Origin of the sequence: Streptomyces sp. NPDC006624 (assembly GCF_040611555.1) — a bacterium.
Taxonomy (GTDB): Bacteria; Actinomycetota; Actinomycetes; order Streptomycetales; family Streptomycetaceae; genus Streptomyces.
In genome coordinates, this window is the sequence record NZ_JBEXOM010000001.1 from 583,017 (window position 1) to 624,142 (window position 41,126).

35 protein-coding genes (1 of these 35 only partly in view) are annotated in these 41,126 nt (G+C 72.0%); 22 read left to right on the forward strand and 13 right to left on the reverse strand.

The window, feature by feature from the left end; genetic code table 11:
- Positions 1-21 carry the final stretch of an ionic transporter y4hA gene (locus ABZY20_RS02615; RefSeq protein WP_356435467.1) on the forward strand. It extends 1,080 nt beyond the left edge of the window, so 21 of the gene's 1,101 nt are visible here — the last part of the coding sequence; the start codon falls outside the window, past its left edge; it ends in the stop codon at positions 19-21.
- A gap of 37 nt (positions 22-58) precedes the next feature.
- Here ABZY20_RS02615 and ABZY20_RS02620 read toward each other — a convergent pair whose 3' ends face one another.
- On the reverse strand, positions 59-1,339 hold the full coding sequence (locus ABZY20_RS02620; protein WP_356435470.1) for an MFS transporter: 1,281 nt from the start codon (positions 1,337-1,339) through the stop codon (positions 59-61).
- A gap of 342 nt (positions 1,340-1,681) precedes the next feature.
- Here ABZY20_RS02620 and aroQ point away from each other — a divergent pair, with 342 nt between their 5' ends.
- Positions 1,682-2,155, forward strand: a complete 474-nt coding sequence (gene aroQ, locus ABZY20_RS02625) for a type II 3-dehydroquinate dehydratase (protein ID WP_356435472.1) — start codon at positions 1,682-1,684, stop codon at positions 2,153-2,155.
- Between the two features lie 248 nt (positions 2,156-2,403).
- Here aroQ and ABZY20_RS02630 read toward each other — a convergent pair whose 3' ends face one another.
- On the reverse strand, positions 2,404-3,060 hold the full coding sequence (locus ABZY20_RS02630) for an MBL fold metallo-hydrolase (protein ID WP_356435475.1): 657 nt from the start codon (positions 3,058-3,060) through the stop codon (positions 2,404-2,406).
- Between the two features lie 119 nt (positions 3,061-3,179).
- Complete coding sequence (locus tag ABZY20_RS02635; protein ID WP_356435478.1) at positions 3,180-3,869, reverse strand: maleylpyruvate isomerase family mycothiol-dependent enzyme; 690 nt, start codon at positions 3,867-3,869, stop codon at positions 3,180-3,182.
- 222 nt (positions 3,870-4,091) lie between these two features.
- Between ABZY20_RS02635 and uvrA the strand changes: the two genes are divergently transcribed.
- The gene (gene uvrA / locus ABZY20_RS02640) at positions 4,092-7,163 is read left to right on the forward strand and encodes an excinuclease ABC subunit UvrA (protein ID WP_356435481.1); all 3,072 of its coding nucleotides are present in this window, start codon (positions 4,092-4,094) and stop codon (positions 7,161-7,163) included.
- 135 nt (positions 7,164-7,298) lie between these two features.
- Here the strand turns inward: uvrA and ABZY20_RS02645 are convergent, their stop codons facing one another.
- On the reverse strand, positions 7,299-7,862 hold the full coding sequence (locus ABZY20_RS02645; protein WP_356435484.1) for a YceI family protein: 564 nt from the start codon (positions 7,860-7,862) through the stop codon (positions 7,299-7,301).
- A 101-nt stretch (positions 7,863-7,963) separates the two neighbouring features.
- Between ABZY20_RS02645 and ABZY20_RS02650 the strand changes: the two genes are divergently transcribed.
- Positions 7,964-8,827 (forward strand): helix-turn-helix domain-containing protein, encoded by an 864-nt coding sequence (locus ABZY20_RS02650; protein WP_356435487.1) that lies wholly within the window; start codon positions 7,964-7,966, stop codon positions 8,825-8,827.
- A 32-nt stretch (positions 8,828-8,859) separates the two neighbouring features.
- Here the strand turns inward: ABZY20_RS02650 and ABZY20_RS02655 are convergent, their stop codons facing one another.
- From ABZY20_RS02655 to ABZY20_RS02670, 4 genes are all read right to left on the reverse strand, one after another.
- Complete coding sequence (locus ABZY20_RS02655; protein WP_356435490.1) at positions 8,860-9,768, reverse strand: carbohydrate kinase; 909 nt, start codon at positions 9,766-9,768, stop codon at positions 8,860-8,862.
- Positions 9,769-9,845: 77 nt separating this feature from the next.
- Positions 9,846-10,892: a LacI family DNA-binding transcriptional regulator gene (locus ABZY20_RS02660; protein ID WP_356435493.1), complete on the reverse strand. Its 1,047-nt coding sequence runs from the start codon at positions 10,890-10,892 to the stop codon at positions 9,846-9,848.
- Positions 10,893-11,066: 174 nt separating this feature from the next.
- Complete coding sequence (locus tag ABZY20_RS02665) at positions 11,067-12,014, reverse strand: hypothetical protein (RefSeq protein ID WP_356435496.1); 948 nt, start codon at positions 12,012-12,014, stop codon at positions 11,067-11,069.
- 272 nt (positions 12,015-12,286) lie between these two features.
- Positions 12,287-12,439 (reverse strand): hypothetical protein, encoded by a 153-nt coding sequence (locus ABZY20_RS02670; protein ID WP_356435499.1) that lies wholly within the window; start codon positions 12,437-12,439, stop codon positions 12,287-12,289.
- 263 nt (positions 12,440-12,702) lie between these two features.
- On the opposite strand from ABZY20_RS02670, the gene uvrC reads away from it, so the two are divergent.
- The 12 genes from uvrC (at position 12,703) to pgi (ending at position 28,353) form a co-directional block, all read left to right on the forward strand.
- Positions 12,703-14,859: an excinuclease ABC subunit UvrC gene (uvrC, locus tag ABZY20_RS02675; RefSeq protein WP_356435502.1), complete on the forward strand. Its 2,157-nt coding sequence runs from the start codon at positions 12,703-12,705 to the stop codon at positions 14,857-14,859.
- Positions 14,856-15,815 (forward strand): RNase adapter RapZ, encoded by a 960-nt coding sequence (gene rapZ / locus ABZY20_RS02680; RefSeq protein WP_356435504.1) that lies wholly within the window; start codon positions 14,856-14,858, stop codon positions 15,813-15,815. The genes uvrC and rapZ overlap by 4 nt, the downstream gene beginning before the upstream one ends.
- Complete coding sequence (gene yvcK, locus ABZY20_RS02685; protein ID WP_356435507.1) at positions 15,812-16,891, forward strand: uridine diphosphate-N-acetylglucosamine-binding protein YvcK; 1,080 nt, start codon at positions 15,812-15,814, stop codon at positions 16,889-16,891. Before rapZ ends, yvcK begins: the two co-directional genes overlap by 4 nt.
- Entirely contained in the window at positions 16,882-17,871 is a 990-nt protein-coding gene (gene whiA / locus ABZY20_RS02690) for a DNA-binding protein WhiA (RefSeq protein ID WP_356435510.1), read from the forward strand. Before yvcK ends, whiA begins: the two co-directional genes overlap by 10 nt.
- 151 nt (positions 17,872-18,022) lie before the next feature.
- A complete protein-coding gene (locus ABZY20_RS02695) occupies positions 18,023-20,977 on the forward strand; it encodes a M14 family zinc carboxypeptidase (protein ID WP_356435513.1) in 2,955 nt (984 codons plus the stop codon).
- A 244-nt stretch (positions 20,978-21,221) separates the two neighbouring features.
- The gene (gap, locus tag ABZY20_RS02700; protein ID WP_356435516.1) at positions 21,222-22,229 is read left to right on the forward strand and encodes a type I glyceraldehyde-3-phosphate dehydrogenase; all 1,008 of its coding nucleotides are present in this window, start codon (positions 21,222-21,224) and stop codon (positions 22,227-22,229) included.
- A 140-nt stretch (positions 22,230-22,369) separates the two neighbouring features.
- Entirely contained in the window at positions 22,370-23,581 is a 1,212-nt protein-coding gene (locus tag ABZY20_RS02705) for a phosphoglycerate kinase (protein ID WP_356435519.1), read from the forward strand.
- A gap of 6 nt (positions 23,582-23,587) precedes the next feature.
- Entirely contained in the window at positions 23,588-24,364 is a 777-nt protein-coding gene (gene tpiA / locus ABZY20_RS02710; RefSeq protein ID WP_356435521.1) for a triose-phosphate isomerase, read from the forward strand.
- 95 nt (positions 24,365-24,459) lie between these two features.
- Positions 24,460-24,696 carry a preprotein translocase subunit SecG gene (gene secG / locus ABZY20_RS02715; RefSeq protein ID WP_094052663.1) on the forward strand — a complete coding sequence of 79 codons (237 nt, stop codon included), beginning with the start codon at positions 24,460-24,462 and terminating at the stop codon, positions 24,694-24,696.
- Positions 24,697-24,951: 255 nt separating this feature from the next.
- The gene (locus ABZY20_RS02720; protein WP_028422638.1) at positions 24,952-25,239 is read left to right on the forward strand and encodes an RNA polymerase-binding protein RbpA; all 288 of its coding nucleotides are present in this window, start codon (positions 24,952-24,954) and stop codon (positions 25,237-25,239) included.
- A gap of 123 nt (positions 25,240-25,362) precedes the next feature.
- On the forward strand, positions 25,363-26,631 hold the full coding sequence (locus ABZY20_RS02725) for an MFS transporter (RefSeq protein ID WP_356435524.1): 1,269 nt from the start codon (positions 25,363-25,365) through the stop codon (positions 26,629-26,631).
- A gap of 69 nt (positions 26,632-26,700) precedes the next feature.
- Positions 26,701-28,353 carry a glucose-6-phosphate isomerase gene (gene pgi, locus ABZY20_RS02730; protein WP_356435527.1) on the forward strand — a complete coding sequence of 551 codons (1,653 nt, stop codon included), beginning with the start codon at positions 26,701-26,703 and terminating at the stop codon, positions 28,351-28,353.
- 103 nt (positions 28,354-28,456) lie between these two features.
- On the opposite strand, the gene ABZY20_RS02735 is transcribed toward pgi, so the two are convergent.
- The 3 genes from ABZY20_RS02735 to ABZY20_RS02745 form a co-directional block, all read right to left on the reverse strand.
- Positions 28,457-30,739, reverse strand: coding sequence for an FtsX-like permease family protein (locus tag ABZY20_RS02735; protein WP_356435529.1), 2,283 nt, complete (start codon positions 30,737-30,739; stop codon positions 28,457-28,459).
- A 162-nt stretch (positions 30,740-30,901) separates the two neighbouring features.
- Positions 30,902-31,660 carry an ABC transporter ATP-binding protein gene (locus tag ABZY20_RS02740; protein ID WP_356435531.1) on the reverse strand — a complete coding sequence of 253 codons (759 nt, stop codon included), beginning with the start codon at positions 31,658-31,660 and terminating at the stop codon, positions 30,902-30,904.
- Positions 31,657-32,172: a PadR family transcriptional regulator gene (locus tag ABZY20_RS02745; RefSeq protein ID WP_356435532.1), complete on the reverse strand. Its 516-nt coding sequence runs from the start codon at positions 32,170-32,172 to the stop codon at positions 31,657-31,659. Before ABZY20_RS02745 ends, ABZY20_RS02740 begins: the two co-directional genes overlap by 4 nt.
- A gap of 122 nt (positions 32,173-32,294) precedes the next feature.
- Here ABZY20_RS02745 and ABZY20_RS02750 point away from each other — a divergent pair, with 122 nt between their 5' ends.
- From ABZY20_RS02750 to ABZY20_RS02770, 5 genes are all read left to right on the forward strand, one after another.
- Entirely contained in the window at positions 32,295-33,566 is a 1,272-nt protein-coding gene (locus tag ABZY20_RS02750) for an ABC transporter substrate-binding protein (RefSeq protein ID WP_356435535.1), read from the forward strand.
- A 165-nt stretch (positions 33,567-33,731) separates the two neighbouring features.
- Positions 33,732-35,390 carry a glycoside hydrolase family 13 protein gene (locus ABZY20_RS02755; protein ID WP_356435537.1) on the forward strand — a complete coding sequence of 553 codons (1,659 nt, stop codon included), beginning with the start codon at positions 33,732-33,734 and terminating at the stop codon, positions 35,388-35,390.
- A 37-nt stretch (positions 35,391-35,427) separates the two neighbouring features.
- On the forward strand, positions 35,428-36,753 hold the full coding sequence (locus tag ABZY20_RS02760; protein WP_356435540.1) for an ABC transporter substrate-binding protein: 1,326 nt from the start codon (positions 35,428-35,430) through the stop codon (positions 36,751-36,753).
- A 6-nt stretch (positions 36,754-36,759) separates the two neighbouring features.
- The gene (locus tag ABZY20_RS02765; protein ID WP_356435542.1) at positions 36,760-38,124 is read left to right on the forward strand and encodes an ABC transporter permease subunit; all 1,365 of its coding nucleotides are present in this window, start codon (positions 36,760-36,762) and stop codon (positions 38,122-38,124) included.
- A complete protein-coding gene (locus tag ABZY20_RS02770) occupies positions 38,121-38,960 on the forward strand; it encodes a carbohydrate ABC transporter permease (RefSeq protein WP_356435545.1) in 840 nt (279 codons plus the stop codon). Before ABZY20_RS02765 ends, ABZY20_RS02770 begins: the two co-directional genes overlap by 4 nt.
- 17 nt (positions 38,961-38,977) lie before the next feature.
- Here the strand turns inward: ABZY20_RS02770 and ABZY20_RS02775 are convergent, their stop codons facing one another.
- Positions 38,978-39,823: an NmrA family NAD(P)-binding protein gene (locus ABZY20_RS02775; protein ID WP_356435547.1), complete on the reverse strand. Its 846-nt coding sequence runs from the start codon at positions 39,821-39,823 to the stop codon at positions 38,978-38,980.
- On the reverse strand, positions 39,820-40,248 hold the full coding sequence (locus ABZY20_RS02780; RefSeq protein WP_356435550.1) for a nuclear transport factor 2 family protein: 429 nt from the start codon (positions 40,246-40,248) through the stop codon (positions 39,820-39,822). The genes ABZY20_RS02775 and ABZY20_RS02780 overlap by 4 nt, the downstream gene beginning before the upstream one ends.
- A 150-nt stretch (positions 40,249-40,398) precedes the next feature.
- Between ABZY20_RS02780 and ABZY20_RS02785 the strand changes: the two genes are divergently transcribed.
- On the forward strand, positions 40,399-40,980 hold the full coding sequence (locus tag ABZY20_RS02785; protein ID WP_356435553.1) for a TetR/AcrR family transcriptional regulator: 582 nt from the start codon (positions 40,399-40,401) through the stop codon (positions 40,978-40,980).
- Positions 40,981-41,126 lie beyond the last annotated feature (146 nt).

Here is a 41,126-nt window from a genome sequence, read left to right on the forward strand (position 1 = left end):
GAGCTCGCGATCAATCCGTAGACCGCCTCGGGCCGCGGTCGCCGCGACCCCACCCCGTTCACCCGGAGGTCGCTTCCGCCGCCGCGGCATCCCCCGCCGTCACCGGCCGTGTCTCCGGCAGCAGCGCGAAGCACATCAGGCTGAACAGGGCGATCGCCGTCAGATACGCGGCCACACCCCACGGCACCCGCCCGCCCTGTTCGGCCAGGGCCGTCGCCACGATCGGGGTGAGCGCGCCCCCGACGACCCCGCCGAGGTTGTAACCGACGGCGGCGCCGGTGCAGCGCACGCGCGGCTCGTACAGCTCCGGCAGATACGCGGCGATCACGGCGAACATCGTGATGAACGCCAGCATCGCGCCGAGGAAGCCGAGGAACATCGGCAGCGGGGCCCCGGTGGCGAACAGGGCGACCATCGGGAACATCCACAGGGCGGCGGCCGTGCATCCGGCCAGGCAGAGGGGCCGCCGCCCGTAGCGGTCCCCGAGCAGGGCCACCACGGGGGTGAGCGCCCCCTTCACGACCACCGCGCCCATGATGCAGGTCAGCATGACACCGCGGCCGACCCCGAGCCGTTCCGTGCCGTAGGCGAGGGACCAGGTCGTCACCGCGTAGAAGATCGCGTAGCCGATCGCGAGCGCCCCGCCGGTGAGCAGCAGCAGGCGCCAGTGGTGCCGCAGGACCTCGGCGAGCGGCACGCGCGCGTGGTCGTCGATCTCCAGGAAGCGGGGACTCTCGGCGAGCGAGGACCGCAGCCACAGGCCCGCCACGGCCAGCACCCCCGCCGCCCAGAACGGCACCCGCCAGCCCCACGCGGCGAACTCCGCCTCGGACAGGGTCGCCGACAGCCCGAGCACCACACCGTTGGCGAGCAGGAAGCCCAGCGCCGGGCCGATCTGCGGGAAGCTGGACCACAGCCCGCGCCGCCCGGCGGGCGCGTGTTCCACCGTCAGCAGCACCGCCCCGCCCCACTCCCCGCCGAGCCCCAGCCCCTGAAGGAACCGCAGCACGAGGAGCAGCAGGGGAGCGGCCACGCCGATCGCTTCGTAGGCCGGCACACAGCCGACCGCGACCGTGGAGGCACCGGTCAGCAGCAGGGAGGCGAGGAGCACCGGCCGCCTCCCGCGCCGGTCCCCGATGTGGCCGAAGAGCACCGAACCCAGCGGCCGGGCCACGAACCCGACGCCGAAGGTGGCGAAGGCGGCCAGCGTCCCCGCGACCGGTGAGAAGGTCGGGAAGAACAGCGGCCCGAGGATCAGGGCCGCCGCGGTGCCGTAGACGAAGAAGTCGTAGAACTCGATGGCCGTGCCGGCGAGCGAGGCGGCCGCGAGACGCGGCATGGAGGGCGCCTTTGCGGTGCGTACGTCGTGCATGCCGCGTCAACTACCCACGGTGATCACCGGTTACGGGGGCGCGTGGAGGGCCGGGGGCCCTCGGCGGGTGCGGCGCGGGCCCTCGCTGAGTGACCGTGATGCGCCGGGTGCCGGGTGCCGGGACGACCGTGCGCCGGGAGCGGGGGTCCGCGTCATGGTCGTGCAGGTCCCTACGGCCGGTCAGCACGGCCGGTCGGCCTCATGCTGCCCGGAGGCCACGGCCCGGCAGGCTGCCGGTGCAGCGTGATAGACCGGCTCTGAGCGGCGGCCCGCCACGGACCGCCCGACCCCCGACGGACCGGAGGAACCGTGCCCCGCACCCTGGCCAACGCCCCGATCATGATCCTCAACGGCCCCAACCTGAACCTGCTGGGCCAGCGCCAGCCAGAGATCTACGGCTCCGACACGCTCGCCGACGTCGAGGCCCTGTGCGCCAAGGCGGCGGCCGCGCACGGCGGTACGGTCGACTTCCGCCAGTCCAACCACGAGGGCGAACTGGTCGACTGGATCCACGAGGCGCGGCTGCACCACTGCGGGATCGTGATCAACCCCGGCGCCTACTCGCACACCTCCGTCGCCATCCTGGACGCGCTCAACACCTGTGACGGCATGCCGGTGCTGGAGGTCCACATCTCCAACATCCACCAGCGCGAGGCGTTCCGGCACCACTCGTACGTCTCACTGCGTGCCGACGGGGTCATCGCGGGGTGCGGAGTCCAGGGGTACGTGTTCGGCGTGGAGCGGGTCGCGGCACTGGCGGGGCCGGGGAAGGCCGACACGTGAGCCGTCGCCGGTAAGCCCCTGCCGGCCACGGCGAGCGCCCCTTACCTTCCTGCCGGAAGAGGCCGTTCCTGCGGGAAAGGGCCGGGGTCGCCGGCCCAGGGGCGGGGATCGACAGGCCGGCGGCCCATCCGCTCAGGAGCCGTCTTCCTGTGCGGGGCTGCTCCCAGTTCACTGCGTGATCAGAGGGGAGGGGAGCGCGCGTACGGCACCGGCGTGTGCGAACGGTTCACACGGGGCGTGTGCGCGGCTCACCACCCGCGCGCGTGCCACTCCGGCAGCTGCGGGCGCTCCGCGCCCAGGGACGTGTCGTCGCCGTGGCCGGGGTAGACCCACGTCTCGTCCGGGAGGACGCCGAAGATCTTGGTTTCGACGTCATGGAGGAGACGGGCGAACGCCTCGGGGTCCTGATGGGTGTTGCCCACACCGCCCGGGAAGAGGCAGTCCCCGGTGAACACATGGGGATGCCCGTGCGGGTCGTCGTAGACGAGGGCGATCGAGCCGGGCGTGTGGCCGACCAGGTGGCGCGCGGTGAGTTCCACTTGCCCCACCCGGATGGTGTCGCCGTCGTCGACCAGTACGTCGGTCGGTACGGGGATGCCCTCGGCGTCCTCCCGGCCCGCGTACGTGCGGGCGCCGGTGGCCGCCACGACCTCGGCGAGCGCCTGCCAGTGGTCGCCGTGCCGGTGGGTCGTGACCACGGACGCGATGCCGTCGTCACCGATCATGCCGAGCAGCGTCTGCGCCTCGTTCGCCGCGTCGATCAGAAGCTGCTCGTCGGTCGCCCGGCAGCGCAGCAGATAGGCGTTGTTGTTCATGGGACCCACCGCGATCTTGGTGATCATCAGGTCCTTGAGCTCGTGCACGTCGGCAGGCCCGCCGACCGTCACCTGTCCGCTGTACGTCATGTCCGCAAGCCTATAGCGGGGCAGTGGCCGCAGCCCCGCGGCGGTGGGACCGGCGGCCGCGGTCCGTGGCGGTGGGACGTACGGTCGCAGGACGTGGCGGTGGGACGGCGGCCGCGGCCTTAGAGCGGGGGCAGCGCCGGAAGCGGCCCGCCGTCCACGGTCAGCGCGGACCCGTCGCGACGGCCGGCGAGCCAGCCCAGCAGGTCCGCCGGAGACCCGGTGACGGTCACCTCGGGTCCGTCGCCCGCCTCCCGTCCCGTGCTCCACGCGCGCGTGCCGTCGGTGACCCGCGTGGGCGGGACGCCGGGGTGCCCGGAGAACCGGTCGGCCAGGAAGACGATCTCCCGCTCGGTGAACTCCGCCGGCAGATCCTCCAGCTCGTAGCCGATCCCGAGGTCCACGTGGTGCAGCTCCACCTCCACCCACCTCCGGAACGGCACCCGCGACGCGGAGTCGGTGACCCCGTTGCGCAGCTCCACCGTGCGCGACCAGTCCGCGGGAACGTCCCCGGCCTCCTGGAAGCGGGCCGCGCTCTCGCGCAGGTCGGCGAGCTGGGCGTCGAGCGGGCGGGGGGCGCCCCGCTCGATGTCGGCGTCCCGGGCCTCGCCGGAGACGTACATGGGGCGCCCCTGAAGGACGTTCACGAGGGCGTCCGCGTTGCGGGCCAGGTGGGCCAGCACGTGGCCCCGGCTCCAGCCGGGCAGCCGTGACGGCTCCGTCACAGCGGCGTTGTCCAGTGCGCCGACTGCGAGCAGCAGCCGCTCCGTCGCGGCACGTACAGACGCCAGGTCATGAGCGTGATCAATCATGGTGCTGACCCTAGCCTCGCCACTCCTTCGGGTGAAGGTGGTGAAGCAGTGCCGTAAATCGAAAGCACGTGCTATATGGTCGGACGTGGCGTCGGGCATGCTGGAGAGCCGGGGTTTGTTGGCAACCCGTGAATCCGACCGGCGTTGTCAGTGGCTCCCCCTAGTCTGAGAAAGACGGGGGCCTCGCCCCTGTCACTTCTCTCAAGAAAGGTGCGGACCGGCGTGGCCGACCGTCTCATCGTTCGTGGAGCGCGCGAGCACAACCTCAAGAACGTCTCGCTCGACCTCCCGCGCGACTCGCTCATCGTCTTCACGGGCCTGTCGGGGTCGGGCAAGTCCTCGCTGGCCTTCGACACGATCTTCGCCGAGGGGCAGCGGCGCTACGTCGAGTCCCTCTCCTCGTACGCCCGGCAGTTCCTCGGCCAGATGGACAAGCCGGACGTCGACTTCATCGAGGGCCTCTCCCCGGCGGTCTCCATCGACCAGAAGTCGACTTCGCGCAACCCGCGCTCGACGGTCGGCACGATCACCGAGGTCTACGACTACCTGCGCCTGCTCTTCGCACGCATCGGCAAGCCGCACTGCCCCGAGTGCGGCCGCCCCATCACGCGCCAGTCGCCGCAGGCCATCGTCGACCGGGTCCTGGAGCTGCCCGAGGGCAGCCGCTTCCAGGTGCTGTCGCCGCTGGTGCGCGAGCGCAAGGGCGAGTTCGTCGACCTCTTCTCCGAGCTCCAGACCAAGGGCTACTCCCGCGCGCGGGTGGACGGCGAGACGATCCAGCTGTCGAACCCGCCCACGCTGAAGAAGCAGGAGAAGCACACCATCGAGGTGGTCGTCGACCGCCTCACCGTCAAGGACGGCGCCAAGCGCCGCCTCACCGACTCCGTCGAGACCGCCCTCGGCCTGTCCGGCGGGATGGTCGTGCTCGACTTCGTCGACCTCCCCGAGGACGACCCCGAGCGCGAGCGGATGTTCTCGGAGCACCTGTACTGCCCGTACGACGACCTGTCCTTCGAGGAGCTGGAGCCCCGCTCCTTCTCCTTCAACTCGCCCTTCGGCGCCTGCCCGGACTGCACCGGCATCGGCACGCGCATGGAGGTCGACCCGGAGCTGATCGTCCCCGACCCGGACAAGAGCCTCGACGAGGGTGCGATCCACCCCTGGTCGCACGGCCACACCAAGGACTACTTCGGCCGCCTCATCGGCGCCCTCGCCGACGCGCTGGGCTTCCGCACGGACATCCCCTTCGCGGGTCTGCCGCAGCGCGCCAAGAAGGCCCTGCTGCACGGCCACAAGACCCAGGTCGAGGTCCGCTACCGCAACCGCTACGGGCGCGAGCGCCGCTACACCACAGCGTTCGAGGGCGCCGTCCCCTTCGTCAAGCGCCGGCACAGCGAGGCCGAGAGCGACTCCAGCCGCGAGCGCTTCGAGGGCTACATGCGCGAGGTGCCCTGCCCCACCTGTGAGGGCACGCGCCTGAAGCCGATCGTCCTCGCGGTCACGATCATGGGCAAGTCCATCGCCGAGGTCTCCGCGATGTCCATCAGCGACTGCGCGGACTTCCTGGGCGAGCTGAAGCTCACCGCCCGCGACAAGAAGATCGCCGAGCGCGTGCTGAAGGAGGTCAACGAGCGGCTGCGGTTCCTGGTCGACGTCGGCCTGGACTACCTCTCGCTGAACCGCGCGGCCGGCACCCTCTCCGGCGGCGAGGCCCAGCGCATCCGCCTGGCCACCCAGATCGGCTCCGGCCTCGTCGGCGTGCTCTACGTCCTCGACGAGCCGTCCATCGGCCTGCACCAGCGCGACAACCATCGGCTCATCGAGACCCTGGTCCGGCTGCGCGACATGGGCAACACGCTCATCGTCGTCGAGCACGACGAGGACACCATCAAGACCGCCGACTGGATCGTCGACATCGGCCCCGGCGCCGGTGAGCACGGCGGCAAGGTCGTGCACAGCGGCTCCCTGAAGGAGCTGCTCGCCAACGCCGAGTCCCAGACCGGTCAGTACCTGTCCGGCAGGAAGGCCATCCCGCTGCCCGACATCCGGCGCCCGCTGGACCCGTCCCGGCAGCTCACGGTGCACGGCGCCCGGGAGAACAACCTCCAGGACATCGACGTGTCCTTCCCGCTGGGCGTGTTCACGGCCGTCACCGGAGTCTCCGGCTCCGGCAAGTCGACGCTGGTCAACGACATCCTGTACACGCACCTGGCCCGCGAGCTGAACGGCGCCCGGAGCGTCCCCGGGCGGCACACGCGCGTGGACGGCGACGACCTCGTCGACAAGGTCGTCCACGTCGACCAGTCGCCCATCGGCCGCACCCCGCGCTCCAACCCGGCGACGTACACCGGCGTCTTCGACCACGTCCGCAAGCTGTTCGCCGAGACCACCGAGGCGAAGGTCCGCGGCTACATGCCCGGCCGGTTCTCCTTCAACGTCAAGGGCGGCCGCTGCGAGAACTGCGCCGGCGACGGCACGATCAAGATCGAGATGAACTTCCTCCCGGACGTCTACGTCCCGTGCGAGGTCTGCCACGGCGCCCGGTACAACCGGGAGACCCTGGAGGTCCACTACAAGGGCAAGTCCATCGCCGAGGTGCTGAACATGCCGATCGAGGAGGCGACCGAGTTCTTCGAGGCCGTCCCCGCCATCGCCCGTCACCTCAACACGCTGAAGGACGTCGGCCTCGGTTACGTCCGCCTCGGCCAGGCCGCGACCACCCTGTCCGGCGGTGAGGCGCAGCGCGTGAAGCTCGCCAGCGAACTGCAGAAGCGCTCCACCGGCCGCACCGTCTACGTCCTGGACGAGCCGACCACCGGTCTGCACTTCGAGGACATCAGCAAGCTGCTGAAGGTCCTGTCCGGCCTGGTGGACAAGGGCAACACGGTCATCGTCATCGAGCACAACCTCGACGTGATCAAGACGGCCGACTGGATCGTCGACATGGGCCCCGAGGGCGGCGCCGGCGGTGGCCTGGTCGTCGCCGAGGGCACGCCCGAGGAGGTCGCCGCCGTCCCCGCCAGCCACACCGGCAAGTTCCTGCGGGAGATCCTCGGCGCCGACCGCATCAGCGACGCGTCCTCGGTGAAGGCACCGCGCAGGACGGCGGCGAAGAAGGCCGTCGCGGCGCAGATCACGGCGAAGAAGACCGCCACCAAGAGGGTCACCGGCACGGCGACCAAGAAGACGGCGGCCACCAAGAAGACGGCGGCCACCAAGTCGGCCAAGGCCACGAAGACCGCCAAGACCGCGCAGGCCGCCGCGAAGAAGACGACGCGGACGGCCAAGAGCTGACGGCCCCCGCGGCCCCTGCGGCCCCGCGGCTCCCGCCCGACGCGTGAGCCGCGGACGCCGTGCTCCGCACGCCGGCACCACGCGCCGTGCCCCACGGGGAACTCCCCGTGGGGCACGGTGCGTTCCGCGGACGGGTCAGCCGCTCTTCGGCTCGACGAACTGCATGTCGAGTTGGATCTTCACCACCTCGCCGAGCAGCCCCGGCGCGAAGTCGAGGCCGAACTCACTGCGCCGGATCTCGCCCGTCGCCTCGAACCCGGCGTGCCGGCTGCCGTCCATGGGCACGTCGACCAGCCCGCCGAACGCCACGGCGAGCGTCACCGGACGGGTCACGTCGCCGATCGTCAGCTCGCCCTCCATCGTCCAGTCCTCGCCCGCCCCCGACACCCGCGTCGAGCGGTACGTCATGGTCGGGCGCTTCTCGACGTCGAGCAGGTCGGAGGCGCGGACATGCGCGTCCCGGTCGGCGTTGCCGGTGTCGATCGAGGCCAGGTCGACCGTCGCGGAGACGCGTACGTCCTCGGCCCGCTCCCCGACGGACAGTTCGGCCTCCAGCCGTTCGAAACGCCCCCGCACCTTGGCGATGCCCAGATGGCGGATGGTGAAGTTCACGGAGGAGTGGAACGGGTCGAGGGCCCAGAGGCCCGGGGCGAGCGGCAGGGCGGTGGCGGCAGCGGCCGGTGCGGTGTCCTTCGTCATGCCTCCACCCTGCAGGGCGCGCGGCCCGGGAGGGAGACCGGCCGGAGCCTGGTAGTGGCAGGGCCACCCTCCGCGGCGGCCGGCGCTGTACGTTCAACCGGGTGAGCGACAACGAGTTGGGCACCTTCCTGCGCACCTGGCGCGAAGCCGTCACCCCCGCCGAAGTGGGCCTGCCCACCGGGCCGCGGCGCCGCACCCCGGGCCTGCGGCGCGCCGAAATGGCCACGCTCGCCGGCATCAGCGTCGAGTACCTCACCCGCCTGGAACAGGGCCGCGACCGCAACCCGTCCGCCCAGGTACTCGGCGCCCTGGCCGACGCCCTGCACCTGTCCCTCGCGGACCGGCTGCTGCTGCGCCGCCTGACCAAGGAGGCGGACGGCGGCGACCCGCTGGTCTGCGCGGCGGCCCCGCCGCTCAGCCGCCGGGCGCGCCCGACCCTGCGGGCCGTGCTCGACCACCTCGAACCGGCTCCGGCGCTGGTGGTCAACTGGATCGGCGACGTCCTCGCCCACACGGCCGGCTACGAACGGCTGGCCGGCCCCCTCGGGCAGCTCGACGGCGAACGCCCCAACCTGCTCCGCTACCTGTTCACCGACGAGCGGGCGCGCCGCTTCCACCGCGACTGGAGCCACCTGGCGGACGACCTGGTCGCCCGGCTCCGCCACGACGTCCCCCTCCGGGACCCGTACGTCGCCGAACTCGCCGACGAGCTGACCGTGACGGCGGGGGCGGAGTTCACCGACCGCTTCGCCGACCTCGCCACGGCACCACGGCGGACCGGCTCCCAGCACATCGAGCACCCCGAGGCCGGCCCGCTCCGCCTGCTGCAGGAGACGCTCGCCCTGCCCGACGAGGGGCAGAGCCTCGTCGTCCACCTCCCCGCGGACGAGGCCACGGCGGCCGCCCTGGACCGCCTCAACGGCCGGCGGCCCGGCGCGCTGCGCGCGGTGGGGGAGACGGGCTGAGCGACCCGGGCGCCGCCCGGCCCCGAGGGGTCTCAGCCCTCCAGCTCATGCGCGTACGGCGGCTCCGCACCGGCCCGGGAGCACGTCAGGGCCGCCGCGCGCGCGGCGAAGCCCAGCAGCTCCGACCACCCGTCGGACCCCAGAGCCGCCAGCGCCGGCTCGCTGAGCGCGTCGCGCACCGCGAGGCCGTGCAGCAGCGCCGCGTTGACCGTGTCGCCCGCGCCGATGGTGTCCACGACCTCCACCCGCTCGCCGGGGACGGCGTACTCGCCCCCGTCGGCGGTGAACGCCGTCAGCCCGTCGCCGCCCCGGGTGATCACGACCGCCGCCGGACCGGCCGCCAGCCACTCCCGGGGCGTGCCGCCGAGCCACTCGGCGTCCTCCTCGGACAGCTTCAGCAGCGTCACCGACGGCAGCCAGCTCTTGAACCGCGCCCGGTAGGCGTCCGCGTCCGGGATCAGCCCGGCCCGGATGTTCGGGTCGAGCGCGGTGAACACCCCCTGCGCGGCCGCCGCGCGCATCAGCTCCTCGTACGCGCTCGCCCCCGGCTCCAGCACCAGCGAGCAGGTCCCGAAGGACACCGCGCGGGTGCCCGACGGCAGCGCGGAGGGCGCCGTGAACAGCCGGTCCGCCGTCCCGTCGACGTAGAAGGAGTACGCCGCCGAGCCGTCCTCCCCGACGGTGGCGACGGCGAGCGTCGTCGGCTCGGAGCCCCGCTGCACCGACGACACGTCCACGCCGGTCTCGCGCAGCCGGTCCAGCAGGGCCTGCCCGAACGCGTCGTGCGACACCCGGGAGCAGAAGGCGGCGCGGGAGCCGAGGCGGCCCAGCGCGACGGCCGTGTTGAACGGGCCGCCGCCGAGGGCGGGCTGCAGGGCCGCCAGGGCACCCGTGCCCCGCGGTACCAGGTCGATCAGTGCCTCACCGGCGACGACGATCACGACGGGGTTCCTCTCTCGGACAAGTTCTCGGACGGGCTCTCGGACGGGCTCTCGGACGGGCTCTCGGACGGGCCGTCTCACGGGCTTGCGGACGGGCTGTCGGACGGGTCGGGGCAGCCGCACGAGGAGCGGTGCACGAAGGCGCAGGGCAGCCGTACGGTCCGGGCGGGCCGGTCCGGCTCGGCCAGACGCTCCAGGAGCACGCGGACGGCCCGGGCGCCGATGTCCTTGCTGGGCTGGGCGATCGCGGTGAGCCGGGGCGTGAACAGGTCCGCCCAGGCGAAGTCGTCGAAGCAGCACAGCGCGATGTCGCCGGGCACCGAACGCCCGCGGGCGCGCAGGGCCCGCAGCGCGCCGATGGTCATGGCGTTGTTGCCGGTGACCAGCGCGGTGGGCGGTGCGCCGAGGGACAGCAGGTCGGCGGTGGCCTGCTCGGCGCCGGCCGACTCCGAGGCGCCGTGCACCAGGAGCCGCTCGTCGTAGGGCAGGCCCGCGAAGGCGAGGCCGTTGCGGTAGCCCATGATCCGCTCGGTCGTGGTGCTGAGCCCCGGCAGCCCCGCCACCAGCCCGATCCGCTTGTGCCCCAGTTCGGCGAGATGCGTGACCAGCCGGGACGTCGGCTCGGCGTTGTCGGCGCACACCTGGTCGAACCGGGCGCTGCCGTCCGCCGCCGGGGCGTCCACCAGCCGGTCGAGGAACACGGCCGGTACAGAGTGCCGCCCCAGGTAGGCCAGCAGCCCGCGCGGGTCCGGGGAGGGCGCGACGATCATGCCGTCCACCCGGCGCTCGTGCAGCAGTTGGACGACCTTGCGCTCGTGCTCCGGTTCGTCGTGCGGGTCGGCGATGAGCAGGCTGTAGCCGGCCTCCAGCGCGGCGGCCTCGACACCCTGGAGGATCTCCGTGAAGTACGGGTTGCTGATCGCCGACACCGCCAGCCCGATGGACCGGGTCCGGGACGTCACCAGGGACCGGGCCAGGGTGTTGGTGGTGTAACCGAGCTCCTCCACGGCGTCCAGGACCGCCTGGCGGGTGTGCGGCAGCACCGGCCGGGTGCCGTTCAGCACGTGCGAGACGGTCGCCACGGAGACCCCTGCGCTCCGCGCGACGTCGGCCATGGTCGGCATGGCGCTCCCTCCTCCGCATCCGGCCCAGGCGGGGAAGGTATCGCATTCGACGGCAGACGTAAACGCTTGCGCAAACGTTTACGTCCGCCGCCTCACGCCTCTCACGCCTCCCGCCTCCCGCGATTGCCACCCGCCGGAAGACCCCCCGCGGCTCCGGCTCACGGCCCAGGGCGGCTACTCCCAGTCCCAGCCGATCCCCAGGAAACCGGCCCGCACCCGCGGCTCCACCAGGTGCACCGACCGGTGCCGCCCGCTCATCGCCAGCTCCTGGCACCCGCTGCGCGGCGCCGCCGCCGAGGGCTGCGAGAACCGGTGGCAGCGCACCGGCAGGGCCGCCGCGTCGAAGCCCACCTGGAGCGCGTACTGCCCGCCGGGGACGTCGAACCCGCGCAGGTACTCGCGGGAGACCCCCGCGGTCCCGTCCTCGACGCCGTAGCGGAACAGGAAGGTGTCTCCGGCCCGCAGCCGGGTGTCGAAGAGCAGCTCGGCCGCGAGCAGGCCGGTGTCGCTGTGCCAACGGATCCGCCCGATGCGGCAGTTCTCCAGTGCGTGCACCCGCATGCGCTCCGGCGCGGCGCCCCGGTCGCCGTGGTGAACGGCCACGAAGCGGTCGACGCCGTCGCGATGGGCGCGCACGATGTGGTGCGAGTCGCGCTCGGCCAGCTCGCGCCGGGCCCCGATGCGGAGCCGCTCATGGTGCGCGAGGGTGTGCAGACCGCCGTCCGGCGGGCACTCCAGCTCGGCCAGCAACTGGTCCAGCACCCCGGAGGCCTCGACGAGGGAGCGGTAGGAGCGGGCCGCGGAACGCTGCCCGGACGGGCCGTCGCCGGCCTCGGCGAGCAGCCGGATCAGGGACTCCTGGGGCAGTTGCAGGATCTCCTCCAGAGCCCGGACCGCCCGCAGCGACTCGGGCCGCTGCGGACGCCGGGCGCCCTGCTGCCAGTAACTCAGGCTCGTCACGCCGACCTTCACCCCGTACCGGGACAGATGGTGCTGCACGCGTTGCAGGGGCAGCCCGCGGGCGGCTATCGCGGCACGCAGGGCGACGTGGAAGGGGCCGCCTCGCAGAGCAGAGTCCAGCTCGGCGGTGGCGACGTCCGCGTGCTGTGTGGCGTGCGGCATGCAGGGGCCTCTCTATGAGTCGGCAACGGCTGGTCAGACCGTTCGCGCGGGGCCGCCCACCGGCGCTGGGAAGGTCTTCACATCCGTACGCCGTCGTTCAGGGCCCCGAGTTCCCCCGCATTGAAGCGTGTTGACCTGGTCCCGACAACACCTGATGCCGGACAGTGATGTACGCCCGGCCGGCCCGGCGCACGGCATCGTCCGCCGGGCCGGTGCGGACATGCGAACGCCCGGGGCGTGCGCCCCGGGCGTTCGCGTCGGACCGTGTGCTTCTACACGCGGTCGGTTCCGCTCTGCTCCTCGAGGGAGCGGCGCTTGGCCCTCACTATGTCGGGGTCGCGCGGGTCCAGGAGGTCGCGCAGCCCGAACGCCTCGTCCGCGTGCCGGCGGGCACGGACCGTCCGCCGGGTTTTCTCGATCCGCATCCGCTTCATCCGCGCAGCCCTCCGACCCGTGGCCCGATCCGCTCCGCGCCGGGAGCGGCCGGTCCGCCTGACAACGTGTGTCTGCACCGACACGGCCTCCGCCCACCGGACGGCGCCGTGTCCCCGTGGGAAGCCTGCATTCCCGCTCCCGGCCTGCCGTAACCCCCTGGCGGCGCATGCCCTGGGAAACCGCCGCCCGCCGGGCCGTGATCACGCCCCGCCGCCCCGCCCCGCTGTCGGTGCCCGCCAGTAGGGTGTGAGACATGGCCGACCCCTCCAGCTACCGCCCCAAGCCGGGCGAGATCCCCGACTCGCCGGGGGTCTACAGGTTCCGTGACGAGCACCGCCGGGTGATCTACGTCGGAAAGGCGAAGAGCCTGCGCCAGCGCCTGGCGAACTACTTCCAGGATCTGGCGGGCCTGCACCCGCGCACCCGCTCCATGGTCACCACGGCCGCGTCCGTGGAGTGGACGGTGGTGTCCACGGAGGTCGAGGCGCTCCAGCTGGAGTACTCGTGGATCAAGGAGTACGACCCCCGGTTCAACGTCAAGTACCGCGACGACAAGAGCTATCCGTACCTCGCGGTGACGATGAACGAGGAGTACCCGCGCGTGCAGGTGATGCGCGGTCACAAGAAGAAGGGCGTGCGCTACTTCGGGCCGTACGCGCACGCGTGGGCGATCCGCGACACGGTCGACCTGCTGCTGCGCGTCTTCCCGGTGCGCACCTGCTCGGCGGGCGTGTTCAAGAACGCCGCCCGCACCGGCCGTCCCTGCCTCCTCGGTTACATCGGCAAGTGCTCGGCCCCCTGCGTCGACCGCGTCTCGGCCGAGGAGCACCGCGAACTGGCCGACGAGTTCTGCGACTTCATGACCGGCCGGACGCACACGTACATCCGCCGCCTGGAGCGGCAGATGGGCGAGGCGGCCGAGGAGATGGAGTACGAGCGGGCGGCCCGGCTGCGCGACGACATCGACGCCCTGAAGAAGGCCATGGAGAAGAACGCGGTCGTGCTCGCCGACGCGACCGACGCCGACCTGATCGCGGTCGCCGAGGACGAGCTGGAGGCGGCCGTCCAGATCTTCCACGTCCGCGGCGGGCGGGTGCGCGGCCAGCGCGGCTGGGTCACCGACAAGGTCGAGGAGATCACCACCGGCGCCCTCGTCGAGCACGCCCTGCAGCAGCTGTACGGGGAGGAGACCGGGGACGCCGTCCCCAAGGAGGTCCTCGTCCCGGCCCTGCCCGACCCCGTCGAGCCCGTCCAGGAGTGGCTCGCCGGGCGGCGCGGCTCCGGCGTCTCCCTGCGCGTCCCGCAGCGCGGCGACAAGAAGGCGCTCATGGAGACCGTGCAGCGCAACGCCCAGCAGGCGCTCGTGCTGCACAAGACCAAGCGCGCCTCCGACCTGACCACGCGCTCGCGCGCCCTGGAGGAGATCGCCGACGCCCTCGAGCTGGACAGCGCCCCGCTGCGCATCGAGTGCTACGACATCTCCCACCTCCAGGGCGACGACGTGGTGGCCTCCATGGTCGTCTTCGAGGACGGGCTCGCCCGCAAGAGCGAGTACCGCCGCTTCCAGATCAAGGGCTTCGCCGGGCAGGACGACGTCCGCTCCATGCACGAGGTGATCACCCGCCGCTTCCGGCGCTACCTGGCCGAGAAGGAGAAGACCGGCGAGTGGGCCGACGGGGAGAACGGCCGGGACGGAGGGAACGGCCAGGGCGGGGCGGGCACCCTCGCCGGCCCGGACGCCCTCGCGGCCACGCAGACACCGGCCGGCCCCGACGTCCTCACAGCCTCGGGCGCCCCGGTCGGTCCCGAGGGCCTCACCGAGGACGACGGCCGCCCGAAGAAGTTCGCCTACCCGCCCCAGCTCGTGGTCGTCGACGGCGGCGCCCCGCAGGTCGCGGCGGCCCGGCGCGCCCTGGACGAGCTCGGCATCGACGACATCGCCGTCTGCGGCCTCGCCAAGCGCCTGGAGGAGGTCTGGCTGCCCGGCGACGACGACCCGGTGGTCCTGCCCCGCACCAGCGAGGGCCTCTACCTGCTCCAGCGCGTCCGTGACGAGGCGCACAGGTTCGCGATCACCTACCAGCGCACCAAGCGGTCCAAGCGCTTCCGCTCCAGCCCCCTGGACGACGTCCCCGGCCTCGGCGACACGCGCAAGCAGGCACTCCTGAAGCACTTCGGTTCGCTGAAGAGGCTGCGATCCGCCACGATCGAGCAGATCTGCGAGGTCCCCGGCATAGGCCGCAAGACGGCGGAGACGATCGCCGTGGCCCTGGCCCGCTCGGCGCCGGCCGCACCCGCCGTCAACACCGCGACCGGAGAGATCATTGAAGAGGAACCCGGCACCATGGGTTCCAGCGGGGAGCCGGTGAGGACGGGAGCCCCGGACGAACGACGGGGGCAGGAGTCATGAATGTGAACGAGCACGACGGGCAGCAACAGCAAGCCGGAGCAGGAGCACAGGTGAGTACGGGCACGCCCAACGACAAGCCCCAGGTCCCGGACACGGGCATCCCCGAGCTGGTGATCATCTCCGGCATGTCCGGAGCCGGCCGCTCGACGGCCGCGAAGTGCCTGGAGGACCTCGGCTGGTTCGTCGTCGACAACCTGCCGCCCGCGCTGATCCCCACGATGGTGGAGCTCGGCGCCCGCTCCCAGGGCAACGTGGCCCGGATCGCCGTCGTCGTCGACGTCCGCGGCCGCCGCTTCTTCGACAACCTCCGCGAGTCCCTGGCGGACCTGGAGGCGAAGAACGTCACCCGGCGGATCGTCTTCCTGGAGTCCTCCGACGAGGCCCTGGTGCGGCGTTTCGAGTCGGTGCGCCGTCCGCATCCGCTGCAGGGCGACGGCCGCATCGTCGACGGCATCGCCGCCGAGCGCGAGCTGCTGCGCGAGCTGCGCGGCGACGCCGACCTGGTGATCGACACCTCCAGCCTCAACGTGCACGAGCTGCGCGCCAAGATGGACGCCCAGTTCGCCGGCGAGGAGGAGCCGGAGCTGCGGGCCACGGTCATGTCCTTCGGCTACAAGTACGGCCTGCCGGTCGACGCCGACCTCGTCGTCGACTGCCGCTTCCTGCCGAACCCGCACTGGGTCCCGGAGCTGCGCCCGTACACCGGCCTCAACGAGGAGGTCTCCGGGTACGTCTTCAACCAGCCCGGCGCCAAGGAGTTCCTCGACCGCTACACCGAGCTGCTGCAGCTCGTCGCCACCGGCTACCGCCGCGAGGGCAAGCGCTACGTGACCATCGCCGTGGGCTGCACGGGCGGCAAGCACCGCTCGGTCGCCATGTCGGAGAAGCTCGCCGCCCGCCTCGCGGCCGAGGGCGTGGAGACGGTGGTCGTCCACCGGGACATGGGACGCGAATGACACGACGCACTCCGCGGCTGAGCCGGCTGCGCCGGGTGGTGCCCGACGGCAACACCGGAGGTAAGGGCGGCCGGCCCGTCGAGGCCCGGGGCGGCAGACCGCGCCGCCGCGGCACCCAGCCCAAGGTCGTCGCCCTGGGCGGCGGCATGGGCCTGTCCGCCTCGCTCGCCGCTCTCCGCCGGATCACCGGCGACCTCACCGCCGTCGTCACGGTCGCCGACGACGGCGGCTCCAGCGGACGGCTGCGCGACGAGCTGGGCGTGCTGCCGCCCGGCGACCTGCGCAAGGCGCTGGCCGCGCTGTGCGGAGACGACGACTGGGGCCAGACCTGGGCCCGGGTCATCCAGCACCGCTTCCAGTCCAAGGGCGACCTGCACGAGCACGCGGTCGGCAACCTGCTCATCGTCGCCCTGTGGGAGCAGCTCGGTGACCACGTCCAGGCCCTGGACCTGGTCGGACGGCTGCTGGGCGCCCAGGGCCGTGTGCTGCCCATGTCCGCCGTCCCGCTGGAGCTCCAGGCCCTGGTCAGGGGCCACGACCCGGCCCGCCCGGACGAGGTCGACACGGTCCGCGGCCAGGCCACCGTCGCCCTCACCCCGGGCGAGGTGCAGTCCGTCCACCTCGTGCCGAACGACCCGCCCGCCGTCCCCGAGGCGGTCGAGGCCGTCCGGGACGCCGACTGGGTGGTGCTCGGCCCCGGCTCCTGGTTCTCCTCGGTCATCCCGCACCTGCTGGTGCCCGAGCTGCTGGACGCGCTCACGCAGACCAAGGCCCGCCGGGTACTCTCCCTGAACCTCGCCCCGCAGCCCGGAGAAACCGAGGGCTTCTCCCCGCAGCGTCATTTGGAGGTTTTGGGACGACACGCCCCTAAACTCGCCCTGGACGTGGTGCTGGCCGACGAGGCCGCCGTGCCCGACCGGGACTCCCTGACCGATGCCGCCAAGCGGTTCGGGGCCGCGGTCGAGCTGGCGCCGGTGGCCCGGCCCGACGGCACCCCGAGGCACGACCCGGAGCTGTTGGCCGCCGCGTACGACCGTATTTTTCGGATGCATGGAAGGATCGGCCCATGGCGATGACGGCAGCGGTGAAGGATGAGATCTCCCGGCTACCCGTCACCCGGACCTGCTGCAGGAAGGCGGAGGTATCCGCCATTCTGCGGTTCGCCGGCGGCCTCCACCTGGTGAGCGGTCGGATCGTGATCGAGGCGGAGCTGGACACCGCGATGGCGGCCCGCCGCCTCAAGCGGGACATCCTGGAGATCTTCGGCCACGGCTCGGAGCTGATCGTGATGGCCCCGGGCGGGCTGCGCCGCGGCTCGCGCTACGTGGTGCGGGTGGTCGCGGGCGGTGACCAGCTGGCCCGCCAGACCGGTCTGGTGGACGGCCGCGGCCGTCCGATCCGCGGTCTGCCGCCGCAGGTGGTCTCGGGGGCCACCTGCGACGCCGAGGCCGCCTGGCGCGGCGCGTTCCTGGCGCACGGCTCGCTCACCGAGCCCGGCCGCTCCTCCTCCCTGGAGGTGACCTGCCCGGGCCCCGAGGCAGCGCTCGCCCTGGTCGGCGCCGCCCGCCGGCTGTCGATCGCCGCCAAGGCCCGCGAGGTGCGCGGAGTGGACCGGGTCGTCGTCCGTGACGGTGACGCGATCGGTGCGCTGCTGACGCGCCTGGGCGCTCACGAGTCGGTGCTGGCCTGGGAGGAGCGCCGGATGCGCCGCGAGGTGCGCGCCACGGCGAACCGCCTGGCCAACTTCGACGACGCCAACCTGCGCCGCTCGGCCCGCGCGGCCGTCGCCGCCGGGGCCCGGGTGCAGCGCGCCCTGGAGATCCTCGGCGAGGACGTGCCCGAGCACCTCGCCGCGGCCGGCCGGCTGCGCATGGAGCACAAGCAGGCCTCCCTGGAGGAGCTCGGCGCGCTCGCCGACCCGCCGCTGACCAAGGACGCGGTCGCCGGCCGGATCCGCCGCCTGCTGGCCATGGCCGACAAGCGCGCCTCCGACCTGGGCATCCCGGGCACGGAGGCCAACCTCAGCGACGAGCTGGCCGACAACCTCGTGGGCTGATCCGACAGAACGTCAAACAGCCGGTGCGGGCGCCCACTTGGGTGACCGGCACCGGCTCTTGCGTGTCGCTGAGGCGCCCTTGACTCGATCATGGACTGTCATGAGCCTGGCATCTGTTCGCTGCTGTGGCGGACCCACGCTAGGGGGGTTCATGAGACGAAGAGCGAGAGCGATCCTCGCTGTCGGCGCGCTCCTGATCGGCGGAGCGAGCATCGCGCCCATCGCCCAGGCGCAGCCCGGTCGTTCGACCCCGACCGACCCGGACGAAGTCAAGGTCTTCCGCGCCGACGTCACCCAGCAGCAGGTACCCCTGCTGCTGGCGGCGGGCCAGGACGGCCACGAGCTCAGTGAACGAGTGCCCGCGAAGGGCACCGCCACCGTCGAGGTCTACCTGACCGAGCGGCAGGCGAAGGACCTGCGCGTGCAGGGCGTCGACCTCGCCGAGCACACCCTCTCCACACGGGCCGACGCACGCGTCGAGGACGCCGCCGAGGGCGTGTTCCGCCCGTACAGCGGCAAGGGCGGCCTGAGGGAGGAGATCGTCAGGACCGCGCAGCGGAACCCGGGCCTGACCAAGGTCGTCTCCATCGGCAAGACCGTCCAGGGCAAGGACATCCTCGCCCTGAAGCTCACCCGGAACGCGAAGAAGACGAAGGACGGCTCCAGGCCCGCCGTCCTCTACATGTCCAACCAGCACGCGCGCGAGTGGATCACGCCGGAGATGACCCGGCGCCTGATGCACCACTACCTGGACAACTACACGAAGGACCGGCGCGTCAAGAAGATCGTCGACTCCACCGAACTGTGGTTCCTGATCTCGGCCAACCCGGACGGCTACGACTTCACCCACGCCGCCGACGCCAACCGCATGTGGCGCAAGAACCTGCGGGACATCAACGGCGACGGCACCATCACCACCGGCGACGGCGTCGACCTCAACCGCAACTTCGCCTACCGGTGGGGCTACGACGACGAGGGCTCCTCGCCCCGCCCCGCCAGCGAGACCTACCGCGGCGCGGGCCCCAACTCCGAGCCCGAGACCAAGGCCCTGGACGCCTTCCAGAAGCGGATCGGCTTCACGTTCGGCATCAACTACCACTCCGCCGCCGAACTGCTCCTCTACGGAGTCGGCTGGCAGGTCGCCACGACCACGCCGGACGACGTCATGTACGAGGCGCTCGCCGGTACGCCCGAGAACTCCGCGGTCCCGGGCTACCACCCGCAGATCTCCTCCGAGCTGTACACCACCAACGGCGAGGCGGACGGCCACGCGGCGAACGTCAACGGCCTGGCCATGTTCACCCCGGAGATGTCGACCTGTCAGACCGTGTCCAACGCGGACCCGGACGACGAGTGGAAGGCCTCCGACTGCCGTTCGGTCTTCACCTTCCCGGACGACGAGAAGCTGATCCAGGAGGAGTTCGCCAAGAACGTCCCGTTCGCGCTGTCCGTGGCCGAGTCCGCCGCGCACCCGGACCGGCCGTCGTCGTCCGTCGGGCTGAAGGCCGCCGACTTCACCCCGGCCGCGTTCCCGGTGTCGTACTCCCGCGGCGCCGACCAGGAGGTCTCCGTCGTCGCCCGCAAGTCGCTGCGCGACAAGGAGCTGAAGTACCGCGTCAACGGCGGCCGCACCGAGGACATGGCGCTCAGGGCCTGGAAGGGCGGCGAGACCTACGGCGGTGACGACAACCTCCACTTCGACGAGTACCGGGCCCGGGTCAAGGACGGCGACCCCGGCGACGAGGTCGAGGTGTGGTTCACCGCGGAGACCCGGAACGGCAGGAAGGTCTCCAGCGAGCGCTTCACCTACACCGTCGCCGAGCGGCCCCGCGCGGACACGCTCGTCGTCGCCGAGGAGGGCGCGAGAACCACGCAGGCCCAGACGTACGTGGACGCGCTGAAGGCCAACGGCCGCAGGGCGGTCGTCTGGGACGTCGCCGAACGGGGCGCGCCGGACGCGCTGGGCGTGCTGAGCCACTTCGACACCGTCGTCCACTACACGGGCGCGGACGCGCCCGGCCACGCGACCCAGCTGCAGCTGCGCGCCTTCCTCAACGAGGGCGGGCGGCTGATCGAGGCGGGGGAGGAGGCCGGCGGCAGCGTCGACCTCGGCGGCGGCGCCCTGTCGAACGACTTCAGCCAGTACTACCTGGGCGCCTACAGCCGGACCGCGGCCGCCGGGGCCACCGGCTTCACCGGCTCCGGTGAGCTGAGCGGCTTCACGGGCCCGCTGGCCGCCGCCCCCGGCAACCCGCTGGACCGGGCGGGCCGCTACGGCGTGACCTCCGACGAACTGCCCGCCGACCGCTATCCCCGGTTCGCGAGCAAGGGCGCCGGGCAGTTCGCCGGGGCGGTCAACCCCTACGGGCCGTACGCGGGATCCTCGATGGCCGCCGCCCTGCACACCGACGACGGCTACAAGCGCCTCCAGCGCACCGTGGACCTCACCGGAGTCACGGCGGCCCAGCAGCCCGCCCTGCGCGCCCAGCTGATGTGGGACACCGAGCGCGGCTACGACAACGTCCTCATCGAGGCCCGCACCGCGGGCGGCGACGACTGGACGACCCTGCCCGAGAGGAACGGCCGCACCACGGCCGCCGTGCCCGCAGAGTGCGAGGCCGGCTTCTACATCCGTGAGCACCCCTGGCTGCGGCACTACCTGACCCAGTCGGACGAGGGCTGCACCGCGAGCGGCACGAGCGGCTCCTGGCACGCCCTCACCGGATCGTCCGGCGGCTGGCAGCAGGTGGACTTCGACCTGAGCGCCTACGCGGGCAAGGCGATCGAGATCTCGATCAGCTACGTCACCGACCCGGGCACCGGCGGGCACGGCGTCCTCGCCGACGAGGCCTCGCTCGTCGTCGGCGGCACGGCGAAGGAGACCGAGGGCTTCGAGACCTCCCTGGGTGCCTGGCAGGCGGCCGGACCCCCCGCGGGCAGCCCGCCCGTCGTCAAGGACTGGACCCGCACCGGGGCCCTGTTCCAGACCTACGGCGCCGTCACCACGGACGACACCGTGCTGCTGGGCTTCGGCCTGGAGCACGTCGCCACTGCACCCGACCGGGCGGCATTGATGAGAAAGGCGCTCGCCTCCCTGGACGTGTGAGCTCCCCCGAACGGGGAACTCCGCGGTCAACAGACACCACTCCGGGTAGCGAAATCCAGTGATCTCGCTCTCGGAGTCGGGCGGTCCGTACCCCTACTGGCCGGTACGGACCGCCCTGCCGTGTATGGGGCATCTGGATGTCACTCCCCGGGCCTCAGGGAGGTAGGGTCGGAGGCGGTCGGGGACATCCCAAACAGAGCTCGCCGGCACCGCATGGCCGGCGTACCAACGAGGAGATCGGTTCGTGACGATCCGCGTAGGCATCAACGGCTTCGGCCGCATCGGGCGTAACTACTTCCGCGCGCTGCTGGAGCAGGGGGCAGACATCGAGATCGTGGCTGTCAACGACCTGGGTGACACCGCGACCACCGCTCATCTGCTGAAGTACGACACCATCCTGGGCCGTCTGAAGCAGGAGGTCACGCACACCGCCGACACGATCACCGTGGACGGCAAGACCATCAAGGTGCTCGCCGAGCGCAACCCCGCCGACATCCCGTGGGGCGAGCTGGGCGTCGACATCGTCATCGAGTCGACCGGCATCTTCACGAAGAAGGCCGACGCCGAGAAGCACATCACCGGCGGCGCGAAGAAGGTCCTCATCTCGGCCCCGGCCAAGGACGAGGACGTCACCATCGTGATGGGCGTCAATCAGGACAAGTACGACCCGGCGAACCACCACGTCATCTCCAACGCCTCCTGCACCACCAACTGCGTGGCGCCGATGGCGAAGGTCCTCGACGAGAACTTCGGCATCGTCAAGGGCCTGATGACGACGGTGCACGCGTACACCAACGACCAGCGGATCCTGGACTTCCCGCACAAGGACCTGCGTCGCGCGCGTGCCGCCGCCGAGAACATCATCCCGACCACCACGGGTGCCGCCAAGGCCACCGCCCTGGTGCTGCCGCAGCTCAAGGGCAAGCTGGACGGCATGGCCATGCGCGTCCCGGTCCCGACCGGCTCGGTCACCGACCTCGTCATCGAGCTGTCCCGCGAGGTCACCAAGGAAGAGGTCAACGCCGCCTTCCAGAAGGCCGCCGAGGGCGAGCTCAAGGGCATCCTCGAGTACACCGAGGACCCGATCGTCTCCTCGGACATCGTGAACGCCCCGGCGTCCTGCACCTTCGACTCCTCCCTGACCATGGTCCAGGAGGGCAAGAACGTGAAGGTCATCGGCTGGTACGACAACGAGTGGGGCTACTCCAACCGCCTCGTCGACCTCACGGTCTTCGTCGGCAACCAGCTCTGATCGACCGAGCAGGCACGACCATGTGAGAGCAGGGCTCGGGCAGCGCGAGAATGCGCTGTCCGAGCCCTGACTCACGTACAGATCAGAGCTGTTCGATCACGAGCGCTTCCGAGCGATCACGAGCTCTTTCAGGAGTCCCCATGAAGACGATCGACGAACTCCTCGCCGAAGGAGTCGCGGGCCGGCGGGTCTTCGTCCGCGCCGACCTGAACGTGCCGCTGGACGGCACGACCATCACCGACGACGGCCGCATCCGTGCCGTGCTGCCCACCGTCAAGGCCCTCGCCGACGCGGGCGCCCGGGTGGTCGTCGCCTCGCACCTGGGCCGCCCCAAGGGCGCCCCCGACCCCGCCTTCTCCCTCGCCCCCGCCGCCGCGCGCCTCGGGGAACTCCTGGGCGCCGACGTGGCCTTCGCGACCGACACGGTCGGCGACTCCGCGCAGGCCGTCGTCGCCGGCCTCGCCGACGGGCAGGTCGCCGTCGTCGAGAACCTGCGCTTCAACGCCGGCGAGACCAGCAAGGACGACGCCGAGCGCGCCGCCTTCGCCGACCGGCTCGCCGGCCTGGCCGACGTCTACGTCGGCGACGGCTTCGGCGCGGTGCACCGGGGGCACGCCTCGGTCTTCGACCTCCCGGCCCGCCTGCCGCACTACGCCGGGTACCTCATCGCCACGGAGGTCGGTGTCCTCAGGAAGCTCACCGACGACGTCAAGCGGCCCTACGCCGTCGTCCTCGGCGGAGCCAAGGTGTCCGACAAGCTGGCCGTCATCGACCAGCTGCTCGGCAAGGCCGACCGTCTGCTCATCGGCGGCGGCATGGTCTTCACCTTCCTCAAGGCCAAGGGCCACGAGATCGGCACCTCCCTGGTCCAGGAGGACCAGCTCCCGGCCGTCCGGGAGTACATCGAGCGCGCCGAGAAGAACGGCGTCGAGCTGGTCCTGCCCGTGGACGTCGTGGTCGCGCCGGAGTTCCCGGACCTCAAGACCAAGGCCCCGGCCCAGGCCGCCACCGTCGCCGCGGACGCCATGCCCGCCGGCCGGATGGGCCTGGACATCGGCCCCGAGTCCCGCAAGCTGTACGCCTCGAAGATCGCCGACGCCGCCACCGTCTTCTGGAACGGCCCCATGGGCGTCTTCGAGCACCCCGAATTCGCCGAGGGCACCAAGGCGGTCGCCCAGGCTCTCCTCGACTCCCGGGCCTTCACGGTGGTCGGCGGTGGCGACTCCGCCGCGGCCGTCCGCATCCTGGGCTTCGACGAGACCGCATTCGGCCACATCTCGACCGGTGGCGGCGCCTCCCTCGAATACCTCGAGGGCAAGACGCTCCCCGGCCTCGCCGCACTGGAGGACTGACCCTTTATGAGCACGCGCACGCCGCTGATGGCGGGCAACTGGAAGATGAACCTCAACCACCTCGAGGCCATCGCCCACGTCCAGAAGCTCGCCTTCGCCCTCGCGGACAAGGACTACGAGGCCGTCGAGGTCGCCGTCCTGCCGCCCTTCACCGACCTGCGCTCCGTGCAGACCCTGGTCGACGGCGACAAGCTCAAGATCAAGTACGGAGCCCAGGACATCTCGGCGCACGACGGCGGCGCCTACACCGGCGAGATCTCCGGCCCGATGCTGGCCAAGCTGAAGTGCACCTACGTGGCGATCGGCCACTCCGAGCGCCGGCAGTACCACGCCGAGACCGACGAGATCGTCAACGCCAAGGTCAAGGCCGCCTACAAGCACGGCCTGACCCCCATCCTGTGCGTCGGCGAGGAGCTGGAGGTCCGCGAGGCGGGCAACCACGTCTCCCACACCCTCGCGCAGGTCGAGGGCGGTCTGAAGGACCTCCCGGCCGAGCAGGCCGAGACCGTCGTGATCGCCTACGAGCCCGTCTGGGCCATCGGCACCGGCAAGGTCTGCGGCGCCGAGGACGCCCAGGAGGTCTGCGCCGCCATCCGCGGCAAGATCGCCGAGCTGTACTCGCAGGAGCTGGCCGACAAGGTCCGCATCCAGTACGGCGGCTCCGTGAAGTCGGGCAACGTGGCCGAGATCATGGCCCAGGCCGACATCGACGGGGCCCTGGTCGGCGGCGCGTCCCTGGACGCGGACGAATTCGTCAAGATCGTGCGCTTCCGCGACCAGTGAGTATGCGCTAACGGCGATTCGTCGTACCCTTGCGGGGTCCGGCAGTGTGCTGGGCCCCGCGTCGTCCATCCGAATCCGAGGAAGTTGGTCCAGCCGTGGTTTTGGGGTTCTCGATCGCCCTGATCGTCTTCAGCCTGCTGCTGATGCTGCTGGTGCTGATGCACAAGGGGAAGGGCGGCGGCCTCTCCGACATGTTCGGCGGTGGCATGCAGTCCTCCGTCGGCGGCTCCTCGGTCGCCGAGCGCAACCTCGACCGGATCACCGTCGTGATCGGTCTGCTGTGGTTCGCGTGCATTGTCGTACTCGGCATCCTGATGAAGGTGAACAACTGACCGAGCCGCAATCCGCACGGACCCGTACGTAACGCCCCATGTTCGGTACGCGCAGCTGAGCGCGGCCTATCATGGGGCTTGCGTCTAGGTGTGCGGGTTGTAACTCCAATCACTGGACGCGCGTTGGGCCTTACGTAGACTGAGGCGCTCGCAGCGAAGCGGAACGCCGACTCGCTTCGCGGCACCATCACGCAGGGAGTTACGACCGTGGCAAGTGGCAACGCGATCCGGGGAAGCCGGGTCGGGGCGGGGCCGATGGGCGAGGCCGAGCGCGGCGAGTCCGCGCCGCGGCTGCGCGTCTCCTTCTGGTGCTCCAACGGACACGAGACCCAGCCGAGCTTCGCCAGCGACGCGCAGGTGCCCGACACCTGGGACTGTCCCCGCTGCGGATTTCCGGCCGGCCAGGACCGGGACAACCCCCCGGACCCGCCGCGCACCGAGCCCTACAAGACGCACCTCGCCTATGTGCGCGAGCGGCGCAGCGACGCGGACGGCGAGGCGATCCTCGCCGAGGCGCTCGCCAAACTGCGGGGCGAGATCTAGGACTTGAGACCGGCCGGACACCCACAGGTGCCCGGCCGGAGCTGCTCTCCCGCCCTCTTCGCGGACCGATTGTCAGTGGTGCCCCCTACCGTTTGTGCAGCGGACGGACCATGAGGGGGAGCGGTGTCGGCGGTCGAGGCGGGGAGCAGGCGTGTGCCCGCGTGGCGCGGGGACTTCGGGCGGTTGTGGAGTGCCGCCGTGCTGTCCAGCTTCGGTGACGCGCTGCGTACGGCCGCGCTGCCCCTGCTGGCCGTGACCCTGACCGACGAGCCGCTGCTCATCGCCTCCGTCACGGCCTGCGGCTATCTGCCCTGGATCGTCTTCGGCCTGCTCGGCGGGGCCGTCGCCGACCGGGTGGACCAGCGGCGCGCCATGTGGCGGGTGGACGCCCTGCGCGGGCTCCTGGTCGCCGCCTTCGCCGTGGCCGTCGCCCTCGGCCACGCCTCGATCGGCCTGCTCGTCATGCTGGCCGTCGCCCTCACCACGCTGCAGACCCTCTTCGACAACGCCGCCACGGCGCTGCTGCCCGCCCTGGTCGGCCGGGACGCGCTGGGCAGCGCCAACGCCCGGCTGATGACCGGGCAGCGCATCGCGGGCGGTCTGCTGGGCGGGCCGGTGGTGCCGCTGCTGCTGACGGCCGGTGCGGCCGTGCCGTTCGCGGCCGACGCCGTGACCTTCCTGGTGGCGGCCGCGCTGATCGCCTCCCTGCCGGCCGCCGAGGCAGACCGGAAGCCGAGACCGGCGGGCAGCACGCTGCGCCGCGAGATCGCCGAAGGGCTGCGCACCCTGTGGCGCGACAGCGCCCTGCGCGGCCTGTGCGCGGCCACCGCCCTGTGCAACATCGGCATGGGCGCCCAGCTCGCCATGCTCGTCGTCCTGGTCACCGACTGGCTGGAGGCCGGTCCCGCGGGCTACGCGGCCGCGGGAGCCGCGTTCACCCTGGGCAGCCTGGCCGGGGGAGTGGTGAACAGCCGGCTGGTGGCGCGGCTCGGCCGGCTGCCGTCAGTGCTGCTCGCCGGCGCGGTCCAGACCGCGCTCCTCGTCGTCATGGGCACGGTGCGCAGCCTGCCGGTCCTGGTGGGAGCGCTGGGTGTGTTCGGGCTCCTGGGCATGGTGTGGAACGTCAACACGACGACCCTCATGCAGGAGCGCACCCCCTCCGGGCTCCTCGGCCGGGTCAGCTCGGCCTTCCGGACCCTGTCGTTCGCCGGAGTGCCGCTCGGCGCCCTGCTCGGCGGAGCCGTCGCCACCGCCTGGGGGCCGCACACCCCGCCCCTGCTCACCGCCGCCTTCTTCGTCCTCGCCGTCCTCGCGCTGATACCCCTGCGCACCGTGAACGTATCCGTGGTCGAGCCGGACGACGGCACCACGACGGCAGACGTGGCGCCCTGATCAATTAGGTTGGGACCGGCAGCGGGGCAAGGTACGCAGGCAGGACAGGAAAGAAGGCTGAAGTCCGAGATGAACGCAGACGGCCGTACCAGGCTCAACCAGACGTCCGAGTGGACGGCCCTGGCCAAGCACCGCGAGGAGCTGGCCGAGGTCCGGCTGCGCGAGCTGTTCGCCGCCGACCCCGGCCGCGGCACCGCGTGCACCCTCCGGGTCGGGGACCTGTACATCGATTACTCCAAGCACCTCGTCACCGACGACACCCTGCGGCTGCTGCGTGAACTGGCCGCCGCGACCGATGTGTTCGGGCTGCGGGACGCCATGTTCCGCGGCGAGCGGATCAACACCACGGAGAACCGGGCCGTGCTGCACACCGCGTTGCGGGCGCCCCGGGACGCGGTGATCGAGGTCGACGGCGAGAACGTGGTGCCGGGCGTGCACGCCGTACTCGACAAGATGGCCGACTTCGCGGACCGGGTCCGCTCGGGCGCGTGGACCGGTCACACGGGCAAGCGGATCCGCAACGTCGTCAACATCGGCATCGGCGGCTCCGACCTCGGCCCGGCCATGGCGTACGAGGCGCTGCGCGCCTTCACGGACCGCTCCCTGACGGTGCGTTTCGTGTCGAACGTGGACGGTTCGGACCTGCACGAGGCGATCAGGGACCTGGACCCGGCGGAGACGCTGTTCGTCGTCGCGTCCAAGACCTTCACGACCATCGAGACGGTCACCAACGCCACGTCCGCCCGCTCCTGGCTGCTGTCCGCTCTCGGTGACGAGGCCGCGGTGGCCCGGCACTTCGTGGCGTTGTCGACGAACGCCGAGAAGGTCGCCGACTTCGGTATCGACACGGCCAACATGTTCGAGTTCTGGGACTGGGTCGGCGGCCGTTACTCGTACGACTCGGCGATCGGCCTGTCGCTGATGATCGCCATCGGCCCGGACCGTTTCCGGGAGATGCTCGACGGGTTCCGCATCGTCGACGAGCACTTCCGCAACGCCCCGGCCGAGGCCAACGCCCCGCTGATCATGGGCCTGCTGGGCATCTGGTACGGCAACTTCCACGACGCCCAGTCGCACGCGGTGCTGCCCTACAGCCACTACCTGTCGAAGTTCACCGCCTACCTCCAGCAGCTCGACATGGAGTCCAACGGCAAGTCCGTGGACCGTGAGGGGCGCGGGGTGGAGTGGGAGACCGGGCCGGTGGTCTGGGGCACGCCGGGCACCAACGGGCAGCACGCGTACTACCAGTTGATCCACCAGGGCACGAAGCTCATCCCGGCGGACTTCATCGGCTTCGCCCGTCCGGTCGGTGAACTGAGCGACGGCCTGAAGGCGCAGCACGACCTGCTGATGGCGAACTTCTTCGCCCAGACGCAGGCCCTGGCCTTCGGCAAGACGCCCGAGGAGGTCCGGGCCGAGGGCGTGCCGGAGGAGCTGGTGCCGCACAAGACGTTCAAGGGCAACCACCCGACCACGACGATCCTGGCCACCGAGCTGACCCCGTCGGTCCTGGGCCAGCTGGTCGCCCTCTACGAGCACAAGGTGTTCGTGCAGGGCGCGGTGTGGAACATCGACTCCTTCGACCAGTGGGGCGTGGAGCTGGGCAAGGTCCTCGCCCAGCGCGTCGAGCCCGCCCTGACCGAGGGTGCGCAGGTGGAGGGCCTGGACGCCTCCACGAAGGCGCTGGTGGCGACGTACCGGGAGCTGCGCGGCCGGGAGTGAGGGACTCCGGGCGGGGGACGCGGACGGTGCGATGCCGTCCGCGTCCCCCCGGGATCCGGGGACGCTGTAGCCGCCCACGGGGCGGATGAGCAGCGAGAGGGCGTCAGGCCACCGCGCTGAGTGTGTCCGCCAGCCGGCGCCGGGCCGCCCGGGCGGCGGGGACGGCGGCGAGCGCGGCCGCGCAGAGCACCGCCGCCGCGCCCATCAGCAGCACCAGCAGGGCCGGCGGGCTCTGCGCGATGCCCGCGCCGATGCCGCTGCCTCTGCCCTGTGTGTCGATCAGCCAGTGGGCGAGCGGCAGTCCCAGGGCGGTGGCGGCGACGACGGCCGCCAGGGCCGTGAGGCCGGTGGCCGTGACGGTGATCGCGGTGATCTGCCGGGGCGACAGGCCAATGGCCTTCAGGGCGAGCAGGTCGCGCTCGCTCTCGCGGACGGCACCGCCGATCGCGGTCAGCAGTTCGATGAGCCCGATGAGGGCGAGGACGGCCACCAGCCCGGCGACCACCGCGCGCAGCGGGGAGAGCCCGTCGGCCGGGTTGGCCACGGTGTGCACGTCCAGGTGGCCGCGCCCGGCCGTGGCGAGCCGGTCGGCGACCTCGCCGGGGTCGGCACCGGGGACCAGGCGGAGCTCGTGCAGGGTGGGCCGCAGTCCGGGGTCGTTGGCGCGGAGGGTGTCGAGGGACGTGGAGATGACCCGGCCGGCGTTCTCCGGCTCGATGCTGCGGCCCACGATGTGCAGGATCTGCGGCTGGTCGCCGACGGTCATGCGGACCCAGTCGCCGACGCGCACGTCCAGCAGGTCGAGCAGCCCCTGCCCCGCCACGGCCTCGTCGGCGCCGCGGGCCGGGCGGCCCTCGGCGAGGGTGTACGGGTAGGGGTCCTCGCGGGTGCCGAGGCCGCGCAGGGCGATGGTGGCGGTCTGGCCGGGGACCAGCGCCGCCGTCTCGACGCCCGGGTAGGCGGCGGCGACCTGCGGGTCGCGTTCCAGCAGGGAGCGGGTCTGCGCCTCGCTCAGGGCGGCGTCGGCGCGGACGCTGAGCGTGGTGGGCAGGCCCACCCGCTCGGGCTCGCTGTGGAAACGGTCGAGGGTGGTCCAGGCGCTCATCGCCACGACGATCAGCAGCAGCGGCAGCGCGAGCCGGGCGACGGTGGCCAGGGAGCGGGAGCGGCGGGTGAACGCCGCGTGCCAGCCCAGCACGAGCGCGGGCGGCACCCGCACGCCCAGGGCCCGGCGGGCCACGCCGGACAGCCGTCCGCCCGGGGGCGCGGCGGGCCTCGGCACGGGCACCGGCGGCACACGTCCGGCCCGCCAGGCGGCGAGTCCCGTGGTCGCGCCGATGAACAGCACCGCGCCCACGGGGATCACCAACAGCGCCAGGGGGTGCCCGGGCAGGCCCTGCCACACCCCGACCGCGTCGCCGAGCCGCCCCGGTATCCGGCTGCCCAGGGCCTCGGCGAGCGCGGCGGCGGCCACGGCGCCCAGCAGGGCGTAGGCGAGGTGCTGCAGCAGGAAGATCCGGACGACCTGGCCGGGCGTGAAGCCGATCGCCTTCAGCACGGACAGGTCGCGCAGGTGCCCGCGGATACGGGTGCTGATCGCCCCGTGCACGGCGAGTCCCGCGGCGACCAGCGCGCCCAGTCCGAACAGGCCCAGCACCTGGCCGAGGAGCCGGTTGTCGCCCTGGGCCTCGGCGCGGGCCTGCTGCCAGGTGGACACCTCGCCGATGGCGCCGGCTCCCAGCACGGTCACGGCGCGCTGGACGACGTAGGAGGTGTCGCCCGGGTCCGTCAGCCGCAGCCCGATCACCTGGCCGCCTGGATCCCGTACGGCGGACGGCAGGGCCCACACCAGGCCGGGCTGCTCCCCGGGCCGGTAGCGCGGCTCGGCGCTGTCGGCGAGGCCGACGACGGTCAGCTCGCGGGCGGTGCCGGGCACGGTCAGGGTGTCGCCGGGCTGGGCGAGCAGCGCACGGGCCAGCCGGCTCTCCAGGACGACACCGTTCGGCGTCGCGGGGTCGAGCCAGCCGCCCGCGACGATCGGGGGGCTGCCCACGGTGGGGCGCTCCGCGGTGCCGCGCAGTTCGACGGAGGCGCGGCTGCCGCGTGAGGAGACGGTGGTGGCGGCGGTCGGGTAGGGGCCGGCGACGGCCTCCACGCCGTCCAGCTCGGCCAGTTTGCCGGTGTCCGCGGAGGCGTCGGTGTGCAGCCACACGTGCGCGCCGTGCGACTGCGTGAAGACGCGCTGCCAGGGGTTGGTCGCGTACCCGAACAGGGCCGTGGCCAGCAGCAGGGAGGCGACGATGCCGGCGGTGGCGAGGACGAGGAACAGGGCCTCGCCGCGGTGCGTGCGCAGATCGGAGTGCGCCCAGCGCAGGGTGGCTCGCACCGGCCTCAGCCCCTCGGCCCGCGCCGGGCACATCGGCCGGAGGAACCCACGAAGGAACCCACGGAGGAATCCTCGAAGCAGCCCACGAAGGAATCCACGTAGGAACCCCGGCCGGGCCCCCGGCTCGTTCCCTTCGCGACCCGCTCGCCGTACCCGCGCATGTCAGTCCCTGAGCTCCAGCACACCCGATATGCCGGACCGGCGCGGCGGGGTCGTGCCGGCGTCGAGCTCCGCGTCGTCGGCGATCCGGCCGTCGAAGAAGCTGATCACCCGGTCCGCGGCGCTCGCCAGCCGCGCGTCGTGCGTGACCAGCAGGATCGTCTGGCCGCGCTGGTGGAAGCGGGACAGCAGCCGCATCACCTCGCGGGTGCCCTTGCTGTCGAGGCTGCCGGCCGGTTCGTCGGCGAGCAGCAGCGGCGGATGGTTGACCAGGGCCCGGGCCAGGGCCACGCGCTGCTGCTCGCCGCCGGACAGCTCGCCCGGCATGCTGCGCTCCTTGCCCGTCAGGCCCAGCTCGGCCAGCAGGGACTCCCGCTCGCTGCGCGCCTGCTTCGGCGAGGCCCCGGCGAGCAGGGCGGGCAGCTCCACGTTGTCGGCGACGGACAGGTTGGACACGAGGTTGAAGAACTGGAAGACGATCCCGATCCGCTTCCGGCGCTCCACCGCCCAGCGGGCCTCGCCGTAGTCGTCGGTGGACTCGCCGTCGAGCCAGATCCGGCCCGCGTCCGGCCGCTGGAGCCCGCCGAGCAGATGCAGCAGCGTCGACTTGCCGGCGCCGGACGGGCCGGTGATCGCCACGAACTCGCCGGGCCGTACGCACAGGTCGACCCCGCGCACGGCATGGGCGGGCGCGCCCTCGCCGTGGTGGGTCTTCACCAGCCCCTCGGCGCGCAGCACAGGAGCGGGACGGTCGTCGCTCACTCCAGCTCCTCCAGCTCTTCCTGGCACCGTTCCAGCCAGTCGAGGTCGGCCTGCAGGTGCAGCATCGCGCCCTCGATCAGGAGGTGGGCGATGCGGTTGTCGCGGTCTTCGGCGGCGGCCAGTCTGGACAGCTGCCGCATGGTGTTCAGGTACTGGCGCCGCTGCTGGTTGATCAGCGAGATCTGGTTCGCGAGACCGGTCTGCGGAGCGAGCGCCAGCTTCATGAAGAACTCGTCCCGCACCCGCGGCTCGTCCTCGGGCTCCTCGAACCAGGCGCGCAGCGCCTCCCGCCCGGCGTCGGTGAGGTGGTAGACCTTTTTGTTGGGCCGGCTGGACTGCGCCACGTCCTCGCCCTCGATCAGTCCCGATTTCTCGAGGCGGCCGAGGGTCACATAGATCTGGCCGACGTTCGGCTGAGGGTACGCGGAGCCCAGCAGTTGCTCAAGGTCCTGCTTGAGCTCGTAGCCGTGGGCGGGTCCGCGGGCGAGGAGGGCCAGGAGGGGCAGGCGCACGCGTGCAGTCCTCCTGTCCGGTCCAATGTGCTCCAGGCCCTAGTATCGCCCATACCTAACAGGTATACATGGCCTCTGTTCCGGGCAAAGGTGCCCGTCGCCAGGTGTACAGGGAGGAACCTATGCGGTGGATCCATGCCGCGGGTAGGGGCCTTCTCGTTCTCGTGGTGGTCCTGACCGGTTACGTCGCCGCCGGAGCCCAGGCGGGTCAGCCCCCGCAGGGCGGTCGCGGCCCGCTGACCCTGGCCACCGCCGGGGACCTCACCGGCTACCTCGGTCCCCTCCTCCAGGGCTGGAACGACACCCATCCCGGCGAGAAGGTGACCCTCGTCGAGCTGCCGGACTCGGCCGACGAGACGCGGGCGCAGATGACCACCGACCTGCGCGAGGGGGACCGCAGCCGGTTCGACGTGCTGAACATCGACGTCAACTGGACCTCCGAGTTCGCCGCGGCGGGCTGGATCCGGCCGCTGCCCCGCGACCGCTTCCCGCTGCAGACCTTCCTCCCGCCGGTCGTGGACACGGCGACCTACGACGGGCAGCTCTACGCCGTCCCGTACGTCACCAACGCCGGTCTGCTCCTCTACCGCAAGGACGTCCTCGCGAAGGAGGGCGTCGACCCGCCGCGCACCTGGGCGGAGCTGGAGCGGTACGCAGAAACCCTCGCCCCGAAGCACGGCCTGGACGGGTACGCCGGGCAGTTCCTGCCGTACGAGGGGCTCACGGTCAACGCGGCCGAGGCCGTCTACTCGGCCGGCGGCTCGATCCTCGGCGACGAGGGCGAGCGCGTCACCGTCGACTCCGCGGCCGCCCGCGAGGGCATCGGGTTCCTGGCGCGCGGCGTGCGCGAGGGCTGGATCCCGAGGGAGGCCCTGACCTACAAGGAGGAGGAGTCCAAGCAGGCGTTCCAGGACGGCCGGCTGCTCTTCCTGCGGAACTGGCCCTACGCCTACGTCGGCTCCTCCGCCCCCGGCTCGAAGGTCGCGGGGAAGATCGGCGCCGTACCGCTGCCCGGACCGGACGGGCCGGGCACGAGTGTCCTCGGGGGCTCCAACCTGGCCGTCAGCACCCACGCCCGGCACCCCGACTCCGCGGCCCGGCTGATCGCCTACCTCACCAGTGAGCGCGTCCAGCGCCAGGTCCTCACGCGCGGCGCGCTGCCGCCCGTCCGGGCCGATCTCTACCGGGATCCCGAGCTGATCCGCAGGTTCCCCTACCTGCCGACCCTGCGCGAGAGCGTGCGCGCGGCCGAGCCGCGCCCCAAGAGCCCCCGCTACGGCCAGGTGAGCCTCGTCGTCCAGGCGGTCGTGCACGACGCCATGGCCGGGCACCAGACGCCCGAGGCGGCGGTGCGCCGGCTGGCGCGCGAGCTCGCGGCCGTCTCGCGCGGATAACGCGCCCCGCGGCGTCCTCCGCCGAGCGCCCCTACTTACTTGTTAGGTAACGCGGGGGTCTCATCTTGCCGTGCGGCGCCCAATTTGTAACGATTTCCTTCCCTCAACTCATCGGTAGCTTGTGCCTTTTCATTGACACCCTCTCGACACCGCTACTTAACATGCATGCATAACCGCTGCCCTCCTCAGAGACAGGTCGATGGGTTGAACAGGCACCACTGGTGGCGTGACGCAGTGATCTATCAGGTGTACGTCCGCAGCTTCCTGGACAGCACCGGTGACGGCATCGGCGACCTCGCCGGGGTCCGGGCCGGACTGCCGTACCTCAAGAAGCTCGGCGTCGACGGGATCTGGCTGAGCCCCTTCTATCCCTCGCCGCAGCACGACCACGGCTACGACGTGGCCGACTACTGCGACGTCGACCCGCTCTTCGGCGACCTCGCCGAGTTCGACCTGCTGGTGGGTGCCGCGCGGCGGCTCGGCATCAAGGTGCTGCTCGACATCGTCCCGAACCACTGCTCCAGCGAGCATCCGTGGTTCCGCGAGGCGCTCGCCGCGGCGCCCGGCAGCCCGGCCCGGGACCGCTTCCACTTCGCCGACGGCCGGGGCCCGGACGGAGCCGAGCCGCCCAACAACTGGCACTCCATGTTCGGCGGCCCCGCCTGGACCCGGATCACCGAGCCCGACGGCCGGCCCGGCCAGTGGTACCTGCACATGTTCGCCCCCGAGCAGCCCGACTGGAACTGGCGCAACCCCGAGATCGGCGCCGAGTTCGACCGCGTCCTGCGCTTCTGGCTCGACCGGGGCATCGACGGCTTCCGCATCGACGTCGCCGCCGGCCTCTTCAAGCACCCTCAGCTGCCCGACTCCGACGACCCGGAGGCCGACGCCCGCACCCGCGACTCGGTCAACCCGCTCGCCTGGAACCAGCCCGAGGTGCACGACGTGTGGCGCCGCTGGCGCTCCATATGCGAGGAGTACACCGGGCACGACGGCCGCGAACGCCTCCTCGTCGGCGAGGTCTCCGTCCCGACCGCCCGCGAGCACGCCCAGTACGTCCGCCCCGACGAGCTGCACCAGGCGTTCTTCTTCGACCTGCTCAGCGCCTCCTGGGACGCCGACGCCTTCCGCAAGGTCATCTCCGAGGCCATGCAGGACATCGCCGGCACCGGCTCGACGGTCACCTGGGTCCTCAACAACCACGACCAGGTCCGCACCGTCACCCGCTACGGCGAGCCCGCCACCGAGGGCAGCGGCCTCGGCGCCGCCCGGGCCCGGGCCGCCGCGCTGATGATGCTGGCGCTGCCCGGCGCCGCCTACATCTACCAGGGCGAGGAGCTCGGCCTGCCGGAGGTCGTGGACCTGCCCGACGACGTGCTCACCGACCCGATCTTCCGCCGCACCGGCAGCAGGGCCCGCATCCGCGACGGCTGCCGCGTACCGCTGCCCTGGTCGGGGCAGGCCTCTCCGTTCGGCTTCACCTCCGCCCCGGACAGCGCCAAGCCCTGGCTGCCGCAGCCCGAGTACTTCGCCGAGTACGCCACCGACCGCGCCCTCGCCGACACCCGGTCCTTCTGGCACCTGTACCGCGACGGCCTCCAGCTGCGCGCCGCCCTGCCGCAGCTCGGCGAGGGCACGCTGCGCTGGCTGGACGCCCCGCCCGGCGTCCTGGCCTTCGAGCGCGGCGACGACCTGGTGTGCGCGGTCAACTTCGGTACCGCCCCGACCCCCGCGCCGGTCCCCGGCACCCCCCTGCTCGCCAGCGGCCCGTGCCCGCCCGGAGTCCTCTCCGGCTCGACGGCCGCCTGGTGGATCCGTTCCTGAACGCCCCGCAAGTCAACTTCCCGAAGGGACATCAACGATGATGCGACGACGTACCACCCTGCTCACCGGCTGCACCGCCCTCGTCCTGGCACTCGGCGCGACCGCCTGCGGCGGCGGCCCCGTCGCGGCCGGCGGCGGCGACAAGGCGCTCGACGGACAGACGATCACCGTGGCCGGCGTCTGGTCCGGCACCGAGCAGAAGAACTTCCAGAAGGTGCTGGACGCCTTCACCGAGAAGACCGGCGCCAAGACGCAGTTCACGTCCACCGGCGACAACGTCTCCACCGTCGTCGGCAGCAAGATCGAGGGCGGCAACGCCCCCGACGTCGTGATGGTCCCGCAGGTCGGCGTGCTCAAGCAGTTCGCGCAGAAGGGCTGGCTCAAGCCGCTGTCGAAGAAGACCGAGCAGTCCGTCGACGCCGGGTACGCCCCCGTGTGGAAGGAGTACGGCAGCGTCGACGGCACCCTGTACGGCCTGTACTTCAAGGCCGCCCACAAGTCGACCGTCTGGTACAGCCCCGACGCCCTCGCCCAGGCCGGCGTGAAGCCCCCGAAGACCTACGACGAGATGCTGAAGGCCGGCAGGACCGTCTCCGACTCCGGTCTCGCCGCGTTCTCCGTCGCCGGGCAGGACGGCTGGACCCTCACCGACTGGTTCGAGAACATCTACCTCTCCCAGGCCGGACCCGAGAAGTACGACGCCCTGGCCGCGCACGAGCTGAAGTGGACCGACTCCTCCGTCGTCGACGCCCTCACCACGCTCGGCAAGCTCTTCAAGGACAAGCAGCTCATCGCGGGCGGCCAGAAGGGCGCCCTGAACACCGACTTCCCCGGCTCGGTGGAGAAGGTGTTCGGACCGGAGCCCGAGGCGGGCATGGTGTACGAGGGCGACTTCGTCGCCGGTGTCGCCAAGGACCAGTTCGGCAAGAAGGTCGGCGAGGACGCCAACTTCTTCCCGTTCCCGGCGGTCGGCGGCGGCGAGGCGCCGGTCGTCAGCGGCGGCGACGCGGCCGTCGTCCTCAAGGACGGCAAGAACCAGAAGGCCGCCCAGGCCCTGCTGGAGTTCCTGGCCACCCCCGAGGCCTCCGCGGTGTGGGCCGAGGCCGGCGGCTTCCTCTCCCCGAACAAGAAGCTCGACCTCTCCGAGTACGGCGACGACGTCACCCGCGCCACCGCCAAGTCCCTCGTCGAGGCCGGCGACTCGGTCCGCTTCGACATGTCCGACCAGGCCCCGGCCGCGTTCGGCGGCACGAAGGGCGCCGGCGAGTGGAAGCTCCTGCAGGACTTCCTGCGCGACCCGTCCGACCCGAAGGGCACCGCGGCGAAGCTGGAGGCCGCGGCGGCCAAGGCGTACCAGGACTGATACGCCATGACAGCGACTCTCGTGAAAGAGACGAGCCCTCCGACGCCTCCGGGTCCGGTCACCGACCGCACCCGGCGGCTGCGGCGGCGCGGCAGGGTCATCGCCCTGCTGTTCGTGTTCCCCGCGCTGCTGCTGCTCGGCGCGCTCGTCGTCTACCCCGTGCTGTTCAGCGTCGGCCGCAGCTTCTTCGACGCCTCGGGGACGACCTTCGTCGGCGGCGACAACTACACCGAGATGTTCCGTGACCCGGCGACCCTCAAGGCCGTCCGCAACACGGCCATCTGGGTCGTCGTGGCCCCGGCGCTGCTCACCGGCCTGGGCCTGATCCTGGCCGTCCTGGTGGAGAAGGTCCGCTGGGCCACCGCCTTCAAACTGCTCCTGTTCATGCCGATGGCGGTCTCCTTCCTCGCCGCCGGCATCATCTTCCGGCTCGCCTACGACGAGGACCCCGACAAGGGCGTGCTCAACGCCGCCGTGGTCTCCGTCCACGACGCCTTCAAGGGCGAGTCCTCCTACCCGACGGCCCGGGCGCGCGACGGGCAGGGCCTGACGAAGGAGAAGGACGGCGCGTACCGCACGACCGCGCGCGTGTCGCCGGGTGACGCGGTGACGCTGGGCCTGGTCGGCGTGCAGCCCGGCGACCTGCCCGGCGACGCCCGGCCGGCCGCCGCGGCGGCGGGGCGGCAGGCCGCCTCCGACGAACTGCGCGGTGTCGTCTACCTGGACTTCACGCCCGGCGGGGGAGGCGAGCAGGGCAAGGTCGACGCGCGGGAGGACGGACTGCCCGGGATGAAGGTGCAGGCCGTCCGCGACGGCGAGACGGTCGCCACCACGACCACCGCCTCCGACGGCTCCTTCCGCTTCGAGGGACTCCCGGTGGGCTCCTACGCGGTGAAGCTGCCGGCGTCCAACTTCGCCCCGCCCTACGAGGGCGTCTCCTGGCTCGGCCCGGCCCTGGTCACCCCGGCGATCATCGGCGCGTACCTGTGGATCTGGACCGGCTTCGCGATGGTGCTGATCGGCGCGGGCCTGTCGACGCTGCCGCGGGACGCGCTGGAGGCGGCGCGGATGGACGGCGCCAACGAGTGGCAGATCTTCCGCCGCATCACCGTCCCGCTGCTCGCCCCGGTGCTCACGGTCGTCTTCGTCACCCTCGTGATCAACGTGATGAAGGTCTTCGACCTCGTCTACATCATCGCGCCCGGGCCCGTGCAGGAGGACGCGACCGTGCTCGCGACGCAGATGTGGCTGGTGTCGTTCGGCGGCGGCAACAACCAGGGCCTCGGCAGCGCGCTCGGAGTGCTGCTCCTGCTGCTGGTCGTCCCGGCCATGGTCTTCAACGTCCGGCGCTTCCGAAGGAGTCAGCGATGAACGCGGTACGGCGCTCCCTGGGCAACGGCGTCGTCCAGGCCTTCCTCGTGCTGGTCGGCCTGGTGTGGATGACACCGCTGGCCGGGCTGTTCCTGTCCTCCCTGCGATCCGCCGAGGACACGGCGAAGGGCGGCTGGTGGACGGTGTTCGCCACCCCCGGGCAGCTGTCCTTCGACAACTACGCCTCGCTGCTGCAGAACGCGGGCATCACCCAGGCCTTCTGGAACACGGTGCTGATATCCGTGCCGACGACGGTGCTGGTCGTGGTCGTCGCGGCGCTCGCCGGGTACGCCTTCGCGTGGCTGGACTTCCCCGGGCGGGACACGATCTTCCTCGTCGTGGTCGCGCTGCTGGTGGTGCCCGTGCAGATCGGCCTGCTGCCGGTGGCCAAACTCTTCGGCCAGCTCGGCCTGTTCGGCACGATCCCCGGCGTCGTCCTCTTCCACGTCGCCTACGGTCTGCCCTTCGCGGTGTTCCTGCTGCGGAACTACTTCGCCGAGATGCCCAAGGAGATGCTGGAGGCGGCCCGGATGGACGGCGGCAGCGAGTGGCGCATCTTCATCCAGCTCGTCCTGCCCGTCGGCCGCCCGGCGATCGCCTCCCTGGCCATCTTCCAGTTCCTGTGGGTGTGGAACGACATGCTGGTGGCCCTGCTCTTCGCCGACAGCGCGTCCCAGCCGCTCACGGTGGAACTGCAGTCCCAGATCCGCCAGTTCGGCAGCAACATCGACGTCCTGGCACCGGGGGCGTTCGTCTCCCTGATCGTGCCGGTCGTCGTGTTCTTCGCGTTCCAGAGGCACTTCGTGCAGGGGGTGATGGCGGGTTCGGTGAAGTAGCCCGCCACCACGGCCCGCTAGCCGCCCACCGCCGTCATCGCGTGCTCCACATGGGCGCGCAGACTGAGCGGTGGGCGGCCCGTGAGACGTTCGACCGTGTCGGTGACCCGGTCCTCGGCCCCCTCGGCGATGCTCCGGTCCAGGCCGGCGAGGACCGCGGCGAACTCCGGCGGCAGGATCCCTGCCAGCCGGTCGCGCAACTGCTCGTGGGTCACCCGCCGGTGGGTAACGGGGCGGCCCGTCACCTCGCTGATGATCGCGGCCGCCTCGTCGTAACTCAGGGCCTCCGGGCCGGTGAGGACCAGATCGCCTCCCGCGTCGCCCTCGGCGGTCAGCGCGTGCACGGCGACGGCGGCGATGTCGTCGGCGTCCACGAAGGCCACCCGCCCCTCGCCGGTCGCGGTCAGGATGGTTCCGTGCTCGCGGATGCTCCGGGCGTGCGCGTGATCACCGGTGAAGTTCTGCATGAACCACGAGGGCCGCAGGACCGCCCACGCGTCGAACAGGCCGGGCAGGGCCTGCTGCACCCGCCCGACGGCCGGGCCGCCGGAGGCGATCGCCGAGGAGCCGAGCAGTACGGCCCGGCTCACCCCGGACGCACGGGCCCGTTCCAGGAACGGCAGCATGACGGCGGCGGGACCGGGGTCCCCGACCGGCGGGACCAGATAGACCCGGTCCACGCCCCGCAGCGCCTCCTCGAACGTCTCCGGGTCGTACCAGTCGAAGCGGACCGCCTCGCAACCGGCGACGGGGGTCGCCCGCCGGCTCGCCGCCCGCACCCGCAGGCCCCGCCCGGCGAGCAGGCGGGCCACGCGCCCGCCGGTCGTGCCGGTGGCACCGATGACGAGAACGGCGGCGCTCACCGGTCGCTCCCCGTGAAGTCGGCCGTGCCGTCCTGGGGGAGGGCGAGCGGGTTCCAGTAGTCGCGGTAGTGGGTGAACCGGCCGTCGACGGCCGTCACCACGGCGATGTACGTCATGTCGTACGGCGCCCCGCTCACGACCAGCCGTCCCACCGCGCGCATCTCCACCACGACGGTCGCCGGGTCGTCGGTCCGGTGGATCGTCAGATCGGGCACGGCGTGCAGGTCGATGTGGGCGGGATAGTCCCGCATGTAGTCGCGGACGGCGGCCCTGCCCTCCAGCCGCTTCGGCCATCCAGGGGGCGCGAACGGGAATTCCATGACGCCGTCGTCGTCCCAGAGGGCGACCCAGCCGGCGACGTCCTTGTCGAGCAGCAGCCGGAGGCTGTGGCGGAACACGTCGGCCGGTGAGGTGGAGGAGGCCACGGGTGGAGCCAAGGAGGAAGCCACGAGAATCCCTTCGATACGATACGGACCACCGGTCCGCTTGAGGGAGATAATACGGACCGGCGGTCCGGTTGCGCAAGATGCGGACCCGGAGTCCGCTTACCGGGTCGAAGGAGACGGAGGCACCCCGTGCCCGAACGCAAGCCCCGCGCGGACGCCGCGCGCAACCGCGAGTCCGTCCTGGCGGCGGCCGACCGGCTCTTCGCCACGTGCGCGAGCCCGGAGGACGTCACCATGGCTGACATCGCCGCAGCGGCCGGCGTCGGCAAGGGCACCCTCTTCCGCGGGTTCGGCGACCGCACCGGCCTGATCCGCGCGCTGTACGCGTCCCGGCTGGAGCCGATCCGCCACGCCGTCGCCGAGGGCCCCGGTCCGCTCGGGCCCGCGACACCCCCCGCCGAACGCGTCCCGGCCCTGCTCGACGCCCTGCTGTGCTTCAAACTCGACCACCGGCACCTGTCCGTGGCCCTGGAGGGCACGGTGAACGACAGCCCGTACCGCGCCGCGCACTACGACTGGTGGTACGGCACGCTCCGGGACGCCCTGGAACGGCTGCCCGGCTTCACCGACGCGGGCTTCGCCGCCCACGCGCTGCTCGCCGCGGTCCGCGCGGATCTCGTCGGCCACCTCACCGACCGGGAACAGGTGCCGCGCGAGCGGCTCAGGGCGGACCTGGCCGCCTTCGCCGCGCGGGTGCTGCGCGGCGGCTGAACGAGGAACGACGGAAGCGGGGGGGGCGGCGGAGACCAAGGGGTTGGGGGCCGGCGGGGGGGCTGGGGGGGGGGGGTGGGGGGGGCGCCGCGCGCGTTGGGTGGTGGGGGGGGGGGGGGGGCCGGACACGACGGTGTGGCTGGGAC

What these genes read in the sequence shown, in the direction of transcription:
- ABZY20_RS02665 (WP_356435496.1), bottom strand. Translation starts at nt 12,014, where the DNA reads ATGCCGCACGCCACACAGCACGCGGACGTCGCCACCGCCGAGCTGGAC.
- ABZY20_RS02760 (WP_356435540.1), top strand. Translation starts at nt 35,428, where the DNA reads ATGATGCGACGACGTACCACCCTGCTCACCGGCTGCACCGCCCTCGTC.
- tpiA (WP_356435521.1), top strand. Translation starts at nt 23,588, where the DNA reads ATGAGCACGCGCACGCCGCTGATGGCGGGCAACTGGAAGATGAACCTC.
- ABZY20_RS02705 (WP_356435519.1), top strand. Translation starts at nt 22,370, where the DNA reads ATGAAGACGATCGACGAACTCCTCGCCGAAGGAGTCGCGGGCCGGCGG.
- ABZY20_RS02620 (WP_356435470.1), bottom strand. Translation starts at nt 1,339, where the DNA reads ATGCCGCGTCTCGCGGCCGCCTCGCTCGCCGGCACGGCCATCGAGTTC.
- ABZY20_RS02645 (WP_356435484.1), bottom strand. Translation starts at nt 7,862, where the DNA reads ATGACGAAGGACACCGCACCGGCCGCTGCCGCCACCGCCCTGCCGCTC.
- ABZY20_RS02660 (WP_356435493.1), bottom strand. Translation starts at nt 10,892, where the DNA reads ATGCCGACCATGGCCGACGTCGCGCGGAGCGCAGGGGTCTCCGTGGCG.
- ABZY20_RS02750 (WP_356435535.1), top strand. Translation starts at nt 32,295, where the DNA reads ATGCGGTGGATCCATGCCGCGGGTAGGGGCCTTCTCGTTCTCGTGGTG.
- uvrC (WP_356435502.1), top strand. Translation starts at nt 12,703, where the DNA reads ATGGCCGACCCCTCCAGCTACCGCCCCAAGCCGGGCGAGATCCCCGAC.
- yvcK (WP_356435507.1), top strand. Translation starts at nt 15,812, where the DNA reads ATGACACGACGCACTCCGCGGCTGAGCCGGCTGCGCCGGGTGGTGCCC.
- ABZY20_RS02765 (WP_356435542.1), top strand. Translation starts at nt 36,760, where the DNA reads ATGACAGCGACTCTCGTGAAAGAGACGAGCCCTCCGACGCCTCCGGGT.
- ABZY20_RS02695 (WP_356435513.1), top strand. Translation starts at nt 18,023, where the DNA reads ATGAGACGAAGAGCGAGAGCGATCCTCGCTGTCGGCGCGCTCCTGATC.
- ABZY20_RS02755 (WP_356435537.1), top strand. Translation starts at nt 33,732, where the DNA reads ATGCATAACCGCTGCCCTCCTCAGAGACAGGTCGATGGGTTGAACAGG.
- pgi (WP_356435527.1), top strand. Translation starts at nt 26,701, where the DNA reads ATGAACGCAGACGGCCGTACCAGGCTCAACCAGACGTCCGAGTGGACG.
- ABZY20_RS02630 (WP_356435475.1), bottom strand. Translation starts at nt 3,060, where the DNA reads ATGACGTACAGCGGACAGGTGACGGTCGGCGGGCCTGCCGACGTGCAC.
- rapZ (WP_356435504.1), top strand. Translation starts at nt 14,856, where the DNA reads ATGAATGTGAACGAGCACGACGGGCAGCAACAGCAAGCCGGAGCAGGA.
- whiA (WP_356435510.1), top strand. Translation starts at nt 16,882, where the DNA reads ATGGCGATGACGGCAGCGGTGAAGGATGAGATCTCCCGGCTACCCGTC.
- ABZY20_RS02670 (WP_356435499.1), bottom strand. Translation starts at nt 12,439, where the DNA reads ATGCGGATCGAGAAAACCCGGCGGACGGTCCGTGCCCGCCGGCACGCG.
- ABZY20_RS02720 (WP_028422638.1), top strand. Translation starts at nt 24,952, where the DNA reads ATGGGCGAGGCCGAGCGCGGCGAGTCCGCGCCGCGGCTGCGCGTCTCC.
- ABZY20_RS02635 (WP_356435478.1), bottom strand. Translation starts at nt 3,869, where the DNA reads ATGATTGATCACGCTCATGACCTGGCGTCTGTACGTGCCGCGACGGAG.
- ABZY20_RS02770 (WP_356435545.1), top strand. Translation starts at nt 38,121, where the DNA reads ATGAACGCGGTACGGCGCTCCCTGGGCAACGGCGTCGTCCAGGCCTTC.